The 57,671-nt window shown below is 72.7% G+C and carries 48 protein-coding genes (1 of these 48 only partly in view); 27 read left to right on the plus strand and 21 right to left on the minus strand.

Features of this window, described 5'->3' with window-relative positions; genetic code table 11:
• Positions 1–154 precede the first annotated feature (154 nt).
• The 4 genes from ACH4E7_RS08210 to ACH4E7_RS08225 form a co-directional block, all read right to left on the minus strand.
• Entirely contained in the window at positions 155–2,602 is a 2,448-nt protein-coding gene (locus ACH4E7_RS08210; RefSeq protein WP_396248175.1) for a transglutaminaseTgpA domain-containing protein, read from the minus strand.
• Complete coding sequence (locus tag ACH4E7_RS08215; protein ID WP_396248176.1) at positions 2,599–3,921, minus strand: DUF58 domain-containing protein; 1,323 nt, start codon at positions 3,919–3,921, stop codon at positions 2,599–2,601. Before ACH4E7_RS08215 ends, ACH4E7_RS08210 begins: the two co-directional genes overlap by 4 nt.
• Before the next feature lies 1 nt (position 3,922).
• Positions 3,923–4,969 carry an AAA family ATPase gene (locus ACH4E7_RS08220; protein ID WP_396248177.1) on the minus strand — a complete coding sequence of 349 codons (1,047 nt, stop codon included), beginning with the start codon at positions 4,967–4,969 and terminating at the stop codon, positions 3,923–3,925.
• 307 nt (positions 4,970–5,276) lie between these two features.
• Positions 5,277–5,819, minus strand: a complete 543-nt coding sequence (locus ACH4E7_RS08225) for a beta-class carbonic anhydrase (protein ID WP_396248178.1) — start codon at positions 5,817–5,819, stop codon at positions 5,277–5,279.
• Positions 5,820–6,357: 538 nt separating this feature from the next.
• Here ACH4E7_RS08225 and rsmH point away from each other — a divergent pair.
• The 16 genes from rsmH (at position 6,358) to ACH4E7_RS08305 (ending at position 25,054) form a co-directional block, all read left to right on the plus strand.
• Positions 6,358–7,332 carry a 16S rRNA (cytosine(1402)-N(4))-methyltransferase RsmH gene (rsmH, locus tag ACH4E7_RS08230; RefSeq protein WP_396248179.1) on the plus strand — a complete coding sequence of 325 codons (975 nt, stop codon included), beginning with the start codon at positions 6,358–6,360 and terminating at the stop codon, positions 7,330–7,332.
• Positions 7,333–7,482: 150 nt separating this feature from the next.
• Positions 7,483–8,016 carry a cell division protein FtsL gene (locus tag ACH4E7_RS08235; RefSeq protein WP_396248180.1) on the plus strand — a complete coding sequence of 178 codons (534 nt, stop codon included), beginning with the start codon at positions 7,483–7,485 and terminating at the stop codon, positions 8,014–8,016.
• A 98-nt stretch (positions 8,017–8,114) separates the two neighbouring features.
• Positions 8,115–10,277: a penicillin-binding transpeptidase domain-containing protein gene (locus tag ACH4E7_RS08240; protein WP_396248181.1), complete on the plus strand. Its 2,163-nt coding sequence runs from the start codon at positions 8,115–8,117 to the stop codon at positions 10,275–10,277.
• Between the two features lie 6 nt (positions 10,278–10,283).
• Entirely contained in the window at positions 10,284–11,936 is a 1,653-nt protein-coding gene (locus ACH4E7_RS08245) for a UDP-N-acetylmuramoyl-L-alanyl-D-glutamate--2,6-diaminopimelate ligase (protein ID WP_396248182.1), read from the plus strand.
• Positions 11,933–13,336, plus strand: a complete 1,404-nt coding sequence (gene murF, locus ACH4E7_RS08250) for a UDP-N-acetylmuramoyl-tripeptide--D-alanyl-D-alanine ligase (protein ID WP_396248183.1) — start codon at positions 11,933–11,935, stop codon at positions 13,334–13,336. Before ACH4E7_RS08245 ends, murF begins: the two co-directional genes overlap by 4 nt.
• Positions 13,336–14,397 (plus strand): phospho-N-acetylmuramoyl-pentapeptide-transferase, encoded by a 1,062-nt coding sequence (gene mraY, locus ACH4E7_RS08255; protein WP_380609401.1) that lies wholly within the window; start codon positions 13,336–13,338, stop codon positions 14,395–14,397. Before murF ends, mraY begins: the two co-directional genes overlap by 1 nt.
• The gene (murD, locus tag ACH4E7_RS08260; protein ID WP_396248184.1) at positions 14,394–15,833 is read left to right on the plus strand and encodes a UDP-N-acetylmuramoyl-L-alanine--D-glutamate ligase; all 1,440 of its coding nucleotides are present in this window, start codon (positions 14,394–14,396) and stop codon (positions 15,831–15,833) included. Before mraY ends, murD begins: the two co-directional genes overlap by 4 nt.
• Positions 15,834–15,955: 122 nt before the next feature.
• Positions 15,956–17,296 carry a putative lipid II flippase FtsW gene (gene ftsW, locus ACH4E7_RS08265; protein ID WP_396248185.1) on the plus strand — a complete coding sequence of 447 codons (1,341 nt, stop codon included), beginning with the start codon at positions 15,956–15,958 and terminating at the stop codon, positions 17,294–17,296.
• Between the two features lie 6 nt (positions 17,297–17,302).
• On the plus strand, positions 17,303–18,409 hold the full coding sequence (gene murG / locus ACH4E7_RS08270) for an undecaprenyldiphospho-muramoylpentapeptide beta-N-acetylglucosaminyltransferase (RefSeq protein WP_355673388.1): 1,107 nt from the start codon (positions 17,303–17,305) through the stop codon (positions 18,407–18,409).
• Positions 18,402–19,205, plus strand: coding sequence for a cell division protein FtsQ/DivIB (locus ACH4E7_RS08275; protein ID WP_396248186.1), 804 nt, complete (start codon positions 18,402–18,404; stop codon positions 19,203–19,205). Before murG ends, ACH4E7_RS08275 begins: the two co-directional genes overlap by 8 nt.
• Positions 19,206–19,569: 364 nt before the next feature.
• On the plus strand, positions 19,570–20,802 hold the full coding sequence (gene ftsZ, locus ACH4E7_RS08280; protein ID WP_396248187.1) for a cell division protein FtsZ: 1,233 nt from the start codon (positions 19,570–19,572) through the stop codon (positions 20,800–20,802).
• Positions 20,799–21,530: a peptidoglycan editing factor PgeF gene (gene pgeF, locus ACH4E7_RS08285; RefSeq protein ID WP_396248188.1), complete on the plus strand. Its 732-nt coding sequence runs from the start codon at positions 20,799–20,801 to the stop codon at positions 21,528–21,530. The genes ftsZ and pgeF overlap by 4 nt, the downstream gene beginning before the upstream one ends.
• Entirely contained in the window at positions 21,530–22,339 is an 810-nt protein-coding gene (locus ACH4E7_RS08290) for a YggS family pyridoxal phosphate-dependent enzyme (protein WP_396248189.1), read from the plus strand. The genes pgeF and ACH4E7_RS08290 overlap by 1 nt, the downstream gene beginning before the upstream one ends.
• Before the next feature lie 302 nt (positions 22,340–22,641).
• Positions 22,642–23,250: a cell division protein SepF gene (locus ACH4E7_RS08295; RefSeq protein WP_396248190.1), complete on the plus strand. Its 609-nt coding sequence runs from the start codon at positions 22,642–22,644 to the stop codon at positions 23,248–23,250.
• A 98-nt stretch (positions 23,251–23,348) separates the two neighbouring features.
• The gene (locus ACH4E7_RS08300; protein WP_396248191.1) at positions 23,349–23,630 is read left to right on the plus strand and encodes a YggT family protein; all 282 of its coding nucleotides are present in this window, start codon (positions 23,349–23,351) and stop codon (positions 23,628–23,630) included.
• A gap of 59 nt (positions 23,631–23,689) precedes the next feature.
• A complete protein-coding gene (locus ACH4E7_RS08305) occupies positions 23,690–25,054 on the plus strand; it encodes a DivIVA domain-containing protein (protein ID WP_396248192.1) in 1,365 nt (454 codons plus the stop codon).
• A 311-nt stretch (positions 25,055–25,365) separates the two neighbouring features.
• On the opposite strand, the gene ileS is transcribed toward ACH4E7_RS08305, so the two are convergent.
• Positions 25,366–28,515 (minus strand): isoleucine--tRNA ligase, encoded by a 3,150-nt coding sequence (gene ileS / locus ACH4E7_RS08310; RefSeq protein WP_396248193.1) that lies wholly within the window; start codon positions 28,513–28,515, stop codon positions 25,366–25,368.
• A 639-nt stretch (positions 28,516–29,154) separates the two neighbouring features.
• Here ileS and ACH4E7_RS08315 point away from each other — a divergent pair.
• From ACH4E7_RS08315 to ACH4E7_RS08340, 6 genes are all read left to right on the plus strand, one after another.
• Positions 29,155–29,619, plus strand: a complete 465-nt coding sequence (locus ACH4E7_RS08315) for a TraR/DksA family transcriptional regulator (RefSeq protein ID WP_396248194.1) — start codon at positions 29,155–29,157, stop codon at positions 29,617–29,619.
• A gap of 163 nt (positions 29,620–29,782) precedes the next feature.
• A complete protein-coding gene (gene lspA / locus ACH4E7_RS08320; RefSeq protein WP_396248234.1) occupies positions 29,783–30,451 on the plus strand; it encodes a signal peptidase II in 669 nt (222 codons plus the stop codon).
• Between the two features lie 68 nt (positions 30,452–30,519).
• Positions 30,520–31,458 (plus strand): RluA family pseudouridine synthase, encoded by a 939-nt coding sequence (locus ACH4E7_RS08325; protein WP_396248195.1) that lies wholly within the window; start codon positions 30,520–30,522, stop codon positions 31,456–31,458.
• 1 nt (position 31,459) lies between these two features.
• Positions 31,460–31,921, plus strand: a complete 462-nt coding sequence (locus tag ACH4E7_RS08330) for a GNAT family N-acetyltransferase (RefSeq protein WP_396248196.1) — start codon at positions 31,460–31,462, stop codon at positions 31,919–31,921.
• A 240-nt stretch (positions 31,922–32,161) separates the two neighbouring features.
• Positions 32,162–34,939, plus strand: coding sequence for an alpha/beta fold hydrolase (locus ACH4E7_RS08335; RefSeq protein ID WP_396248197.1), 2,778 nt, complete (start codon positions 32,162–32,164; stop codon positions 34,937–34,939).
• Positions 34,936–35,790, plus strand: coding sequence for an ABC transporter permease (locus ACH4E7_RS08340; RefSeq protein ID WP_396248198.1), 855 nt, complete (start codon positions 34,936–34,938; stop codon positions 35,788–35,790). The genes ACH4E7_RS08335 and ACH4E7_RS08340 overlap by 4 nt, the downstream gene beginning before the upstream one ends.
• A 29-nt stretch (positions 35,791–35,819) precedes the next feature.
• On the opposite strand, the gene ACH4E7_RS08345 is transcribed toward ACH4E7_RS08340, so the two are convergent.
• From ACH4E7_RS08345 to ACH4E7_RS08410, 14 genes are all read right to left on the minus strand, one after another.
• Positions 35,820–36,875: an MBL fold metallo-hydrolase gene (locus ACH4E7_RS08345; protein WP_396248199.1), complete on the minus strand. Its 1,056-nt coding sequence runs from the start codon at positions 36,873–36,875 to the stop codon at positions 35,820–35,822.
• A gap of 80 nt (positions 36,876–36,955) precedes the next feature.
• Positions 36,956–39,667 (minus strand): phosphoenolpyruvate carboxylase, encoded by a 2,712-nt coding sequence (gene ppc, locus ACH4E7_RS08350; protein ID WP_396248200.1) that lies wholly within the window; start codon positions 39,665–39,667, stop codon positions 36,956–36,958.
• A gap of 34 nt (positions 39,668–39,701) precedes the next feature.
• A complete protein-coding gene (locus ACH4E7_RS08355) occupies positions 39,702–40,562 on the minus strand; it encodes a DUF6282 family protein (protein ID WP_396248201.1) in 861 nt (286 codons plus the stop codon).
• Positions 40,555–42,327, minus strand: coding sequence for an isocitrate/isopropylmalate family dehydrogenase (locus tag ACH4E7_RS08360; protein WP_396248202.1), 1,773 nt, complete (start codon positions 42,325–42,327; stop codon positions 40,555–40,557). Before ACH4E7_RS08360 ends, ACH4E7_RS08355 begins: the two co-directional genes overlap by 8 nt.
• Positions 42,324–43,100: an alpha/beta fold hydrolase gene (locus ACH4E7_RS08365; protein WP_396248203.1), complete on the minus strand. Its 777-nt coding sequence runs from the start codon at positions 43,098–43,100 to the stop codon at positions 42,324–42,326. The genes ACH4E7_RS08360 and ACH4E7_RS08365 overlap by 4 nt, the downstream gene beginning before the upstream one ends.
• Positions 43,097–44,032, minus strand: coding sequence for a hypothetical protein (locus ACH4E7_RS08370; protein WP_396248204.1), 936 nt, complete (start codon positions 44,030–44,032; stop codon positions 43,097–43,099). Before ACH4E7_RS08370 ends, ACH4E7_RS08365 begins: the two co-directional genes overlap by 4 nt.
• 32 nt (positions 44,033–44,064) lie before the next feature.
• Positions 44,065–45,495 carry an FAD-binding protein gene (locus tag ACH4E7_RS08375; protein ID WP_396248205.1) on the minus strand — a complete coding sequence of 477 codons (1,431 nt, stop codon included), beginning with the start codon at positions 45,493–45,495 and terminating at the stop codon, positions 44,065–44,067.
• Between the two features lie 90 nt (positions 45,496–45,585).
• The gene (locus ACH4E7_RS08380) at positions 45,586–46,176 is read right to left on the minus strand and encodes a YciI family protein (protein ID WP_396248206.1); all 591 of its coding nucleotides are present in this window, start codon (positions 46,174–46,176) and stop codon (positions 45,586–45,588) included.
• 118 nt (positions 46,177–46,294) lie between these two features.
• The gene (locus ACH4E7_RS08385; RefSeq protein WP_396248207.1) at positions 46,295–47,284 is read right to left on the minus strand and encodes an NAD(P)H-dependent flavin oxidoreductase; all 990 of its coding nucleotides are present in this window, start codon (positions 47,282–47,284) and stop codon (positions 46,295–46,297) included.
• 413 nt (positions 47,285–47,697) lie between these two features.
• A complete protein-coding gene (locus ACH4E7_RS08390) occupies positions 47,698–48,738 on the minus strand; it encodes a LysR family transcriptional regulator (protein ID WP_396248208.1) in 1,041 nt (346 codons plus the stop codon).
• A gap of 129 nt (positions 48,739–48,867) precedes the next feature.
• Positions 48,868–49,521 carry a TetR family transcriptional regulator gene (locus ACH4E7_RS08395; RefSeq protein ID WP_396248209.1) on the minus strand — a complete coding sequence of 218 codons (654 nt, stop codon included), beginning with the start codon at positions 49,519–49,521 and terminating at the stop codon, positions 48,868–48,870.
• An 83-nt stretch (positions 49,522–49,604) separates the two neighbouring features.
• A complete protein-coding gene (locus ACH4E7_RS08400) occupies positions 49,605–50,303 on the minus strand; it encodes an HAD family hydrolase (protein WP_396248210.1) in 699 nt (232 codons plus the stop codon).
• A complete protein-coding gene (locus ACH4E7_RS08405) occupies positions 50,300–51,535 on the minus strand; it encodes an acyl-CoA dehydrogenase family protein (protein ID WP_396248211.1) in 1,236 nt (411 codons plus the stop codon). The genes ACH4E7_RS08400 and ACH4E7_RS08405 overlap by 4 nt, the downstream gene beginning before the upstream one ends.
• Complete coding sequence (locus ACH4E7_RS08410) at positions 51,529–52,488, minus strand: ScbA/BarX family gamma-butyrolactone biosynthesis protein (RefSeq protein WP_396248212.1); 960 nt, start codon at positions 52,486–52,488, stop codon at positions 51,529–51,531. The genes ACH4E7_RS08405 and ACH4E7_RS08410 overlap by 7 nt, the downstream gene beginning before the upstream one ends.
• Positions 52,489–52,722: 234 nt before the next feature.
• Between ACH4E7_RS08410 and ACH4E7_RS08415 the strand changes: the two genes are divergently transcribed.
• Complete coding sequence (locus ACH4E7_RS08415) at positions 52,723–53,370, plus strand: ScbR family autoregulator-binding transcription factor (RefSeq protein WP_396248213.1); 648 nt, start codon at positions 52,723–52,725, stop codon at positions 53,368–53,370.
• A gap of 164 nt (positions 53,371–53,534) precedes the next feature.
• On the opposite strand, the gene ACH4E7_RS08420 is transcribed toward ACH4E7_RS08415, so the two are convergent.
• Positions 53,535–54,815 (minus strand): MFS transporter, encoded by a 1,281-nt coding sequence (locus tag ACH4E7_RS08420; RefSeq protein ID WP_396248214.1) that lies wholly within the window; start codon positions 54,813–54,815, stop codon positions 53,535–53,537.
• Between the two features lie 122 nt (positions 54,816–54,937).
• Here ACH4E7_RS08420 and ACH4E7_RS08425 point away from each other — a divergent pair, with 122 nt between their 5' ends.
• Both ACH4E7_RS08425 and ACH4E7_RS08430 read left to right on the plus strand, forming a co-directional pair.
• Positions 54,938–55,315, plus strand: a complete 378-nt coding sequence (locus ACH4E7_RS08425) for a helix-turn-helix domain-containing protein (protein ID WP_355673141.1) — start codon at positions 54,938–54,940, stop codon at positions 55,313–55,315.
• A gap of 194 nt (positions 55,316–55,509) precedes the next feature.
• Entirely contained in the window at positions 55,510–56,088 is a 579-nt protein-coding gene (locus ACH4E7_RS08430; protein ID WP_396248215.1) for a dienelactone hydrolase family protein, read from the plus strand.
• Positions 56,089–56,175: 87 nt separating this feature from the next.
• Here ACH4E7_RS08430 and ACH4E7_RS08435 read toward each other — a convergent pair whose 3' ends face one another.
• Complete coding sequence (locus ACH4E7_RS08435) at positions 56,176–56,622, minus strand: Lrp/AsnC family transcriptional regulator (protein ID WP_396248216.1); 447 nt, start codon at positions 56,620–56,622, stop codon at positions 56,176–56,178.
• Positions 56,623–56,715: 93 nt separating this feature from the next.
• On the opposite strand from ACH4E7_RS08435, the gene ACH4E7_RS08440 reads away from it, so the two are divergent.
• Together ACH4E7_RS08440 and ACH4E7_RS08445 are read left to right on the plus strand one after the other, a co-directional pair.
• Positions 56,716–57,528 carry an LLM class flavin-dependent oxidoreductase gene (locus ACH4E7_RS08440; RefSeq protein ID WP_396248217.1) on the plus strand — a complete coding sequence of 271 codons (813 nt, stop codon included), beginning with the start codon at positions 56,716–56,718 and terminating at the stop codon, positions 57,526–57,528.
• A protein-coding gene (locus tag ACH4E7_RS08445; protein WP_396248218.1) for a nucleoside deaminase crosses the window boundary here: on the plus strand, positions 57,525–57,671 show its 5' end (the start). Its footprint extends 291 nt past the window's final position; only the first 147 of its 438 coding nucleotides appear in the window; the start codon lies at positions 57,525–57,527; its stop codon lies off the right edge, out of view. Before ACH4E7_RS08440 ends, ACH4E7_RS08445 begins: the two co-directional genes overlap by 4 nt.

Raw genomic sequence — 57,671 nt, forward strand, 5'->3', positions numbered from 1 at the left:
ACGGGGCTGCTCTCGTGTTACCCCGGAGGTTGTGCAATGTTCGCGCAGCGCCCCCCCACCCCCCACCCCCCCCCCCCCCCCCCCGCCCCCGGGGGGGGGGGGTGTGGGCCCCCCCCCCCCCCCCCGGCTGTTCGCCTGCCCTGGCCAGGACGGCTCAGGACTCCGGGGACTCCGGTGTGGACCGCTTGCGCCGGGTGAACACCCGCCGCACCGGGCCGGCGACCGCCTCGACGGCCAGGCCGACCCGCAGGCCGACGGCCGTACGGCCCGCCCGCACCGCGTCCGAGATCCGCCACCACAACTGCGCCGCGGACGGCGGCAGCAGCAGCGCCCTGGCCCGGCCCATCCGGCCGGCGCCGGCCTGCAGACCGCGCCGGGCGGTACGGACGTCGGCGGCCAGCGGCGCCGTGGTGAACTGCCCGGCCGGGGCGTAGAGCACCCGTTCGGTGGCCAGTGCCAGTCGTCCGGCGGCCGCCGCCGCGTCCGCGTCCAGTTCCGCCTTCTCGGTGATCCGCCGGGCGGCCGAGCGCGGGGTGCGTGACTCGTCCGGGGGAATTCCGAGGTCCCAGGCGGAGTCGATCAGCTCGTCCCAGGCGGCCAGCACCTGGGCGTCGGTCAGCTCGACCGTGCCGTCCCCGCCGGGTCGGCGCCGTCCGGCGCCGCCGAGCCGGCGACGGCGCAGGGCCGCGCGCCAGAACATCGGGGCGAGCAGCAGGGCGATCACCACCAGTACCGCGGCCAGCGAGCCGAGCACCTGCGGGGAGAGCAGCCAGGACTGCTCGTCCGCCTTCGCGTCGGCCTTGTTCTTGGAACCGCAGTCGCCGAGCTGGCGCTGCTTGGCGGTGCAGTCCGAGCTGTTGGTCGGCGCCGGGACGGCGGCCGCGCTTGACGCGGCTGCGGTCGCCTGCTGGGTGGGCGCGCCGGTCGGGGCGCTGGACGACTCCTGGTAGTGGGTCGGGACACCACGGCTCGGGGTCGGTTCGAAGCGCATCCAGCCGTAGCCGGAGAAGTACAGCTCGGGCCAGGCGTGGTACATCCGGCCGGTGACCGAGTAGACGTCGCCGCCCTTGCTGTCGCCGGGGGTGAAGCCGACCGCGACCCGGGACGGGATCTTCAGCACCCGGGCCATCGCCGCCATGGTGGAGGCGAAGTGCACGCAGAAGCCCCGGCGGTCGCGCAGGAAGACCGCGATGGCGTTGCTGCCGGTGCCGCCCGCGACGTCGGTGTCGTACGTGAACTGCGGGCCGGTGAACCAGTTCACCAGCGCCGTCGCCCGGTCGTAGTCGTTCCGGGCGTTGGCGGTGACGGCCCTGGCCTGCTCGGCCACCACCGGCGGCAGGTCGGTGGGCAGAGCGGTGTAGTGGTCCCGGATGTCCTGCGGGGCGAGCGGCGCGGTGCGCAACTCGCCGGCGGTGGGCCGCAGGTCCAGCGAGGTGACGTGGTAGCGCAGGCCGCGGATCGCCTTGTCGTTGGTCGGCAGCACGGTGCGGGTCAGCGGGTCGAGCTTCCAGTCGCCGCGGTTGGGGACCTGGACGGAGGCGGCCGGGTACGGCATCGGCAGCCAGCTCTTCTCCAGCCGGTCGCTGACCTGGAAGTCGCCCTCGATCCGTGGGACGTTGGTGGTGCGCAGGCCCTCGGGGGAGGGCAGGGTGGCCGGGAGGTCGCTGACGACGGGGCTGCTGAGCTTCCAGTTGGCGCCGTCGAACTGGTCGAGCGAGCCGGTGCGCAGGTAGATCTGGTCGGCCAGGTCGCTGTCCAGGGTGTAGGTGAGCAGCTCGGAGTCGGTCGGCTTGGTGATCGCGGCCTCCAGGCTGACCAGCGGGTCGAGGCTGGTCGACACGCTGCCCGCGGTGCCCTTGCCGGAGGAGCCGCCGGAGTCGGAGTCCAGCAGCCCCAAGTCCCAGCGGGGCAGGAAGACCGGCAGCAGCAGTGCCAGCGCCAGCGCCAGGACGCCGACCTGCTGGCCGCCCGGGCTGACCCGGCTGGAGTCGACCGTGCCGCGCGCGCCGCCGCGGAAGACCCGGCCCCAGCGGGAGACCCGGTCCTGGCCCTCGGCGAACAGCAGCACCAGGTAGCCGGCCGCGGCCAGGCCGAACCAGACCCAGCTGCCGTGGTCCCCGGCCACTCTGTTGCCGATCGAGTACAGCGCCAGCAGCGGCAGCCCGGCCAGCGCCGAGCGCCGGTAGGTCACCGCGGCGGTGTCCACCAGAACGGAGATCAGGCCGACGGAGGAGACCAGGATCAGCCGCAGCCCGGCGGTGGGCGGCGCCGGGATGGCGTACTGCTTGATGTCGTCGATGCCGGAGGAGAAGACCTGGCTGAGCACCCGCATCGCGTTCGGGCCGGGCAGTACGCCGCCGGTCAGCCCGGAGCCGGCGAAGCCGATCAGCATCAGCAGGAGCAGCACCAGCAGCTGCGCGACCGGCACCGTCCAGCGGTACAGCGGGGAGCGGCGCAGGCCCGCGCCGACCGCCGCGATCACGGCGATCACCAGGAAGGCGTGGGTGAGCCAGCTCCGGGTGGTGAGCAGCGGGAGCATGCACAGCGAGGCGAGGGCGGTGGCCAGCGCCGAGTAAACGGTCAGTTTGGCCCGGGTGGTCACGCGCCGGCCTCTTCTCGGTAGGGGGCGGTGGTCTTCGCGCCGTCGGCGGCCCGCCACAGGTCCGGTACGGAGTCCCCGGCGCGTACCGGCAGGACCGTCCAGCCGGCCTCGCGCAGCTGCCGGACCCGGTTGCGGAACTCGTCGCCGCCGGTGTTCGGGGCGAGCATCCGCAGGCCGGTCCAGGTGCCGGTGTCGAGCAGGAAGGCGATCGCCCCGCCGGTACGGCTGCGCAGCCGGGCCAGCCGGGCGGTCTGCGTCTCGTCCAGCTCACCGAGGACGGCGACCAGCAGGCCCTCGCCGCCGGCCCGCAGCGGCTCCTCGGCGCGGGAGAGCCCGCCGCCGTCGGAGAGGTCGGCGATCGCGAGGGCGTCCAGGATCAGCCCGGAGGTGTCGGCGGCGATGGTGCTGCCGCCGGTGCCGGGGCCGGGCACCCACTGGCCGGTGTCGGTCAGCAGCTGGGTCTGGTAGCCGCGCTCCAGCAGGTGCACGGCGACCGAGGCGGCGCAGCTGACCGCCCACTCGAAGGAGGAGGCCGGGCCGCTGCCGCGGTGGCCGACCTCGCGGGTGTCCAGCAGGACGGTGGCCCGGGCCTTCTGCGGCTGCTCCTCGCGGCGCACCATCAGCTCGCCGTACCGGGCGGTGGAGCGCCAGTGCACCCGGCGCAGGTCGTCGCCCGGCCGGTACTCGCGCAGGATCACGTCGTCGTCGCCGGCCAGCGCCAGGGTTCGGGTGTGGCTCTCGCCCTGGCCGTTCCACTCACCGCTGAGCCGGACGTGCGGCAGCGCCTGGACCTGCGGGACGACGGTGAGCACGTCGGAGGCGGTGAAGGCGCGGTCGACCTCGCACATCCCGAACGGGTCGGACAGCCGCAGGTGCAGCGGCCCGAGCGGGTAGCGGCCGCGCAGGTCGGAGCGGACCCGGTAGGAGACCTCGCGGAAGTCGCGCGGGTCGATCCTGTCCAGCACGAAGCGCGGGCGCGGCCCGAGCACGTACGGGACCTTGTCCTCCAGGAGGAGCAGCCCGGTGGGCACCCGGGAGACGTTGTCGACCCGCAGGTGGACCCGGGCCTCCTGGCCGGCGATCGCCCGGTGCGGGCTGAGCCGGCGGCCGCTGGCCACCCGGTAGCGGGTGTTGGCGACCACCAGGGCGGCGGCCAGCGGCAGCGCGGCGAGCAGCACGCCGACCCGCAGCAGGGCGTCCTGGTTGAGCAGGTAGGCGCAGACCACCGCGGTCAGTCCGGCCGCGAGGAAGGAGCGGCCCCGGGTGGTGAGGCCGCGCAGTCCGGCCCGCAGTCCGTCCGTCGGATCCGATGAGGCCACCTCAGCCCCTCCGGACGGCCGGGCCGCCCTGCGGACGCGGCAGCGGCAGCCGGGCGACCAGGTCGGCCACGATCTGCTCGGAGGTACGGCGGCTGAGCTGGGTCTCGGCGGTCGGCATCAGGCGGTGCGCGAGGACCGGGACGGCCAGACGCTGGATGTCGTCCGGGGTGACGTAGTCGCGCCCGTCCAGCGCGGCGGCGGCGCGGGCGGCCCGGACCAGGTGCAGGGTGGCGCGCGGCGAGGCGCCCAGGCGCAGCTCCGGGCTGGTGCGGGTGGCGGCGACGAGGTCGACGGCGTAGCGGCGGACCGGGTCGGCGATGTGCACGGTGCGGACCAGGTCGACCAGCTTGAGGATGTCGGCGGCGTGCGCGACCGGCTGGAGGTCGGCCAGCGGGTTGGCGCCGGCGTGCACGTCGAGCATCGCGAACTCGGCCTCGGGGCTGGGGTAGCCGATCGAGATCCGGGCCATGAAGCGGTCCCGCTGGGCCTCCGGGAGGGGATAGGTGCCCTCCATCTCGACCGGGTTCTGGGTGGCGACGACCATGAACGGCGAGGGCAGCTCGTAGCTGGTGCCGTCGATGGTGACCTGGCGCTCCTCCATGGACTCCAGCAGCGCGGACTGGGTCTTGGGCGAGGCGCGGTTGATCTCGTCGCCGACCACGATCTGGGCGAAGATCGCGCCCGGGCGGAACTCGAAGTCGTGCCGCTGCTGGTCGTAGATGTTGGTGCCGGTGACGTCCGAGGGCAGCAGGTCGGGGGTGAACTGGATGCGGCGCACCGTGCAGTCGACCGAGCGGGCGAGTGCCTTGGCCAGCATGGTCTTGCCGACGCCGGGCACGTCCTCCAGCAGCAGGTGGCCCTCGGCGAGCAGGACGGTCAGGGCGATCCGGACGGCCTCCGGCTTGCCCTCGATCACGCTCTCGATGTTGGCGCGGACGCGGTCCACGACCGCGGCGAGCTCGGGGAGCCCGACCTGGTGGTACCCGTTCGCCCTCTGTTCGCCCCCCGCAGGACTGCCGAGACCGGCCTGATCGTTGTAGCTCGTCACCCGTTTACGCTCCCTGGCACCCTGTGCCCGCCTCACTCGAGGCCGGACCCCACCCCATGCTTGACGCGGCCGTCCCGGAGGCGGTTCCGACGGCGGATCCGGAGCCGGGGTGGCGGCCTGCGGCCCGGCCGCCCCAGGTGGTTCGGGGTCCGACCGGCAGGCGCATTCTCCCCCGCCCGGTGGCCAGAAGTCACCATTCGGCCGTTCCCGAATGCCCGGACGCTGCGACTCGCCCGCTCGCCTCCGGGCGCTCCTGGCGCGACGCTCGGGGTGGGGCCGGGCGGGGCCCCCCGCGAGCGGGCGAGTGTCAGGCGATCTCGCGCAGGAGTCCGGTGTGGACGTCGAAGACGAAGCCGCGGACGTCGTCGGTGTGCAGCAGGAACGGGGAGGTGCGCACCCGCTGCATGGACTGGCGGACGTCGCCGTCCAGGTCGACGAAGGCCTCCACCGCCCACTGCGGGCGCTGGCCGACCTCCAGTTCCAGCTCGCGGCGGAAGTCCTCGGTCAGCCCGAGCAGGCCGCAGCCGGTGTGGTGGATCAGCGCGATCGAGCGGGTGCCGAGGGCACGCTGGCTGATGGTCAGGGAGCGGATGGTGTCGTCGGTGACGACGCCGCCCGCGTTGCGGATGACGTGGGCGTCGCCCAGTTCGAGGCCGAGCGCCGCGAACAGGTCGAGGCGGGCGTCCATGCAGGCCACCACGGCGATCTTCTGCACCGGGCGGGCGTCCATGCCGCCGTCCCGGAAAGTCACCGCGTACTCGCGGTTGGCCGTCACGAAACGGTCGATGATGGTGGGTCGGGCGGTGTCGGCAGCGGCGTTCGGCGTGGGCCGGTCGGGGGTCACTGTCATGGTGGCGACGTTAGTGCGATTCAGGGGTCCGCGGTGGGGTGAGGAGCTACAGAACAGGCCGCTGTGATCGAGCGCATAGCGACAACGGGAGGGTTTGTCCGGGCTGGTCCCGGAGTGGGTTCGTACCCGGTCGCTCGACGGGGCGCGCGGCGCTCGTGGAACCTCCCCACGCGGTGCCTTCACCGGACCGCGTCGACGGCCGCGACCTGCGGTGATCCGTACCGCCGCCCGGGTGGTGCGCCGGAGCGGACCATTGACTGCCGAGGCCCGCGCGATAGAGTTGCGGCGCAGTGGAGCACACCCGCCGGAGCCCGTCAACCGGGCCTCGCCGGCCGGTGTGGCCCGGTCGATGCGGCTCGTGGCCTCCACCCGCTCCGTGCCCACCTGGCGCACCTTCCCCGGCGCCGGGCGGTCACGACCTTCCCCCAGAGCGGGCGGGGACCACGGGCCGCGTCGTCGTGCCGGGAGACGGTGGGCGAGAATGGTCGGAGCTCCCGGACGTCGGGCTGCTCCGCACCGAGGAAGGGCGCCACCGCGCATGACCACCAATGAGCCGGGTCCCAAGCATGTTCCGGTGATGCTTCAGCGGTGCATGGACGCGCTGGCCCCGGCGATCTCGCGGCCCGGTGCCGTGGTGGTGGACGCCACCCTCGGCCTCGGCGGGCACAGCGAGGCGCTGCTCACCCAGTTCCCGGAGGTCCGGCTGGTCGCGGTGGACCGTGACCCGCAGGCGCTGAAGCTGTCCGGGGAGCGGCTGGCCCGGTTCGGCGAGCGGGCCACCCTGGTGCACGCGGTGTACGACGAGATCCCCGAGGTGCTGGAGCGCCTGGGCATCGACCGGGTGGACGGGATCCTGTTCGACCTCGGCGTCTCCTCGATGCAGCTGGACGAGGCCGACCGCGGCTTCGCGTACGCGCAGGACGCGCCGCTGGACATGCGGATGGACCAGACCCGGGGGATCAGCGCGGCGGAGGTGCTGAACACCTACAGCCACGGCGACCTGGCCCGGATCCTCAAGGTCTACGGCGAGGAGCGGTTCGCCGGGAAGATCGCCTCGGTCATCGTGCGCGAGCGGGCCAAGGAACCGTTCAGCAACAGCGCGCGTCTGGTCGAGTTGGTGCGCAACGCCATTCCGGCGGCGACCCGCCGGACCGGCGGGAACCCGGCCAAGCGGACGTTCCAGGCGCTGCGGATCGAGGTCAACGGCGAGCTGGAGGTCCTGGACCGGGCGATCCCGGGGGCGCTGGACGCCCTGGCGCTGGGCGGCCGGATCGTCGTGATGTCGTACCAGTCGCTGGAGGACCGGCTGGTGAAGCAGTACTTCGCCGCCGGGGCGACCAGCACCGCCCCGCCGGGGCTCCCGTTCATCCCGGAGGAGCACCAGCCCTGGCTCAAATTGATCACCCGCGGTGCCGAGCTGGCCACCGAGGAGGAGATCGAGGAGAACCGGCGCGCCGCGCCCGTACGGCTGCGGGTGGCGGAGAGGATCAGGGACCGAAGCAGGCGGGGCTGAGTCCCGGCGGGGTCCGAAGGGCGGAGGAGAGCGGTGGGGCCGGTGGCCGGTGAGGTCCGGGCGGGGCGGGGAGGACTCCCCGGGCAGGGCAGGGCGCGCATCACGGTCCGACCGGGGCGGCGCCCCGTGCGGGGGCGCACACCGTTCGCGGTGCTCGTGGTGATGCTGCTGGCCGGCGGCTTGTTCGGGCTGCTCGCGCTGAACACCGCGCTCAACGAGGGTTCCTTCGAACTGTCCCGGCTGCAGAAGCAGACCACCAAGGCGACCGACGAGCAGCAGAGCCTCCAGCACGAGATCGACCAGAGCTCGGCCCCGGACGCGCTGGCCAAGCGGGCCGCCGAGCTGGGCATGGTCCCGGCCGGGGGGATGGCCTTCCTGGACGTGCCGAACGGCGGCAAGGTGGTCGGCACGCCCGGACCGGCGCAGGACAGCCCACCGGTGAAGCGGTCGACGGTCGCGCCGTGGCCGATGAAGGCCTCACCGGGCGCGCAGGGCGCCCCGGCGCCTTCGGCGCAGCCCACCGCGCAGCCTTCGGCCCAGCCGTCGGCGCAGCCGAGCGTCCAGCCGACCACCCCGGCGGCCGCCACGCCGGTGCCGACTCCGGCGGCTTCGGCCGGTGACTCGGTGATCCAGCTCAATCCGGTCTCGCCCGCGCCCGGGCAGCGTGGGGGTGGCAACCGGTGACGACTCCACGTCAGCCGTCGGGTTCGGGCTCCGGTTCGGGCCGCCGTCAGCCGCCGCGCAGCGGTGCCCCGCGCCCCGCCGCGGGCCGGAGCCAGCCCGTGAAGGGGCAGAGCGCCCGCAGCCAGCCCGCCAAGGCTCAGCCGTCCAAGGCCCAGCCCGCGCGCAACCAGTCGGCGAAGGCTCAGCCCGCCAAGGCTCAGCCGTCCAAGGCCCAGCCCGCGCGCAACCAGTCGGCCAAGGCCCAGCCCGCCAAGCCCGCCGCCGCCCGTACCCCGCGCGCGCCGCAGCAGCGGCGCCCCGAGGGCCGTCCGCCGGCCCGCAGCCAGGCGGCGGTGCGGCCGCGCCCGAAGACCCGCCCGCCGCAGCGCCCCAAGGCGCTGAAGCTGGCCGAGCCGAAGCGCCGGCTGCGGGTGATCACCGTGGTGTTGTCCCTGGTGTTCTCGGTCTTCGCCGGGCGCCTGGTGCAGCTCCAGCTGGTGGACGCCGACGCGCTGGCCGCCGACGCCAACACCAACCGCTACCTGAACATCCCGATCACCGCCGAGCGCGGCTCGATAATGTCCTCCGACGGGGTCGCGCTGGCGGCGACCGTGGACGCGTACGACATCACCGCCGACCCGGCGATGTTCACCCCGGACGCGACCGGCATCCCGGACGCGCCGGAACAGGCGGCCGCCCTGCTGTCGCCGGTCCTCGGCGTGTCCAAGGAGAAGCTCGCCGCCGACCTGCACACTCCCAAGACCCGCTACAAGCGGCTCGCCGCCCAGCAGACCCCGGCCGCCAAGAACCAGATCAGCGATCTGAAGTCGACCCTGGAGCGGCAGGCCGGCTCGCGCACCTGCCAGGCCCAGAAGAAGCTGCTCGGCAAGCCCGCCGACCAGGGCGGGCGCACCCGGGTGGACAACGAGTGCGCCAACCCGCTGGCCGGGGTCTTCAACCGGGAGACCCAGAAGCGGATCTACCCGGCGGACGGGCTGGCCGCCAACCTGGTCGGCTTCGTCAACGGCGAGGGCGAGGGCGCCGGCGGACTGGAGCTGCAGTACCAGAAGATGCTGGCCGGCAAGGACGGCCGCAGCAGCTACGCCCAGGCGGGCGGCCGGCTGGTGCCCACTGCCGGGGGCTCGATGGACGCGGCCGTGCCCGGCAGCGACGTCAAGCTGACCATCAACCGGGACATCCAGTGGGCCGCCCAGAAGGCGATCACCGACCAGGTGGCCAACTCCGGCGCGGAGAAGGGCTACGTGGTGGTCCAGGACGTGAAGACCGGCCAGGTCCTCGCGATGGCCACCGCGCCCGGCTTCAACCCCAACGACCTCAGCCTCTCCAAGCAGTCCCAGCTCGGCAACGCCGCGCTCCAGGACGCGTACGAGCCGGGCAGCACCGCCAAGCTGATGAGCCTGGCCGCCGTCCTGGACTCCGGCAAGGCCAACTGGGACACCAAGGTCACCGTGCCGAACCGGCTGGTCCGGGCCGGCCAGCAGTTCAAGGACGACGTCGAGCACGGCGACTGGTACCTGACCCTGGCCGGGGTGCTGGCGAAGTCCTCCAACATCGGCACCATCGAGGCGATCGAGACCCTGGGCGACGGCGACCAGCTGAAGGCCAACCAGGTGCTGGATGGCTACATGCGCAAGTTCGGCGTAGCCCAGCCGACCGGCCTGAACTTCCCCGGGGAGACCCCCGGGATGCTCAAGAAGCCGGAGGACCTGGTCGCCTCGGAGAAGTACAACATCTCCTTCGGCCAGGGCCCGCTGCAGATGAACGCGCTGCAGGCCACCTCGGTGTACTCGACCATCGCCAACGGCGGGGTCCGGGTCGCGCCCAGCATCGTCCAGGGCACCACCGGGCCGGACGGCAAGTTCACCCCGACCCCGCCGGGCGAGCAGACCCGGGTGGTCAGCGAGCAGACCGCCAAGACCCTCACCTCCATGCTGGAGTCGGTCGTCGACGACGAGCAGGGCACCGGCGGCAAGGCCGCCATCCCCGGCTACCGGATCGCCGGCAAGACCGGTACCGCCAACCGGGGAGCCGCCAACGGGGTCGGCTACGACGGCTACACCGCCTCCTTCATCGGCTTCGCCCCCGCCGACGCCCCCCGGTACACCGTCTCCTGTACCCTCCAGGGCCCGGTCAACGGCCACTTCGGCGGCCAGCTGTGCGGACCGGTGTTCAAGCAGGTGATGGAGTTCACCCTGAAGACCATGCAGGTCCCGCCGAGCGGCAGCCAGGCGCCCAACCTGCCCGTCGAGTGGAAGCCGTGAGCGCACATGAGCAACCAGCGGGCCGGTGTGCCCGGCGACGCCGACAAGGCCCGGTTTGGCCCTGGGCACCCTTCGGCGGATAGCCTTCCCGCCGTGCCGAAACCCGATCAAACCACCGTGAGTCCGCCCCGCCCGACCGGGACCGCCGCCCTGCCGCTCGCCGAGCTGGCCGCTCAGCTGGGCCTGCCGCCCATCGAGGGCGGTGCCGTCACCGGCGTCACCCACGACTCCCGCGCGGTGCGCCCGGGCGACGTGTACGTGGCCTTCCCGGGCGCCAACCACCACGGCGCGGCCTTCGCGGCCAAGGCCGCGGACGCCGGCGCGGTGGCCGTGCTCACCGACCCCGCGGGCGCCGAGCTGGCCGCCCCCACCGGTCTGCCGCTGCTGGTCGTCGACCGGCCGCGGGCCCGGATGGGCGAGCTGGCCGCGATCGTCTACGGTCGCCCGTCCGAGCGGCTGCTGATGATCGGGCTGACCGGCACGAACGGCAAGACCACCACCTCGTACCTGGTCGAGGGCGGTCTGCGCGGCGCCGGACGCAGCCCCGGCGTGATCGGCACCGTGGAGATGCGGGTCGGCGAGGAGCGGATCAAGAGCGAGCGCACCACCCCCGAGGCCACCGACCTGCACGCGATCCTCGGCGTGATGGCCGAGCGCGGCGCGGACGCGGTGACCATGGAGGTCTCCAGCCACGCCCTGGTCTTCGGCCGCACCGACGGGGTGGCGTACGACGTCGCGCTGTTCAACAACCTCACCCCCGAGCACCTCGACTTCCACCCGGACATGGAGGACTACTTCCAGGCGAAGGCCCGGCTCTTCCAGCCCGGCAAGTCCCGCCGCGGCGTGGTCAACCTGGACGACGAGTACGGCCGCCGGCTGGTCGCCGAGGCGAAGATCCCGGTGACCACCTTCTCCGCCACCGGCGCCGCCGAGGCCGACTGGCGGGCCGTGGACGTGCAGCTCGGCCCGGTCGGCTCCACCTTCCGGGTGCTCGGTCCGGACGGCGCCGAGGCCGACGCCTCCGTCCCGCTGCCCGGCCCGTTCAACGTCGCCAACGCGATGGCCGCGATCACCGTGCTGGTCGCCGCCGGGCTGCCGCTGGAGCGGGCCGTGGCCGGCGTCGCCGCCGTCCCCGGGGTGCCGGGCCGACTGGAGCGGGTGGACGCCGGACAGCCCTTCGTCGCGGTCGTGGACTACGCCCACAAGTCGGACGCCCTGCAGGCCGTCCTCGCCTCGCTGCGCGAGGTCACCAAGGGCCGGCTGCACGTGGTCGTCGGCTGCGGCGGCGACCGCGACCCGCACAAGCGCGGCCCGATGGGCGCCATCGCCGCCCGCCTCGCCGACACCGCCCTGCTGACCAGCGACAACCCGCGCAGCGAGGACCCGCTGGCGATCCTCGCCAGCATGCTGACCGGCGCCGCCGCGGTGCCCGAGGCCGAGCGCGGGGCCGTCCTGGTCGTCCCCGACCGGGCCGAGGCGATCCAGCTCGCGGTCGCCCGCGCCCAGGCGGGGGATACGGTGCTGGTGGCCGGCAAGGGCCACGAGCTCGGCCAGTACGTACGAGACGAGATCCGCCCCTTCGACGACCGGGAGGTGCTGCGCGAATCCATCACGCAGACCACGGCCGCCCGGGGCGACCGAGGAGTAGAGCAGCAGTGATCGCACTGACCCTCGCCGAGGTGGCCGCCGCAGTCGGCGGCACCCTGGACGGCGCGGACCCGGACGTCCTGGTCACCGGCCCGGTCGAGGTCGACTCGCGGAAGGTCTGCCCCGGCGGCCTGTTCGCGGCCTTCGTCGGCGAGCACGTGGACGGCCACGACTACGCCGCCACGGCGGTCGAGGCCGGCGCCGTCGCGGTGCTGGCCTCCCGCCCGGTCGGCGTGCCCGCCGTCATGGTCGACAGTGTGGTGGAGGCGCTCGGCAAGCTGGCCCGTACCGTGGTCGCCCGCGCAGAGGGCACCGCCGTGGTCGCGCTGACCGGCTCGGCCGGCAAGACCAGCACCAAGGACCTGATCGCCCAGCTGCTCCAGCGCCACGGCGAGACCGTCTTCCCGCCCGGCTCGCTCAACAACGAGATCGGCCACCCGATGACCGCGCTGCGGGTCGAGGCCGGCACCCGGCACCTGGTCATGGAGATGGGCGCCCGGCACAAGGGTGACATCGAGTACCTCACCTCGATCACCCCGCCCCGGATCGGCCTGGTGCTCAACGTCGGCACCGCCCACGTCGGCGAGTTCGGCTCCCAGGAGGCGATCGCCGAGGCCAAGGGCGAGCTGGTCGAGGCGCTGCCCGCCGAGGGCGCCGCGATCCTCAACGCGGACGACCGGCTGGTGCGCGCGATGGCCTCCCGGACCAGGGCGAAGGTGGTCTTCTTCGGGGAGTCCCCGGAGGCCCACGTCCGGGCGACGGACGTTCGCCTGGACGCCACCGGACGGCCATCGTTCACGCTCACCACCCCGGCCGGTTCCGCTCCCGTGCAGCTGCGCCTGTACGGTGAGCACCACGTCTCGAACGCCCTCGCCGCCGCCGCGGTGGCGATGGAGCTCGGGATGACCGTCGACGACACCGCGGCAGCCCTGGGCGAGGCGGGTGCGCTGTCCCGCTGGCGCATGGAGGTCGTCGACCGGGCCGATGGTGTCACCGTCGTCAACGACGCCTACAACGCGAACCCCGACTCGATGCGGGCCGCGCTGCGGGCGCTGGTCTCGATGGGCGGCCGCGGTCCGGAGCGCCGCCGTACCTGGGCGGTGCTCGGCGAGATGCGGGAGCTCGGCGAGGACAGCCTGGCCGAGCACGATGCCATCGGGCGGCTCGCCGTCCGGCTGGACGTCACCAAGCTGGTGGCGGTCGGCGGACGCGAGGCGGCCTGCATGGAACTCGGCGCGAGGAACGAAGGTTCGTGGGGTGAGGAGTCGGTGCTGGTGTCCGACGCGGACGCGGCGGTCGAGCTGCTGCGCAGTCAGCTGCGGCCGGGGGATGTGGTCCTGGTGAAGGCGTCCCGTTCGGTGGGGTTGGAGAAGGTGGCCGAGGCCCTCCTGGCGGACGGTGCTGCCCGATGATGAAGCAGATCCTCTTCTCCGGGATGATCGGCCTGATCCTCTCGCTGGTCGGCACGCCCGCGCTGATCAAGCTGCTCGCCCGGCAGGGCTACGGCCAGTACATCCGTGACGACGGCCCCAAGGCGCACCACAGCAAGAAGGGCACGCCCACCATGGGCGGCATCGCCTTCATCCTGGCGACCCTGATCGCGTACTTCGGGACGAAGGCGATAACGGGCGACACCCCGACCGCCTCCGGGCTGCTGGTGCTCTTCCTGACCACGGGCCTCGGCCTGGTCGGCTTCCTGGACGACTACATCAAGGTGGTCAAGCGCCGCTCGCTGGGCCTGCGGGCCAAGGCGAAGCTGGCCGGCCAGTCCATCGTCGGCCTGGTGTTCGCCGTCCTGGCGCTGCAGTTCCACGACGACCGCGGGCTCAGCCCGGCCTCTCAGTCGCTGTCCTTCGTGCGCGACTTCAAGTGGGCGATCGGCCCGGTCCTGTTCGTCATCTTCGCCTACTTCATGATCGCCGCGACCTCCAACGGCGTGAACCTGACGGACGGCCTGGACGGTCTCGCCACCGGCGCCTCGGTGATGGCCTTCGGTGCCTACACCTTCATCGGCGTCTGGGAGTACACCCAGAGCTGCGCCTACTTCATCTCGGCCACCGGCGCCTGCTACGACGTCCGCGACCCACTGGACCTCGCGGTGGTGGCCGCCGCCCTGATGGGCTCCTGCTTCGGCTTCCTGTGGTGGAACACCTCGCCCGCCAAGATCTTCATGGGTGACACCGGCTCGCTGGCCCTCGGCGGCGCCCTGGCCGGTCTGGCGATCTGCTCCCGCACCGAGCTGCTGCTGATCCTGCTCGGCGGCCTCTTCATGATCATCACCCTCTCGGTGATCATCCAGGTCGGCTCCTTCCGGATGACCGGCAAGCGCGTCTTCAAGATGGCACCACTGCAGCACCACTTCGAACTCAAGGGCTGGAGCGAGGTCCTGGTGGTGGTCCGCTTCTGGATCATCCAGGGTCTGTGCGTGGCCGTCGGCCTCGGCCTCTTCTACGCGGGATACCGGACCGGATGACGAACCCCGACTTCATGAACCTGCCCGTGGTGGTCGCCGGCCTCGGCGTCTCGGGCATCAGCGCCGCGCGCGTCCTGAACGGGCTGGGCGCGAGCGTCACCGTGGTCGACGGCGGCAGCGGCGAGGGACTCAAGGCCCGCGCCGCCGAGCTGGAGGCGCTGGGCGTCGCGGTGCGCCTGGGCGACGGCGCGAGCCTGCCCGAGGGCACCCGGCTGATCGTCACCTCGCCCGGCTGGGCCCCCGACAGCCCGCTGTTCGCCGCCGCCGAGGCGGCCGGCGTCCCGGTCTGGGGTGACGTCGAGCTGGCCTGGCGGCTGCGCAAGCCGCTGCCGGGCACCGGCGAGCCCGCCCCCTGGCTGGCGGTCACCGGCACCAACGGCAAGACCACCACCGTCCAGATGCTCGCCTCGATCCTCACCGCGGCCGGCAAGCGCACCGCCGCCGTCGGCAACGTCGGGGTCTCGGTGCTGGACGCGGTGCTCGCCGAGGAGCCGTACGACGTGCTCGCCGTCGAGCTCTCCAGCTACCAGCTGCACTGGGCGCCCTCGCTGCGCCCGTACTCGGCCGCGGTCCTCAACCTGGCACCCGACCACCTCGACTGGCACGGCTCGATGGAGGCGTACGCGGCCGACAAGGGACGGATCTACGAGGGCAACGTCGTCGCCTGCGTGTACAACCTGGCCGACCCGGCCACCGAGGCGCTGGTCCGCGAGGCCGACGTCGAGGAGGGCTGCCGGGCGATCGGCTTCGGCCTCGGCGCGCCGGGCCCGTCGAACTTCGGCGTGGTGGACGGCCTGCTGGTGGACCGCGCCTTCGTCGAGGACCGGACCAAGAACGCGGCCGAGCTGGGCGCCGTCGAGGACGTCAACCCGCCGGCCCCGCACAACATCGCCAACGCGCTCGCCGCGGCGGCGCTGGCACGGGCCTACGGGGTCGAGCCGAAGGCCGTCCGGGAGGGCCTGCGGGCCTTCCGCCCGGACGCCCACCGGATCGCCGAGGTCGGCGTGGTCCGCGAGGTCACGTACATCGACGACTCCAAGGCCACCAACACCCACGCCGCGGCCGCCTCGCTGGCCGCCTACCGGCCGATCGTCTGGATCGCCGGCGGCCTGGCCAAGGGCGCGACCTTCGACGACCTGGTCCAGGGCGCGGCCGAGCGGCTGCGCGCGGTCGTGCTGATCGGCCAGGACCGCGCGCTGATCCGCGAGGCACTGGAGCGACACGCTCCGGATGTGCCGGTGATCGAGGCGGCCGAGGGCCAGACTGGCGCGATGGCGATGACCGAGGTGGTTCGCACGGCCGCGTCGCTCGCCCGATCGGGTGACACCGTGCTGCTGGCCCCGGCCTGCGCCTCGATGGACATGTTCACCAACTACGGCGAGCGCGGCGACCTGTTCGCGGCGGCCGTCCGGGAGCTGGCGAACCCCGGGGAGTGAGCCGAAGGGCCGCGCCGACGCCGACGACCGTCGGCGTCGGGTCCGAGCAGCCCGGAGGCGAACGAGCCGCAGTCGAAGGAGAGCGGGGAGCGGTGGCGGGGCAGGGCAGGGCGGATTCCGGCGTGGGGAAGCAGGACGCCGCCGAGCCGTGGCGAGTGATCTCCGCCACCACGACCAAGTACAAGTCGGCCGGTCCGCTGGGCCGTCTGCAGGCCTTCCGGGCCCGCGTACGGTACTGGCTGGACCGGCCGCTCACGCCGTACCTGCTGGTCATCGGCACCACGCTGCTGCTGGTGGTGCTGGGCCTGATGATGGTCTTCTCGGCCTCGCAGATCCTGGCCCTGAACCAGCACCACACGGCGCAGTACTACTTCCTCAAGCAGCTGATCGCGGCCATCCTCGGCCTGGTCCTGCTGGTCGGCTTCGCCTCCGTTCCGGTGGCGGTGCTGCGGGTGATCGTCTACCCGGTGATGTTCGGGGTGATCGGCGCGCTCGCGCTGGTCGCCGTCCCCGGCGTCGGGGTGCGGATCAACGGCAACCAGAACTGGCTGGACTTCGGGTTCTTCCAGTTCCAGCCCTCCGAGTTCGCCAAGCTCGCGCTGGTGCTCTGGGGTGCCGACCTGCTCGCCCGCAAGCAGAAGGCCGGCACCCTCACCTCGTGGAAGCACCTGCTGGTGCCGCTGGTGCCGGGTGCCCTGCTGCTGCTCGCGCTGATCATGATCGGCGGCGACATGGGCACCTCGATGATCCTGGTGGCCATGGTGTTCGCGCTGCTCTGGATGGTCGGCGCGCCGCTGCGGCTGTTCGTGGCCACCCTCGGGGTGGCCGTCGTGGTCTGTACCGCCCTGGTGATCACTGTCCCGCACCGGGCCGAGCGCCTGGGCTGCATCGGCGTCACCAAGCTCGACCCGGAAGGCGCCTGCTTCCAAGCCCTGCACGGCGTGTACTCGTTCGCGCTCGGCGGCGGCTTCGGCACCGGCCTCGGCGCGGGCGTGGAGAAGTGGGGCCAGCTGCCCGAGGCGCACACCGACTTCATCTTCGCCGCGACCGGTGAGGAACTGGGCCTGGTGGGGACGCTGTCGGTGATCGGTCTCTTCGCGGCACTAGGCTACGCGGGTATCCGTGTGGCCATCGGTACGAAGGACCCCTTCGTCAGGTACGCCGCGGGAGCCGCCACCACCTGGATCATGGCGCAGGCCATGATCAACCTGGGGTCGGCGCTGGGACTGCTGCCCATCGCGGGCGTCCCGCTCCCGCTGTTCTCCTACGGCGGTTCCGCCATGCTGTCGGCCATGTCCGCGATCGGAGTGCTGCTGTGCCTGGCGCGCAGCTCCTCCGGCGCGAAGGCGGCCCTGGCCGCCCGGAGCAAGAACTCCCGGATCAGGAAGCGACTGGCCCGGGTGCTGCCACGACGACGAACCACAGCGCGCCCGGCCCCCGGGCCGGCACGCAGGGAGCGGTGAATTTCGGTGCATGTCGTACTCGCCGGCGGGGGGACCGCCGGTCACATCGAGCCGGCCATGGCCCTCGCGGACGCCCTCCGCAGGCACGACCCGTCCATCGGGATCACCGCCCTGGGCACCGAGCGCGGTCTGGAGACGCGGCTGGTGCCGGAGCGCGGCTACCAGCTGGAGCTCATCCCAGCCGTCCCGTTGCCCCGCAAGCCCACCCCCGAGCTGATCACCGTCCCCGGCCGGCTGCGCGGTACCGTCCGGGCCGCCCAGGAGATCATCGAGCGGGTCAACGCCGATGCCGTGGTCGGCTTCGGCGGCTACGTCTCGATGCCCGCCTACCTGGCCGCCAAGCGGGCCGGGGTGCCGATCGTGGTGCACGAGGCCAACGCCCGCCCGGGCCTGGCGAACAAGATCGGTGCCCGCTACACGGACTTCGTCGCCGTCTCCACCCCGGACAGCAAGCTGCGCGACTCCCGGTACATCGGCATCCCGCTGCGCCGGACCATCGCCACCCTGGACCGCAACGCCACCCGGCCGGAGGCCCGCCAGTACTTCGGCCTCGACCAACGGCTGCCCACCCTGCTGGTCTCCGGCGGCTCCCAGGGCGCGCGCCGGCTGAATGAGACCGTCACCGCGATCGCCCCGCGGCTGCAGCAGTACGGCGTGCAGATCCTGCACGCGGTCGGCCCGAAGAACGAGCTGCCGCAGGTCGCGGACGTCCCCGGCATGCCGCCGTACCGCCCGGTGCCGTACATCGACCGGATGGACCTCGCCTACGCCGCCGCCGACCTGATGCTCTGCCGGGCCGGCGCCATGACGGTGGCCGAGCTGGCCGCGGTCGGCCTGCCCGCCGCCTTCGTGCCGCTGCCGATCGGCAACGGCGAGCAGCGGCTGAACGCCCAGCCGATGGTCAAGGCCGGCGGCGGTCTGCTGGTGGACGACGCCGAGCTGACCCCGGACTGGGTGCTGCAGAACGTGCTGCCGGTGCTCACCGACCCGCAGCGGCTCTGGGACATGAGCCGGGCCGCGGCCGAGTTCGGCCGCCGGGACGCCGACGACCTGCTGGTCGGCATGGTGTACGAGGCGATCCAGGCCCACCGGGGCGGTCGCCGTCGTGGCTGACGGTCGGCTCGCCGACCCTTCCCCGGCCTCCCGCCGGGGGTACCCCCAGGAGGATGAGTTCGGAGACGAGGAGTCCGCTCCCCGCCTCCGGCTCTCCCGGCGGGGCATCCTGGTGCTGAGCGTGCTCGTCGCCGCGGTGCTGGGCGGGCTGGCCTGGCTGGTGTTCTACTCCTCGGTGCTGGACGTGCGCGATGTCGCCGTCCAGGGCACCACCGACGAGAAGCTGACGTCGGACCAGGTCCGCGAGGCGGTCGGCGGGCTGGCCGGCGGCCCGCTGGCCCGGGTGGACCTGGCCGAGGTCGAGCACCGGGTGGAGGCGATCCCCCGGGTGGCCAAGGTCGAGGTGTGGCGGGGCTGGCCGCACACCCTGCAGGTCAAGGTGGTGCAGCGGACGGCCGTGGCCGCCGTCAAGGGGGACGACGGCCAGTTCACCCAGGTGGATGCCGACGGAGTGAGCTTCGCCACCGAGGCGGCCCCGCCGGCGGGCGTGCCGGTGGTGGAGCTGCGGCTGAGTCAGCAGGCCAAGGACGTGGACGGGGTGATCTCCCGGGCGCAGCTGGTGCAGGGCGCGGTGGCGGTGGCCGCCGGGCTTCCGCCGGAGATCGCCAAGCGGGCCGGATCGGTCCTCGTGCACTCGTACGATGACATCGAACTGCAGCTCAGCGGGGGTGCGACGGTGCGCTGGGGCAGCCCGGAGAAGAACGACCGCAAGGCCCGGGTGCTGCAGGCGCTGATGGCCCAGAAAGGCACCAACTTCGACGTGACTGCGCCGGAGGCTCCGGCGGTGTCCGGGTGATCCGCTAGATTCTGTGCCCGAGGGAGGGGTTGACGCCTCGAAGTGTCGGCCCGACCCTTGGTGGTCACCCCGGTTTCCATTGCCGGCCGATGATCACATAGGCTCAAAAGAAAAAGGGAAGCTCGGCGTGTTCGTTGAAACACGTGCCCGGAGCCACCTAGTGTCCTGTGTCACCAGACTGTGCCCCCTGGTGATGTGACGGAGGCGCAGGATTAACCCTAAAGGTCAAGTTTAGGGTTGGGGTCGGCGGTCGGCATTTCGGACATTAAGTCAGAAACCAGGCTCCCTACCCATCGACATCCGTCGGCACGACCCCTCGCCCGGGTCGGGCCGACCCGGAAATTCGAGGCGAGAGGCCTTCGACGTGGCAGCACCGCAGAACTACCTCGCAGTCATCAAGGTCGTCGGTATCGGCGGCGGTGGTGTCAACGCCATCAACCGGATGATCGAGGTCGGTCTCAAGGGCGTCGAGTTCATCGCGATCAACACCGATGCGCAGGCCCTCCTCATGAGCGACGCCGACGTCAAGCTCGATGTGGGCCGTGAACTCACCCGGGGCCTCGGCGCCGGCGCCAACCCCGAGGTCGGCCGCAAGGCCGCCGAGGACCACCGTGAGGAGATCGAGGAGGTCCTCAAGGGGGCCGACATGGTCTTCGTGACCGCCGGTGAGGGCGGTGGCACGGGCACGGGCGGCGCGCCCGTCGTCGCCAACATCGCCCGGTCGCTGGGCGCCCTGACCATCGGCGTGGTCACCCGCCCCTTCACCTTCGAGGGCCGTCGCCGGGCCAACCAGGCCGAGGACGGCATCGCCGCCCTGCGCGAAGAGGTCGACACCCTCATCGTGATCCCGAACGACCGGCTGCTGTCCATCTCGGACCGCCAGGTCAGCGTGCTCGACGCGTTCCGCTCGGCGGACCAGGTCCTGCTCTCCGGTGTTCAGGGCATCACCGATCTGATCACCACCCCGGGTCTGATCAACCTCGACTTCGCCGACGTCAAGTCCGTCATGTCGGACGCCGGCTCGGCGCTCATGGGCATCGGCTCGGCCCGCGGCGAGGACCGCGCCAAGGCGGCCGCCGTGATGGCGATCTCCTCGCCGCTGCTGGAGGCCTCGATCGACGGCGCCCGCGGCGTGCTGCTGTCCATCTCGGGCGGCTCCGACCTCGGTCTGTTCGAGATCAACGAGTCGGCCCAGCTGGTCAGCGAGGCCGCCCACCCCGAGGCCAACATCATCTTCGGTGCGGTCATCGACGACGCGCTCGGCGATGAGGTGCGGGTCACCGTCATCGCGGCCGGCTTCGACGGCGGTCAGCCGCCGGCGATCGTCCGCGACCCGGTGGTGAAGTCCACCGCCCCCGCCGCCCCGGCGACCCCGCCGGCCGCCCCGGAGCGCCCGGCCGGTCGGCCGTCGTACGGGAGCATCGGTTCGGTGACGTCCCGTTCGGAGGGGGAGACCCCGGCCGCCCCGGTCCGTTCGGCCGAGACCCCGGCCGCCACGAGCGCCGCCGCCCCGGTGCCGCCGCAGGTGCAGCCGGCCCGGCAGCCGTTCGTGGAGAGCCCGGCCGAGGAGCTCGACGTCCCGGACTTCCTTAAGTGATCGATCACGCGGTACGCGCGGGTGCTCACTTCGCCTTCACCGACCGGTGGGGCGGGGTGAGCACTTCGCCGTACGGGGAGCTCAACCTCGGCGGCGCGGTGGGGGACGACCCGGAGGCCGTCCGTGAGAACCGGGCGATCGCCGCCCGGGAGCTGGGGCTGGACCCGGCCGACGTGGTCTGGATGAACCAGGTGCACGGCGCCGAGGTCGCCGTCGTGACGGAGCGCCAGCCGCCGGGGGAGGCCCCCGCGGTGGACGCGGTGGTCACCGACCGGCCGCTCGCGCTCGCGGTGCTGACCGCGGACTGCACCCCGGTGCTGCTGGCGGATCCGGTGGCGGGCGTGGTGGGCGCGGCCCACGCGGGCCGGCCCGGGCTGGCGGCCGGGGTGGTGCCCGCGGTCGTCAAGGCGATGGTCGAACTGGGGGCCGAGCCGGCGCGGATCACCGCCGCCACCGGCCCCGCGGTCTGCGGCCGCTGCTACGAGGTGCCGGCCGGACTGCGCGCCGAGGTCGCCGAGGCGGTTCCGGCGGCCTTCGCCGAGACCTCGTGGGGGACCCCGGCGCTGGACGTGCCGGAGGGAGTCGCGGCACAACTGGCCGCGGTGGGGGTCACCCGGCTGGTGCGATCACCGGTCTGCACCCTCGAATCCGTCGATCACTTCTCCTATCGCCGCGAGCAGCGTACGGGTCGGCTCGCGAGCTACGTCTGGTTGGGCTCTGATCACTGATGACGAACGACATCTTCGGACCGTTCCCGGGCGGTCCCGGCCCTTTCTTCCCTGATGAGAGCTGGCTGAAGGCTCTGACGGAGGGCCAGCGGGCCCGGTACGAGGAGCTGGGCACCAACCTCGACGTGGTCGAGCGCCGGATCGCGGACGCCTGTGCGGCCGCCGGGCGTCCGCGCGAGGACGTCACCCTGATCGTCGTCACCAAGACCTACCCGGCCGAGGACACCGCGCTGCTGGCCGGGCTGGGTGTGACGGATGTCGCGGAGAACCGCGACCAGGACGCCGGGCCCAAGGCGGAGCAGTGCAGAAACCTTCCTCTCGCCTGGCACTTCGTCGGACAGCTGCAGACCAACAAGGTCCGCTCGGTCGTCCGGTACGCGAACCACGTGCACTCGGTGGACCGGCTGCGGCTGGTCGGGTCGCTCTCGGCGGCGGTGCTCAGGTCCGAGCGGCCTGAGCTGGGCTGCCTGGTGCAGGTGGCACTGGACAAGGAGCACGGCGAGGGTGGGCACCGGGCCGGGGTCGCCCCCGAGGACGTCGCGGAACTCACCGACGCGATCGCCGACACGCCCGGACTGCGGCTGGACGGTGTGATGACCGTCGCCCCGCTGGCCGGCCCGCTGGCCGGCGACCCGGCCCGCGCCTTCGACCGGCTGGCGGAAATCGCAACCGCCGTACGGGCGGCCCATCCTGCTGCCACCATGGTCTCCGCAGGGATGAGCGGTGACCTTGAGCAGGCGATTGCCGCCGGGGCGACACATGTACGCGTCGGAACGGCGGTACTCGGAGTGAGGTCACCCCTCGGGTAACGTCACCAGGTAAGTAGATCAGACTGCAGGACAAAATAGGACAGAAACTAGCAGCTTTCCGAAGCGCTAGCCAACCGTGGATCGCAGCTCCGCGGCCCCACCCACGAACTCTGACGGCGCGTCGCCTTGACGGGCCGTCGTGGGCGGAACCGCGGAATCCGCAGGCAGGGCCGCCCGGCCTGGCCGCCGGGGCGTGGCAGGTCCCACGGAGCGAGCGGAGCGAGCGACCATCAGAAGGTGCGCGTTTCGCGAATCAGCCACCGAGCGCCAGTGAGGTGGCCATGAGCGGAGGAGACAGGAGCATGGCCGGCGCAATGCGCAAGATGGCGGTCTACCTCGGCCTCGTGGAGGACGAGACGTACGACGGCCAGGGGTACGACCCCGACGACGACTACGACGCGGACCCCGAGCCGATCCGTACCGGGCAGCGGACCGAGGACATTCCCCGGCCGGCCGCCGCCGCAGCACCTGCTCCGGTCCCCTCGATCGCCCCGCAGCCGGTCCCGGCGGCGGTGCCGATCCGGCAGGAGACCCCGAGGATGGCCCCCGTGTCGTCCATCACACCCGAACGCCGCCACAACCTGGAGAAGAGCGCCCCGGTGATCATGCCCAAGGTAGTGAACGAACGAGAGCCCTACCGCATCACCACGCTGCACCCGCGGACCTACAACGAGGCCCGTACCATCGGGGAACAGTTCCGCGGCGGCACCCCTGTGATCATGAATCTGACCGAGATGGACGACACGGACGCGAAGCGGCTCGTAGACTTCGCCGCTGGACTCGTCTTCGGTCTGCACGGCAGTATCGAGCGCGTGACACAGAAGGTGTTCCTGCTGTCGCCTGCTAACGTCGATGTCACGGCGGAGGACAAGGCTCGGATCGCCGAGGGTGGGTTCTTCAACCAGAGCTGACCCGGCCACGACTTTACGTGTGGATCTGATCAACAGTGGTTGGCGACAGGTGACGAGCGGCAGGCCCTAGGGCCCGGGATCGGGGAGAGGGAAACGCGATGGACATCGTGTGGGCGGTGTTTTACTACGCCCTGACCGTCTTCCTGGTGTTCCTGCTCGTGCGACTGGTCATGGACTGGGTCTTCCAGTTCGCGCGTTCGTGGCGGCCCGGCAAGGCCATGGTCCTGGTCCTGGAGGCCACGTACACTGTCACGGATCCGCCGCTCAAGCTTCTTCGGCGGTTCATTCCGCCGTTGCGTTTCGGGGGCGTGGCGCTCGACCTGTCTTTCTTCGTACTGATGATCATTGTGTATGTCCTGATCTCGCTTGTGCACCCCTAGTCGTAGGTGAGCGATGCGACAGGATGCCGGTGTGCCGACGATCACGTTGAGGTGAAGAGATGCCATTGACCCCCGAGGACGTTCGGAACAAGCAGTTCACGACCGTCCGCCTGCGTGAAGGCTATGACGAGGACGAGGTCGATGCCTTCCTCGACGAGGTCGAGGCGGAGCTGACCCGCCTCCTCCGGGAGAACGAGGACCTGCGGGCCAAGCTGGCCGCCGCGACTCGCGCTGCCGCGCAGAACCAGGCCAACATGCGGAAGGAGCCGCCGCAGGACGCCCCGCGTGCGGCTGCACCCGTCCCGGCCGCCATATCCGGCCCGCCGGTCCCCGGCCAGCAGGGTCCGGGTGGTCCGCAGCAGATGGGCCCCGGTGGTCCGCAGCAGATGGGCCCGGGTGGTCCCCAGCAGCAGATGGGCCCCGGCGGCCCGCAGCAGCAGATGGGCAACCAGCCGCTCGGCCTGCCCTCCGGCGCTCCGCAGCTCCCGGCCGGTCCGGGTGTTCCCCAGCAGATGGGCGGCCCGCAGCAGCAGATGAACCAGACCATGGGCGGCCAGCAGCAGCTGGTCCAGCCGATGGGTGGTCAGATGCTCCAGCCCATGGGCGGTCCCGGTGGCCCGCAGCAGATGGGCAACCCGATGGGCCAGGGCATGGGCCAGCAGCAGATGCAGCCGATGGGTGGCCCCATGGGCGGCCCGCAGCCGATGGGTGGCCCCATGGGCGGCCCGATGCAGCAGCAGGGCCCCGGAGGCGACAGCGCCGCGCGTGTGCTGGCGCTCGCCCAGCAGACCGCTGACCAGGCGATCTCCGAGGCCCGTTCCGAGGCCAACAAGATCGTCGGCGAGGCGCGCAGCCGGGCCGAGGGCCTGGAGCGCGACGCGCGTGCCAAGGCCGATGCCCTGGAGCGGGACGCGCAGGAGAAGCACCGCGTCGCGATGGGGTCGCTGGAGTCCGCGCGGGCCACGCTGGAGCGCAAGGTCGAGGACCTGCGGGCGTTCGAGCGTGAGTACCGGACGCGCCTGAAGTCGTACCTGGAGACCCAGCTGCGTCAGCTGGAGTCGCAGGCCGACGACTCGCTCGCCCCGCCGCGGATCCCCGCCACCGCGTCGCTGCCGCCGGCGGCCTCGTCGATGGCTCCGACCGGTGCCGGTGCGATGACCTCCGGTGCGCCGTCCTTCGGTGGGAACCAGCCGTCGTTCGGTGGCAGCTCGCCGTCGTTCGGTGGGCAGAGCTCCTTCGGCGGGAACGTTCCGGCGCCGAGCTTCGGTGGGCAGGCTGCCGGTGGCAACAGCGGTGCTCCGCAGATGCAGCCGGCCGGGATGACCCAGCCGATGGCGGCCGTCCGGCCGCAGCCGCCGCAGCCGATGCAGCAGGCTCCGGCGCCGATGCGGGGCTTCCTGATCGACGAGGACGGCGACAACTGAGGTTGTAGCCCGGCTCTTGAGGGCGTCCCCTTTCCGACCTTCGGGTCGGGGAGGGGACGCTCTTTTTTGTGTCGGGAGCGCGGGAGGGGGAACGGGGGAGGGCTTGCGGGTGCGGGAGGGGGGCTTCCGCCGTGCGCAGTTCCCCCTGCCAAGGGGGAGGAGAGAAGGGGGAGGAGAAGAGAGGGAGCGCGCGGGGACGGGGAGGGGCGCGAGAAGAGGGGGCGCGCGGGGGAAGGCTACCGGGGGTGGGGGCGGAAAACGCGGAACCGCCGCCCGGCTCGGGAGCCGGGCGGCGGTTCCGGTGGGGTCGGTCAGGCCTTGCGGAGCTGGAAGGCCAGGCCGAGGGATTCGTCGGTGAAGGTCTCGGAGTCCCAGTCGGCTGCGCCGGCGGCGAAGTCGGTGGCGAGGACCTCTTCGGCGACGAGGGGGCCGTGTTCGGCGATGGCCTCGGCGGTCTCCTCGGCGGTGGCGCGCCAGCGCAGGACGATGCGGTCGGCGACGTCCAGGCCGGAGTTCTTGCGGGCCTCCTGGATCTGGCGGATGGCGTCGCGGGCGATGCCGAGGCGCTTGAGCTCCGGGGTGATGGCCAGGTCGAGGGCGACGGTGGCGCCGGACTCGTTGGCGACGGCCCAGCCCTCGCGCGGGGTCTCGGTGATGATGACCTCGTCGGGGGACAGGGTGATCGTCTCGCCGTTGAGCTCGACGCCGGTCTCGCCGTTGGCGCGCAGTTCGGCGGCCAGGCGGGCGGCGTCGGTGGCGGCGACGGCCTTGGCGACGTCCTGCACGCCCTTGCCGAAGCGCTTGCCCAGCGCGCGGAAGTTGGCCTTGGCGCTGGTGTCGACCAGTGAGCCGCCGCCCGCCCCGGACGGGGACGACGCGGAGAGGGACTCCAGGGTGGAGACGTTGAGCTCCTCGGCGATCTGCGCGCGCAGGTCGGCGGGCAGCTCCTCCCAGCCCTGGGCGGCGACCAGCGCGCGGGAGAGCGGCTGGCGGGTCTTCACGCCGGACTCGGCGCGGGTGGCCCGGCCGAGCTCGACCAGGCGGCGGACCAGCGCCATGTGCCGGGAGAGCTCGGTGTCGATCAGGGACTCGTCGGCCTCCGGCCAGGTGGCCAGGTGGACCGAGGCCGGGGCGTCCGGGGCGACCGCGACGACCAGGTCCTGCCAGACCCGCTCGGTGATGAACGGGGTCATCGGGGCCATCAGGCGGGTGACCGTCTCCAGCGCCTCGTGCAGGGTGGCGAGCGCGGCGGCGTCGCCCTGCCAGAAGCGGCGGCGGCCGCGGCGGACGTACCAGTTGGACAGGTCGTCGACGAAGCCGGAGAGCAGCTTGCCGGCGCGCTGGGTGTCGTACGCCTCGAAGGCCGCGTCGACCTCGCGGACCAGGGTGTTCAGCTCGGAGAGCACCCAGCGGTCCAGCTGCGGGCGCTCGGCCGGGGCCGGGTCGCTCGCGGAGGGCGCCCAGTCGGAGGTGCGGGCGTACAGGGCCTGGAAGGCGACGGTGTTCCAGTAGGTGAGGAGGGTCTTGCGGACCACCTCCTGGATGGTGCCGTGGCCGACCCGGCGGGCCGACCAGGGCGAACCGCCGGCCGCCATGAACCAGCGGACGGCGTCGGCGCCGTGCTGGTCCATCAGCGGGATCGGCTGCAGGATGTTGCCCAGGTGCTTGGACATCTTGCGGCCGTCCTCGGCCAGGATGTGGCCCAGGCAGACGACGTTCTCGTAGCTGTTCTTGTCGAACACCAGGGTGCCGACCGCCATCAGCGTGTAGAACCAGCCGCGGGTCTGGTCGATCGCCTCGGAGATGAACTGCGCCGGGTAGCGCTTCTCGAACAGCTCCTTGTTCCGGTACGGGTAGCCGTACTGGGCGAAGGGCATCGAGCCCGAGTCGTACCAGGCGTCGATGACCTCGGGCACGCGGGTGGCGGTGCCGCCGCAGTCGCGGCAGCCGAAGGTCACCTCGTCGATGAACGGGCGGTGCGGGTCGAGGCCGCTCTGGTCGATGCCGGTCAGCTCGGTCAGCTCGGCCAGCGAGCCGACGCAGGTGAGGTGGCCCTCCTCGCAGCGCCAGATCGGCAGCGGGGTGCCCCAGTAGCGGTTGCGGCTGAGCGCCCAGTCGATGTTGTTGTTCAGCCAGTCGCCGAAGCGGCCGTGCTTGACCGTCTCCGGGAACCAGTTGGTGGCCTCGTTCTCGCGGATCAGCGCGTCCTTGACGGCGGTGGTCCGGATGTACCAGGACGGCTGCGCGTAGTAGAGCAGCGCGGTGTGGCAGCGCCAGCAGTGCGGGTAGCTGTGCTCGTACGGCACGTGACGGAAGAGCAGGCCGCGCTCCTTGAGGTCCGCGACCAGGGCCTCGTCGGCCTTCTTGAAGAACTGGCCGCCGACCAGCGGGACCTCGGGGGCGAAGGTGCCGTCGGCGAGCACCGGGTTGACCACCGGCAGGCCGTACTTGCGGCAGGTCGCGAGGTCGTCCGCACCGAAGGCGGGGGACTGGTGGACGATGCCGGTGCCGTCCTCGGTGGTGACGTAGTCGGCGTTGAGGACGTAGTGCGCGTTCTCGATCTCGACCAGGTCGAAGGGGCGGCGGTACGCCCAGCGCTCCATCTCGGCACCGGTGAAGGACTCGCCGGTGGCCTCCCAGCCCTCGCCGAGGGCCTTGGCGAGCAGCGGCTCGGCCACGACCAGCTTCTCGTTGCCGTCGGTGGCCACCACGTAGGTGACCTCGGGGTGGACGGCGGCGGCGGTGTTGGAGACCAGGGTCCACGGGGTCGTCGTCCAGACCAGCAGGGCGGCCTGGCCGGCCAGCGGGCCGCCGGTGAGCGGGAAGCGGACGAAGACCGAGGGGTCGACCACGGTCTCGTAGCCCTGGGCCAGCTCGTGGTCGGACAGGCCGGTGCCGCAGCGCGGGCACCAGGGGGCGACCCGGTGGTCCTGGACCAGCAGGCCCTTGTCGAAGATCTGCTTGAGCGACCACCAGACGGACTGGACGTACGACGGGTCCATCGTCCGGTAGGCCTGGTCGAGGTCGACCCAGTACCCCATGCGGGTGGTCAGCTCGGCGAAGGCGTCGGTGTGGCGGGTCACCGAGTCGCGGCACTTGGCGTTGAACTCGGCGATGCCGTACGCCTCGATGTCCTGCTTGCCGGAGAAGCCCAGCTCCTTCTCGACGGCCAGCTCGACCGGCAGACCGTGGCAGTCCCAGCCGGCCTTGCGGGCGACGTGGTAGCCCTTCATCGTCCGGTAACGCGGGAAGACGTCCTTGAAGACGCGGGCCTCGATGTGGTGGGCGCCGGGCATGCCGTTGGCGGTCGGCGGGCCCTCGTAGAAGACCCACTCGGGGCGGCCCTCGGACTGCTCCAGGCTGCGCTGGAAGATCTTGTTGTCCTGCCAGAAGGACAGGATCTGGTGCTCCAGGGCAGGCAGGTCCACCTGCGCGGGGACGGGGTTGTAGGTGCTGCTCATCGCGGGCGTCTACCTCCGGCGGATGCTGGGACTGAATCCTCCGGAGGGACGAGACGGCCTGGCCGCCCCGCGGTACCACCCTCCTTGGCCGCGGTGCTGCGTTGCGGCCCTCTTGTTTGGGCTTGCTGCCGGGTCTAGTGGGCCGCCGCGGGTCGCGCGGTGGCCGTTCTTCCGGCGGCTCCGGGGTGATCTTCCCGTCGTGCACACCCCCGGGCTCACACCGTCCCCGGGTCGCTGGTGGCTGCGTACGTCGGTACTCGTCCCATCTGCGCCTTGCAGGGCCAGTGTATCGGCCGGGCAAGTCGGTTTGTCCAAACCGTTTCCGCGGGGGTGGTCGCGGGGCATGGAAGGGCTGGTCGGCGGGGTGGTTAGGCGGGGGTGAGGTGGGCACAAGTCTGTCAGCGCGCGGGGCGTGGCGGCTGGGGCGGCTGCCTGGGTGGGATCAGCGCGAGGCGCCGGTATGTCATGTTGTGACCGGTTTTGATCGGGATTATCGTTCCGGCACTGGAAGCCGCCGGGAACCGGCGGCTCGATTCGTTCGTAGATGGGGTCGAAGCCATGGCTGATAAGGCAACCGGCGTGGGCACCGCCACCAAGCGGGCACGCAAGGCCGTGGCGGCCGATCCAGGGGAGGGGACCGTGACCACTACCGCACCTCAGAGCAGCACCGACACCGTCACCGCACCGCGCGGGGCCGAGTCCGTCGATCCGGCCACGCTGCCGGTCCGGCCCGGCGAGGACCCGTGGACCTCGGAGGAGGTCCACGAGCTGCACGACGAGCTGATCAGCGACCTGGAGCGGCTGCGCGGCGAGATCGACGCCGCCGACGCCGCCATCGCCGGCCTGATGCGCGACTCCAACGACGGGGCCGGCGACGACCAGGTGGATGCCGGTACGAAGAACATCTCGCGGGAGAGCGAGCTGGCACTCGCCAACAACGCGCGGGACAGCCTCGCCCAGACGGAGCGCGCCCTGGAGCGGCTGGAGGGCGTCGGCTTCGGCATCTGCGAGTCCTGCGGACAGGCCATCGGCAAGGCCCGGATGCAGGCCTTCCCCCGGGCCACGCTCTGCGTCCAGTGCAAGGCCAAGCAGGAACGCCGCTGAACCGGGCCACCGGAGCGACGTCGGGGGTCGGGCTTGCCGTACGCTCGACCCCGTAACGTCGCCTGACACGTCCGTAGCGGTTCCTCGACGGATTCCAGGGCGGCATCGGCCCACCACCCTCCCCCACCTCCTGCCCGGGGGAGCTCCATCGGCAGCGGAGCGGATCATCAGTACGCAAGGTTCCCCCCAGACCCGGGACGACGCCGTCCCGAACCCCGCCGATGCCGTGGAGGTGGCCGTGGTCGATCCCACCGAGCCCGCGGAGGCGGCTTCGGCCGACGGCGACGCGACGTCCGGGGGCGGGGCCACGGTGGTGGAGAAGCCCAAGGGGCCGCGGCGGGTCGGCGTGCTGCTGGTCGTCGCGGTGCTCGCCTTCCTGATCGACCTGGGCAGCAAGCTGCTGGTCGTCGCCAAGCTGGAGAACCACGCGGCGATCAAGGTGATCGGCGACGTCGTCACCCTCCAGGTGATCCGCAACTCCGGAGCCGCCTTCGGCATGGGGCAGGCGCTGACCGTCGTCTTCACGATGATCGCCTCGGCCGTCATCGTGGTGATCTGGCGGATCGCCCGCAGGCTGTACAGCCTGCCGTGGGCGATCGCGCTCGGACTCCTGCTCGGCGGGGCGCTCGGCAACCTCACCGACCGGCTGTTCCGCGCGCCGGGCGTCTTCCGCGGGCACGTCGTGGACTTCGTCTCGGTCCAGCACTTCGCGGTGTTCAACCTCGCCGACTCGGCGATCGTCTGCGGCGGGATCCTGGTGGTGCTCCTCTCCTTCCGGGGCAGCAACCCGGACGGGACCGTGCACCAGCAGGCGGAGAAGGGCGACAAGTAGGGCGCTGCGCCACCGGGCGGGACCGCCGGCGGGAGGGGCGGTGCCGCCTTTCCGGCATACTCGTACGGGTGAGTACCGCAGCGCAGATCCGCAGCCTCCCCGTACCCGACGGCCTGGAGGGCGAGCGCCTCGACGCCGCCCTCGCCCGGATGTTCGGTTTCTCCCGGACCAAGGCCGCCGAGTTGGCCGCCGAGGGCAAGGTGACGCTCGACGGCGCCGTGGCCGGCAAGTCGGACCGGGTGACCGCCGGTTCCTGGCTGGAGGTCGAGATTCCCGCCCCCGCCGCCCCGGTGCAGATCGTCGCCGAGCCGGTCGACGGCATGCGGATCGTCCACGACGACGAGGACATCGTGCTGGTCGACAAGCCGGTCGGCGTCGCCGCGCACCCGAGCCCCGGCTGGACCGGCCCCACCGTGATCGGCGGGCTCGCCGCCGCCGGTTACCGGATCTCGACGTCCGGTGCCGCCGAGCGGCAGGGCATCGTGCACCGGCTGGACGTCGGCACCTCGGGGCTGATGGTCGTCGCCAAGTCCGAGCGGGCCTACACCGACCTCAAGCGGCAGTTCCACGACCGGATCACCGAGAAGCGGTACCACACGCTGGTCCAGGGACACCCGGACCCGATGAGCGGCACGGTGGACGCGCCGATCGGGCGGCACCCCAGCTCGGACTGGAAGTGGGCGGTCACCCGTGACGGCAAGGCGTCCATCACCCACTACGACCTGATCGAGGCGTACCGGGCGGCCTCGCTGCTGGCCATCAAGCTGGAGACCGGCCGCACCCACCAGATCCGCGTCCACATGTCCGCGCTGCGCCACCCCTGCGTCGGCGACCTGACGTACGGCGCCGACCCGACGCTGGCCAAGCGGCTCGGGCTGACCCGGCAGTGGCTGCACGCGGTCTCGCTCGGCTTCGAGCACCCGGCGGACGGGCAGTGGGTCGAGTTCAGCAGCGAGTACCCGGCGGACCTGCAGAAGGCCCTGGACATCATCGCGGCGGAGAGCTGACGTGCCGGTCTCGATCCGGGTCGCCGAGGGTGAGGCGGACCTCACGCTGGTCCGGGACGTCCGGCGTGAGGTGTTCATCGTCGAGCAGAACGTGCCGGAGGAACTGGAGTACGACGAGTACGACCGGACCTCGGTGCACCTGCTGGCCGTCGCTGCCGACGGGGCCGCGCTCGGGACCGGGCGGCTGATCTTCGGGGAGCAGGCGCTGAAGCTGACCGGGGGTGTTGAGGGGCGGGTGCTGCTCGGGCGGCTCGCGGTCGTCGCCGCCGCCCGGGGGACCGGACTCGGGGCTGAGCTGGTCCGGGCGATCGAGGCGGCGGGGCTTGAACGCGGAGCCGTCGAGGTCGAGCTGCACGCGCAGGTGCAGGCGCTCGGGTTCTACGAGCGGCTGGGGTACGTGGCGGAGGGGCCGGTGTACGACGATGCCGGGATTCCGCACCGGACGATGACCCGGGCCCTGTAGCGGCCGGGAGGCATCCGAAGGCCGTGGCCTTCCGCTTCGCGCGGTTCCCCGCGCCCCTTCCCGGGGCGCGGGGAACCGCTGTTTCGGGGAGAGCCGGGAGGCGGAAGGGGCGAGGGGGGCTTCGGTCCCGGGGGTGAGCCGGGTGAGCCGTGCGGTACCGGTGCTTAGCGGGGTGAACCGGGCGAAAGGGGCGGTGGCTTTATCGGGCGCCTACCCGGGCGGCGGATACGATCAGCCCCCATGGAGTTCGGTGGGACATGGCGTCGCTGGCGCGGCCGCGGCATGTCGGTGCGGCGCAAGGTGCTGGCCGGGGCGGTGGCCCTGGTCGCGGTCGCCGGAGTCGGTACGGCGGCGGTGGCGTCCGGCGGAGAGCAGGCGGTCCATCAGGAGGATCGTTTCCTCAGCATGCCGGAGACGCCCGGCAGCGCCCAGCAGGTCCAACTGGACACCTCGTTCTTCACCACCGGCACCACCCCGCGACCGGCGGTCCTGCTCGCGCACGGCTTCGGCGGCTCCAAGGACGGCGAGCGGGAGCGCGCCCAGCAGCTGGCCCGGCAGGGCTACGCGGTGCTGACCTGGTCGGCGCGCGGCTTCGGGCACTCGGGCGGGAAGATCGGCCTGAACGCGCCGGACCGCGAGGTCGAGGACGTCAAGCACCTGGTGGACTGGCTGGCCCAGCGGCCCGAGGTACGGCTCGACGCGCCCGGCGACCCCCGGGTGGGCATCACCGGCGCCTCGTACGGCGGGGCGATCTCGCTGCTGGCCTCCGCGTACGACCACCGGATCGACGCGGTGGCCACCCAGATCACCTGGTGGAACCTGGCCGACGCGCTGTTCCCGCAGGGCGTGCAGGGCTCGGACGCGGCGGACGGCGTGTTCAAGAAGCTGTGGGCCGGGATCTTCTTCACCACCGGCGCGGCTGGGGACCTCGGGCCCTCGGGCGGGGCGCCGCGCGGCGGGGCCGGGCCCAAGCCGACGACCGACGGGCAGGTGGGCTGCGGGCGGTTCCTGGACTCGCTCTGCCAGATGTACGACCGGGTCGCCACCGCCGGGCACGCCGATCCGGAGGCCGTCGCGCTGCTGGAGAAGTCCAGTCCGTCCTCGGTGGCGGCGCAGCTCAAGGCGCCCACCCTGGTGGTGCAGGGGCAGCAGGACTCGCTGTTCCCGCTGGACCAGGGCGACCGGATCGCCCGGGCGGTGGCGGCCAACGGCGCGCCGGTCGCGGTGGACTGGTTCGCGGGCGGGCACGACGGCGGGACGGACACCAGCGCGCGGGTGGACGACCGGGTGACCGCCTGGTTCGACCACTACCTGTGGGGGCACGGCAACGACACCGGGCCGGCCTTCCGGGTGACCCGGACCGGGGGCGTGGACTCCACCGGCTTCCAGGCCGTGCTGCGCGGCGCCTCCGCGGACCGCTACCCGGGGCTGGCCGGGACGGGCACCCGCTCGATCGAGCTGGCGGGCGGGGAGAAGCCGGTCGCCAACCCGCCCGGCGGGGCACCGCCGGGGATCTCGACGCTGCCGGGGATCGGCGCGCTGAGCCAGGCGGCCTCGCTCGGGGCCGGGCTGTCGCTGGACTTCCCGGGGCAGAACGCCGCCTTCGACTCGGCGCCGCTGGACACGCCGCTGCACCTGACCGGGCAGCCGACCGTGCCGGTGAAGGTGACGGCGGACCGGCCGGACGCGGTGCTGTTCGCGAAGCTGTACGACGTCGGGCCGGACGGCAAGTCGGTGCTGCCGCAGCAGCTCGCAGCCCCGCTGCGGGTGACCGGCGCCGACGCGGGCCGGACCGTGACCGTCCAGCTGCCGACCGTGGACCACACCTTCCCGACCGGGCACCGGGTGCGGCTGGTGCTGGCGTCCACCGACCTGGCGTACGCCTCTCCGGCCGAGCCGGCCACCTACCGGGTCGCGCCGGCCGGGGCGCTCACCGTGCCGACCGACGAGGAGCTGGTCACCGAGGCGGCGCCGCTGCCCGCGCGGACCTGGCTGCTGCCGCTGGCGGCCGTGCTGGTGGCCGCCGCCCTGGTGCTGGTGCCGGTGGTGCGGCGGCGGCGCTCGGCGGCCGCCGGACCGGGCTTCGACCCGGAGCTGGCCGGGGTGCCGCTGCAGATCAGCGGACTGAGCAAGCGCTACAAGGGCGCGCAGGACCGGTACGCCGTACGGGACCTGGGCTTCCGGGTGGAGCAGGGCCAGGTGCTCGGCCTGCTCGGGCCGAACGGCGCGGGCAAGACCACCACGCTGCGGATGCTGATGGGCCTGATCCGGCCGGACGCCGGGGAGATCCGGATCTTCGGACACCTGGTGCGGCCGGGGGCACCGGTGCTCTCGCGGGTCGGGGCCTTCGTCGAGGGCGCGGGCTTCCTGCCGCACCTGACCGGACGGGCCAACCTGCGGCTGTACTGGCAGGCCACCGGGCGGCCGGAGGAGGACGCGCGCTTCGACGAGGCGCTGGCGATCGCCGGGCTCGGCGAGGCGCTGGACCGGGCGGTGCGCACCTACTCGCAGGGCATGCGGCAGCGCCTGGCCATCGCGCAGGCGATGCTCGGGATGCCGGACCTGCTGATCCTGGACGAGCCGACCAACGGGCTGGACCCGCCGCAGATCCGCGAGATGCGCGAGGTGATGATCCGGTACGCGGCCGGCGGGCGGACCGTCATCGTCTCCAGCCACCTGCTGGCCGAGGTCGAGCAGAGCTGTACGGACCTGGTGGTCATGGACCGCGGGCGGCTGGTGACGGCCGGGCCGGTCGGGGAGATCGTCGGCGCCGGCGAGCTGCTGATGATCGGGGTCGCCGACACCTGCGACCCGGAGTCGGTGGTCGCCAAGGTCGGCGCGCTGGCCGGGGTCGGCTCGGCGGAGGCCGTCGAGGACGGGCTGCTCGTCCGGCTGGACGGGCTCGCGCCGAGTGAGCTGCTGGCGGAGCTGGTGCGGCTGGGGGTGCCGGTGGAGAGTGCCGGGCCGCAGCGGCGGTTGGAGGACGCGTTCCTGTCGTTGATCGGAGGTGCGGCGTGAGCGCCGTCTCGACGGACCATGCCGAGGGGTACCGGGCGAGCCGGACCCTGCCGCTGCGGGTGGAGGCGATGCGGCAGCTGCGCCGACGCCGCACGCTGGTGATCGGTGGGGTGCTGGCGGCGATGCCGTTCGTCATCCTGGCCGCGTTCCAGATCGGCGGCACCCCGGGGCGTCCGGACCGGACCACCTTCATCGAGCTGGCCACCGCCTCCGGCGCCAACTTCGCCGTCACCATGCTGTTCGTGGGCACCGGCTTCATGCTGGTGATCCCGGTCGCGCTGTTCTGCGGGGACACGGTCGCCTCGGAGGCCAGCTGGTCCTCGCTGCGCTACCTGCTGGCCGCGCCGGTGCCGAGGGCCCGGCTGCTGGCCCGCAAGTTCGCGGTCGGGCTGGCGTTCTCGGCGGTGGCGGTGGTGATGCTGCCCGCGATCGGGCTGGTGGTCGGCACCGCCGCGTACGGCTGGGGGGACCTGAAGCTGCCCGCCGGGGCCAGCCTGCCGGCCGGGCAGGCGCTGCCCCGGATCGCGCTCGCGGTGGCCTTCGTGTTCCTGAGCGAGCTGGTGATCGCCGCGCTGGCCTTCTGGCTGTCGACGGCGACGGACGCGCCGCTGGGGGCGGTCGGCGGGGCGGTGTTCGTCTCGATCATCACCGGGGTGCTGGACGCGGTCACCGCGCTGGGCGATCTGCGGGAGTGGCTGCCGGCGCACTGGCAGTACGCGTGGGCGGACGCCCTGCAGCCGCAGCTGGAGTGGGGCGGCATGCTGCAGGGCGTCTCGCTGTCGCTCTCGTACGCGGTGGTGCTGTTGGCGCTGGCCTTCCGGGGGTTCGCGCGCAAGGACGTGGTGTCGTAACCCCTTCTTGTGAATCAGGGCAGTGTGGATCAGGGCAGCTGGACCGGGGTGGGCAGCAGGGCGCGGGCGGGCACCGGGTGCCAGCGGCCGTCCTCGCCGACCCGGCCGAAGGCCTGGTCGCCGAAGTGGAACGCGAAGCCGTAGGTGCGCGGCTTGCGCAGCTCGGCCAGCAGGGTTCGGCGGGCCTTGAGCACCTTGTCGACGTCGGTGTCCGGTCCGGACGGCCACTCGGGGTGGGCCACCTGGGCCGGGGTGTGGAAGGCGTCGCCGAACACCAGGATCCGCCGCCCGTCGCCGGCCGAGATGACGAAGGTGGTGTGGCCCGGGCTGTGGCCGGGGGTGATCAGCGCTCTGACGCCGGGCCACACCTGCGCGCCGTCGTCGAAGCGGCGCAGCACCTTCGACATCGGGAGCATGAAGCTGTCCCAGGACGGCGCCCCGACCTTGACCCGGTGCTCCCAGAACGGCTCCCACTCGGCCCCGGCCACCAGGTAGCCGGCGCGCGGGAACGCCTTGCGCGGCGCCCGGCCCGGTGCGGTGAGGAAGCCCATGCCGGTGTGGTCGGTGTGCAGGTGGGTGAAGGCCACGGTGTCGATGGACTCCGGCGCCACCCGCAGCCCCCGGAGGGTGCGCAGCAGCGCTCCGCCGCGGGAGACGCCGAGCGAGGGCGGGAGCACATTGGCACCGAGGCCCACGTCGATCAGCAGCCGGCGGTGGCCCCGTTCGACCAGGACGCCGCCGGCCGAGGCGGCGATCCGGCCGGAGGGCGCGACCTCCTCGGGGTGCTCCGCCCAGTAGGAGGAGGGGACGGCGGGCAGGAAGCCGGTGCGGTCCAACTCCATGGCGGCGTCGACGACATAGGTGAGCCGGACGTCGCCCAGGGTGAAGGTGCGGACGGCGGACTGGTCGCCGAGCGAGCCGATCCGGGGGCGTGCGGGCCGGTGTGCGGGCCGGCTCTCCTCCCGGGCCTCGGCCTGGGGGAGTCCGCCCGCGAGCGGGACGGCCAGGGCGGCGCCGGCGACGACGGCGGTGCGCAGCACGCGGCGCCGGGAGGGGGCGACCTGGTGTTCGGGTGGCTCTGTCATGGCTGGGCCTTCTTGTGTGGGAGGGGCCTTCGTGGGGTGGCTTCGCGGGGCTTCGCGGGGTGGCTTCGTGGGGGGGGGCGTCAGCCGGTGTTGCGCAGGCCGGCGGCGACGCCGTTGACGGTCAGCAGCAGGGCCCGGCAGAGCGTGCGGTCGGGCTCCTCGCCCGCGGCGGCCGCGTCCCGCTGGCGCTTGAGCAGGGCGACCTGGAGGTAGGAGATCGGGTCCAGGTAGGCGTCGCGGACGGTGAAGGTCTGCTTCAACACCGGCTGGGATTCCAGGAGTTTGCTCTCGCCGGTGATTCGCAGCAGCTCGCTGACGGTCAGGTCGTGCTCGGCCTCGATCGCCGCGAAGACGTGCTGGAGCGGCTCGGGCACCAGCGTCTCCACGTAGTGCCGGGCGATCCCCAGGTCGGTCTTGGCCAGCGTCATCTCCACGTTGGAGACGAAGTTGCGGAAGAAGTGCCACTGCTCGTGCATCTCGTCCAGGACGGTGCCGAGGCCCGCCTCGCGCAGCGCCTTCAGCCCGGAGCCGACGCCGTACCAGCCCGGCACGATCTGCCGGGACTGGGTCCAGCCGAACACCCAGGGGATCGCCCGCAGGCCGTCCAGCCCGCCACCGGAGTCCGGGCGGCGCGAGGGCCGTGAACCCAGGTGCAGGTCGGCGAGTTGGTCGACGGGGGTGGAGGCCAGGAAGTAGGCGGGCAGGTCCGGGTCCTCCACCAGTGCGCGGTAGGCGGCGTGCGCGGCGTCGGAGACCACGTCCATCGCGGCGTCCCAGCGGGCCAGGGCCTCGCCCGACTGGCGCGGGGCGGTGTGCAGCGCGGAGGCCTGCAGCGTGGCGGCGACCGTCAGTTCCAGGTTCTCCCGGGCCAGCGACGGGACCAGGTACTTGTCGCTGATCACCTCGCCCTGCTCGGTGACCTTGATCTCGCCCTCCAGGGTGCCCCAGGGCTGGGCGAGGATCGCGTCGTGCGAGGGGCCGCCGCCGCGGCCGACGGTGCCGCCGCGGCCGTGGAAGAGGCGCAGCCGCACCCCGTAGCGGTGGGCGACGTCGCGCAGCCGGCGCTGGGCGCGGTGGATCTCCCACTGGGAGGTGGTGATGCCGCCGAACTTGGAGGAGTCCGAGTAGCCGAGCATGACCTCCTGGACGTCCCCGCGCAGGGCGACCAGGGCCCGGTACGACGGGTCGGAGAGCATGTCCTCCAGGATCGTGTCGGCGGCCCTCAGCTCGTCGGTGGTCTCCAGCAGCGGCACGATGCCGATCTCGGCGATCCCGGCGTGCAGATCGACCAGGCCGGCCTCGCGGGCCAGCACGGTGGCGGCGAAGACGTCGTCCGCGCCCTGGCACATCGAGATGATGTACGACTCGATGACCTCGGGCCCGAAGGAGTCCAGCGCCCGGCGGACGGTGTGGAAGACCCCCAGGGTCCGCTCCCCGGCCCGGTCCAGCCGCGCCGGGCCGAGCAGCCGGCGGGAGGTGAGCTCCTTGGCCAGCAGCCGCTGCCGGTAGTCGCGGGGCATCTCGGCGTAGCGCCAGGACTCCTCGTCCAGTCGGTCGAAGAGCTGGCCGAGGGCGTGGTGGTGGGCGTCGGCGTGCTCGCGCACGTCCATGGTGGCCAGTTGCAGGCCGAAGGCGGCGAGGGTGCGGATCGTCCGGCCCAGCCGGCCCTCGGCGAACAGGCCGCCGCGGTGCTCGCGCAGCGAGGTCTGCACCAGAGTGAGGTCGCGCAGCAGTTCGGCGGTGCCGAGGTAGTCGCGGCCCTCCTCGTGCGGGCCGCCCTCGGCGAGCCGGCGCTTGGTGTTCACCAGCTTCTGGCGGATCGCGGTGACCTTGAGGCGGTACGGCTCCTCGGAGTTGAGCCGCTTGTAGCGGGGGCTGATCTCGGGCAGGCGGGCCAGGTCGTGCTCCAGCGAGCCGAGCAGCTCGTCGGTGGCGCCGGTGTAGCGGATGGAGTTGGAGAGCAGTCCGCGCAGCTCGTCGACCATCGCCAGGGCGTCGTTGATGCCGTGCTCGTGCTGGAGGATCAGGACGTCCCAGGTGACCTCCGGGGTGACGTTGGGGTTGCCGTCGCGGTCGCCGCCGATCCAGGTGCCGAAGGTCAACGGGCGGGTGTCGTCGGGCAGTCGGACGCCGACCCGCTCCAGCTCGGCGGTGAGGTCCTCCAGGACGTCACCGACCGCGTTGGCGTGCAGCTCGTCCAGGTAGTAGATGGCGTTGCGGGCCTCGTCGGCGGGTTCGGGGCGGACCACCCGCAGCTCGTCGGTCTGCCACATCAGGTCGATGGTCTCGGCGAGCCGCGCGTCGTGGCGGCGGCGGTCCGCCTCGGGGACCGGGGTCTCCAGCAGTTCGGCGATCCGGCGCAGCTTGGTGAGGACCGAGCGGCGGGCGGCCTCGGTGGGGTGGGCGGTGAAGACCGGGCGGACGTTGAGGTGTTCGACCGCCCGGGCCAGGGCGTCCGGCGCCTCCCTCGCCGCCCGCTGGACGACGCGGGCGAGGGCGGCGCCGGCCCGTTCCCTGACGGCGCGCAGTTCGCGGCCGCGGTGCACCTGTTCGGTGACGTTGGCCAGGTGGAAGTAGGTGGCGAGGGCGCGGACCAGTTTGGCCGCGGTCGCCGGCCCGATGCCGCGCAGCAGTTCGGCGGTGGCCTCACCGTCGGTGCGGCTGAGCAGGCGGACCTGCTCGACCAGGCCGAGCAGCTCGGGGCCCTCCTGGCGGACCAGCGTCTCGTCGAGCAGGTCCGCGAGGTGCCGGAGGTCCGCGTGCAGGGCGGCGTGGTCGGTACGGGCGTTCATGACTGCTCCTGATCGGGGAGTGGTGAAGGTCCGTTCACGGCGTCAGCAGGTTCACCGGGTTGGCCCAGGTGATGGCCCTGATCTCCCGGTTCGTCAGGCCGGCGGCCCGGAACCACTGCGCGCTCAGGTCCAGCCATTCCTTCACGTCCGGCTGGTCGGGCTGTCCGAGGTCGGAGCTGAACAGCACCCGGGGGTGGGCGTGCACCAGCTCGCTCAGGTGTCCGGCGTCGCGGTGGCCCAACAGCAGGGTCAGCGCGGTGATCTCGACGTACAGGCCGGGCACTTGGGACAGGTCGGTCAGGTTGTCGGGGGTGAAGCCCGACATGGGGTGGGTGGCGTGGGTGAGGAGCAGGCGCGGCAGGTCGAGCCGGACCGCCTCGTCCACGATGCGCAGCGCCGCCTCCCGGTCGCTGTGCCCGGTGGCCACCGCGACCGGGAGGTCGCGGGCCGCCCGGAGCACCTCGCGTACGTCCCGGCGCAGCCGGCCGTCGTCGTCGAGGACCGGGCGGGTCCGCCACCGTTCGGGGTCGAGCAGGGGGTGGAACGGGGTACGGCGCAGCGGCGAGCAGTGGGTGTGGCCGACCAGGGTGGGCAGGTGGACGACCAGGCGGGCCGGGCTGTCCGGGCCGTGGGCGTAGACCGCCTGCTCCACGGCCCGGGGCCGGACGCCGCCGGCCAGCTCGTTGAGGACGAGGGTGCCGGAGACCGGCAGCCCCTCCTGGCGGGCCTCCCAGGCGCGGGCGGCGGTGGAGCTGAGGTGGCTCTTGAGCACCACCCAGCCGCCGACGTCCTGGTAGGCCCGGCCCGCGCCGAGGGAGGTGAGGCGGCGGCGGTAGAGGTCGGGGCCGGCGTGGTAGTGGAGGTCCACCACCACGCTCCCCGCCGGGTCACGCATGGGACTGCTGGGCGCCGCCGTCGTCCCAGGGCTTGGCGTAGCCGTACCGGCGGCGGGCCTCGTCGAGCCGCAGGCCGGCGTCGACGGCCTCGGCGATGGCGTTCTCGGTCCGCTCCACCCGCTCGGCCCGGTCGGCGACCTCGGCGGCGTGCTCGGCGGGGACCACCAGGGCTCCGTTGTCGTCGGCGACCACGATGTCGCCGGGTCGTACGGTGACCTCGCCGATGACGACGTCCCGGCCGGTGGCGGCGAGCTCCACCCGGTTCTTGCCGCTGACCATGGTGGCGCCGGTGCTGAACAGCGGGTAGCCGGCGGCGCGGATCTCGGCGATGTCGCGGGCGGAGCCGTGCAGGGCGGTGCCGCGCACGCCGCGGCGCTGGGCGAGCCTGGTCAGCAGCGAGCCCCAGTTGGTGCAGCTGGTGCTGCCGGCGTTGTCGACCACCACGAAGGAGCCCTCGGGCACGTCGTCCAGGTAGTTGGCGGCGTTGCGGAAGCCCTCGGCGGCGCTGTCGACGGGCTGGTAGCTGACGGTGAAGGCGCGGCCGGCGGCGCGGGCACCGGGCACCCGGGGGGCGATGCCGGCCAGTACGCCGCCGACGCCGAGGCTGTCGAGGGCGTCGGAGACGGAGGCGGTGTCCAGGCGGGAGAGCCGGTCCACCACGTCCTCGGGGCCGTGGTCGGCGGTGAGCTCCTCGGCCACCGCCAGGGCGACCTCGCGGGTGCCGCTGGTGCCGCCCATGTCGTATGTGACGGTGGTGCGCTGCTTGGCGACCGCCCGGACCGCAGCCCGGAGTTCGCCGCCGGGGACGGGCAGGCCCAGGTGGTCGAGCATCTGGGCGACGGTGAGCACCATCGCCATCGGGTTGGCGCGGTTCTGCCCGGCCATGCCGGGGGCGCTGCCGTGCACCGGCTCGAAGTAGCTGCCGTGGTCGCCGATGTTGCCGCTGGGGGCGAGGCCGAGGCCGCCCATGACGCCCGCGCCGAGGTCGGAGAGGATGTCGCCGAACATGTTCTCGGCGACCAGCACGCCGAACCGCTCCGGCCGGCGCACCAGCCACAGGGCGATCGCGTCGACGTTGAGGATCTCGGTCTCGATCTCGGGGTACTCGCCGGCGATCAGTTCCAGGCGCTCGCGCAGGTGGTTGCTGCTGTGGCGCAGCACGTTGGGCTTGTCGACCAGGGTGAGCCGGTCGTAGCCGTGCGAGCGGGCGTACTCGAAGCCGTAGCGCAGCAGCCGGTCCATGCCGAACCGGGTCTGCAGGCGCAGCGTGACGCTGCTCGAATCCGGGCCGGAGGCCTGGGCGTTGGGGTGGTCGCGGACCACGTTCCAGAGTGCGTCGTCCAGGCCGTGGAAGTCGTAACCGGCGTACAGGCCCTCGGTGTTCTCGCGGATCACCGTGAAGTCGAAGCGGCCGTCGACCAGGTCGATGACCGGGCGGATGTTGGCGTACAGGCTCAGCCGCTGGCGCAGCTGGATGACCGGGGAGACGAAGGTGCGCCCGGTGCCGCGCAGTTCGGCGGGCAGCTCGGCCTCGGCCTCGCGCAGCGGCTTGCTGGTGATGGCGCCGAGCAGGCAGGTGTCGGTCTCCTCCAGGAGCTTCCAGGTCCGCTGGGGGACCGGGTCGCCCTCCTGGCGCCAGCACTCCCAGCCGATCTCGCCGAAGCGCAGGTCGAGCGGGAGGCCGAGCTTGTCCACGACGTCGAGGGCCGCGGAGGTGACTTCCGGTCCGATGCCGTCGCCGGGGAGTACCGCGACGCTCTTCATGTGCTGAGTCCCTTCTCCCGCAGGAAGGTGCCGACCAGGGCGGACACCTCTGCGGTGCGTTCGAAGTGGGGGCGCATGCCGGCCCCCGGGATGACGTGCACCCGGTGGTGCGGGGCCGCCGCGGTGTGGCGGTGGCCGACCAACTGGGAGTGACCGCCGACGATCTGCAGCAGCGGGCCGGGGTGGGCCCGCACCGCGTCGGTCAGGTCGATGCCGCACAGCATCCGCATCCCGGCGGCGAGGCGGCGCCCGGCCTCCGGGTCGTGCGGTTCGGGGGTGTCGCCCCCCGGTTCGAAGCGGCGGTCGTGCGGCTGGACGCGCCGGTTGAGCAGGGCCAGGGCCTCGCCGGAGCGGCCGGCGGCGGCCAGTTCGGCGATCTCGGTGAGCCTGGCCTCGAGGACGGCGTCGCTGCGGGCGGGGCCCGAGACGAGCAGCGCCGCGGTGTGCGGGGCGAGGTCGGGGAGCAGGGCCTGGGCCACCGCCCCGCCCAGGGCGTTCCCGCAGAGTAGGTCCACCGGGCCGTACTGGGTGAGGAGTCGACGCCAGCGGGCGGCGAGGGCGGCCAGCGAGTCGATCTGCTCGTCTCGGGCGGAGAGGGTGTCCACCACGGTCACCCGCAGGCCGGCCTCGACCAGGGCCCGGGTGACGGGGGTGAAGAAGGCTCCGCCGTCCCAGCGGGGGGTGACCGGGGCGAGGACGAGGGCGTGTGCCGCGCCGGCGGCGGTCGCCGGTCCGAAGACCGCCGCCGGCACAGTCCGTCCGGTGGTCGTCACCGGACGGTGGCGAGGGTGCGCGCGGTGGCGATGCCCTCGTGGTGGCTGCCGCCCACCAGGTCCTTGCGGTGCTCGACCGGCAGGTCGTAGCGGCCCAGGACCAGGTCCGGCAGCGGGAGGGAGGGGGTGCCCTCCGGGACGGTGGCGAGCAGCAGTTCGGCCAACTCCAGGGCGTGGCCCAGGTGGAGGCGGGCCGAGGCCGCGGGGTCGGTGCGGTCGAGGTGCGCCAGCCACTGCTCGGCGATCAGGTTGCCCGGGCCCTTGCCCATGCCCTGGATCGAGGAGTCCATCCAGGTCGCACCGGCGGCGACCGCGCTGATCGCGTTGGACAGGGCGAGGCCCAGGTTGTTGTGGGCGTGCAGGCCGACCGGGCCGCCGGTGACCGACTTGGTCAGGGTGGTGAGGTCGGTGGTGTCCACCGGGGAGAGGCTGCCGTTGGAGTCGGCCAGGTAGACGAACTCCGCACCGGCGTCGGTGGCGGCGGTGGACACCTCGACGATGCCGCGCCCCGACCACTGGCTTATTCGGGCGAAGTTGACGCCGACGGTGTACCCGATCTCCTTGGCCTGGCGGATGTACTCCAGGCCGCGCTGGTAGCCCTTGGACGGCAGGATGATGCGGACCAGGCGGGCGCCGGCGGCGTACATCGCGGGCAGGTCCTGCTCGGTGATGTTCTTCGGGTGCAGGATCATCGCGACCCGGTCCGGGCCGATCTCCTGGGCGACGGCGGCGATGAACTCGTCGTCGCCGCGGCCGGTGAGCCCGAGGTTCGGGATCGGCACCAGCGAGCCCTTGCGGTAGGCGATCTCGACCCAGTCGAAGCCCGCCTCGACGCTGAGCTTGGCGTGCTTCAGCGCGTAGTCCAGGGGGAAGTTGAAGCTGTTGCGGTAGCCGCCGTCACGGAGGGTGACGTCGATGTTGACGATGCTCACGGTTCCTCCAGGTGCAGTGGATTGGGGGTGGATCAGGCCTGCTGGGCGGCGGCGTGGTGCGCGGCGAGCCGGCCGAAGATCAGCGAGCGCAGGACCGAGGTCGCCGGCGGGTAGGCGTGGTAGAAGAGGCCGGTGGCCTCGCCCGCCGCGTACAGGCCGGGGATGGCGGTGCCGGAGGGGGTGACGACCCGGCCGTCGAGGTCGGTGCGGACGCCGCCGTAGGTGAAGCAGATCGCGGAGGTCACCGGGACGCCGATGAACGGCGCGGTGTCCAGCGGGGTGGCCCAGTTGGACTTCTTCGGCTCGATGCCGACGGTGGCCTTGCCGTCCAGCCGGGTCGGGTCGAACTCGCCGGGGCCGACGGCCGCGTTGAACTCGGCGACGGTCTTCTCCAGCGCCTCGGCGTCGATGCCGAGCTTGCCGGCCAGCTCCTCCAGGCTGTCGGCCTGCTCCGGCGGCACGTCGCTGAGCAGCGAGGTCATGATGCCGGGGATGGCCAGCGTCTTGGCGTCGGCGATCCAGTACGCCTCCTGGTCCTGGTTCTTCCAGATCTCGTAGCCGACGTGCTCGAAGGTGTTGTCCCAGGTGTCGCGGCCCTCGTCGAAGAAGCGCTCCATCCTGCGGTTGACGAAGATGCCGGTGGCGAAGCCGTACAGGACCGAGTCGGCCTTGTCGGTGCGGGTGTCGACGGGCTCGGCGTGGATGCCGTCGAACTGGCCGGCGGTGTCGGCGCCCAGCTCCAGGGCCATCCGCAGCGCGTCGCCGCGGTTGTTGGTGATGCCGGGGGCGATCAGCGGGAGGTCGCAGGCCTTCTCGCCGACGTAGCGGGTGAGCATCTCCGGGTTGCCCTGGAAGCCGCCGCAGGCCAGCACGACGGCACGGCCGGTGAGCCGCTGGGTGCGGCCGTCGGCGCCGCGGACCAGGACGCCGTCGACGGTGCCGTCCTCGGTGGTGGTCAGGCGCAGCGCCTCGGTCCGGTAGCGGATGTCGACGCGCGGGTCGTTCTCCAGGGCGGCGCCCAGGTGTTCGACGATCGAGGCGCCGCCGCCGCGGGGGCTGGCCGGCTTGGCCATGGACGGCCGGCCGGCGGCGAAGGTGTGCGGCAGCGGGAAGTGCTCGAAGGCGATCTCGACGCCGTGCTTCTCGACGAACTCCAGGGTCTGCTTGGTCTCGCGCTCGACGGTGCGGCAGTACTCGATGTCGGCGAGGCCGCCGGAGACCCGGCTGACGTGCTCGGCCCAGTCGGTGTCCAGCTGCTTGTCCTCGTTGATCCGCAGGAACGCGCCGGTCCAGCGGGTGGCGCCGCCGCGCTCCTCCTCGCTGGAGCGCTCCAGGATCGCGATCTTCGCCGGGGTCTCACGGCCCTCGGTGGCCTCGGCGTAGGACAGCGCGGCGGACAGGCCGGCGGCGCCGAAGCCGATGACGATGAGGTCGTACTGGGTCTGGGTGTTCGCGTCGGACATGTGCTTCTCCTCCGAGTGGGGTGGAAGGTTCGGGGTTTCCTGAGGGGTGCTCACGGGGTCTCGCGAGGTGCTCGCGGGGCGGTGCGGGGCTCAGCGGTTGGGCGTGATGACCCGGCTGGTGCGGTAGAGCCGGAACTTGGCGCCGGTGGTGGTCTCGGCGAAGGCCTGGTAGTGGCGCATGAACTCCGGGTCCTGGAAGATCGCGTCGAACTCCGCCTGGCTCGACCAGGCCGCGAAGTTGACCATGGCGTCGCCGTCGACGCTGGTCAGCAGGCGGGAGCCGCGGAAGCCGTCGGCGGTGGCGGCGACGTGGTCGACGGCCAGGGCGAGCGCGTCCACGCTGGCGGCCGCGTCGTCGGTGGTGGCCACGTTGATCAGCAGGACGCCGTCGTCCTGGACCGGGGAGGTGATCACGCCGGGGCTCGCGTTGCGGCCCTCGAAGGAGAGCTGGGCGTAGGAGGCGATGCCCAGCTTGTGCCAGGGGTCGCTCTCGATGAGCTCGCGCACCTGGATGTCGTCGAGGTCGGCGGTGATGATGACCGCGCCGCCGTCCGGCCGGGGACCGCTGAGCAGGATGCGGCCCTGGTCGCCGTGCTCGCGCAGCCAGGCCTTGTGCTCGGCCATGTGGGCGAGGACGGTCTCACGCGGGGTCAGGTACGTGAGGGTCAGTACGTGGATCAACGGGTCCTCCGGGTCGTGTGGATGGATCAGGTGGTCGGGCGTGTGGGGGTGTGGGGAGGTGCCGGGTGCGGGCCCGGCGGGGTACGGGGGGAGGGGGAGGGGGGAGCGGGCGGAAGGCTCAGGCGGTGGGGACGCCGAGGTGCCGGGAGAGCCCGGAGAGGATCCGCTCCGCGTCGGCCACGACGTTGTGGACGACCTGGGCGGCGGGCCGGATGTCCTGGATCTGGTCGAGGTTCTCGCCGACGAGCATGGCGCGCTGGGTGGTGTCGTCGCGGGCGACGGCGGCGTTCCACGCGGGCTCGATCTCGCCCCGGCGGGCGGCCAGTTCGGCGTCCCGGTCGGTCCAGGTGCGGGTGAAGTCGTTGACGACGGCGCGGGCGGTGTAGACCTGGTCCCACGGGATGCCGCGCACGACGTCGAAGGAACGGGTGTTGACGGTGTCGGCGGTGCCGGCGGAGACCAGGTGGGACCTGAAACCGGGGGAGGCCATCGACTCCTCGGTCGCGGCGAAGCGGGTGCCCATCATCACGCCGTCGGCGCCGAGCGCGAGGGCCGCCGCGAGGCCGCGGCCGTCCGCGAAGCCGCCGGCCGCGACCACCGGCACCAGACCCTGGGTGACGTCCAGGACGGCCGGGATCAGGGGCAGGGTGGCGCGGGAGGCGTGGTGGCCGCCGGCCTCGGCGCCCTGGGCGACGATCACGTGGGCGCCGGCCCGCAGGGCGATGGCGGCCTGGGCGGGGTCGTGCACCTGGACGACGACCTTGGAGCCGGCCTCGGTCGCGGAGGCCACGTACTTCTGCACCTGGGTGGCGCTGCCGAAGGAGAGCCCCACGACCGGCGGGGCGTAGCCGAGCACCTTCTCCCACAGACCGGGCCGCTCGTCGAAGGTGAACATGACGCACCCGACGCCCCAGACGCCGCCGGTCTCGGCGGCCTGCGGCAGGTGTTCGTCGATGAACGCCGCGTCGCCGTAGCTGACGCCGACGAGGCCGAGACCGCCCGCCGCCGTCACGGCGCCGGCGAGTCGTCCGCCGGTCACGCCGCCCATCGGGGCGCAGACGACCGGGTGGTCGATGCCGAGCAGTTCCGTCAGCTTGGTCGAGATCACGATGCTCCCTTGGTCCGGTTCGATGGCATGGCATGGCACGGCCCGGCGGGCCGAGGAGGACGGATGGCGCGGCGAATTCGACGTTGAATTCCGCGCGGTGGGGGCGGGGTATTCCACGGATCAGAACCGTTTCGGAAGGGGGCCCGCGTTGTGCTGAGCTGATTTGTGCCGAGCTGGGCTGGTCGAGCCGTGCTGCCCGGTGCTGCGCTCTGGTGAAGACATTAGCCGTGGGATTCGAACGGCGTCCAAGACGCAAACCGTGTGACCGCCATAAGCCGGTGCTATACCGGCTGGATAGCGGGGGCTCGGGAAACGCGAAAAGGCGTGTGATCCGGGCGGGGGAGACCCGGATCACACGCCGGCCAGGGGCGGGTTCGAACACGGTGTGCGCGTCCGAACCTGCGGGGGGGTGATTACTCGGCGAGGAACAGCCAGCCGCGCTCGGCGGCCACCTCCTGCAGGACGCGGGCGGTGTGGCTGTTGCGTACCGCGGTGACGGCGAGGCGCTCGCGCGGCGGTCTGGGGGTCGGTAGTGGCCGCCACACCAGGTGCGGCTCCCGCTCCACGGCGCGCCGCGGGCGCAGGGCCACCAGGTCCGGGGTGGTCCGCAGCGCGTGCAGGAACAGGGCCGGCTGGTCCTGGTCGGCCGGGTGCAGCACGGTGTTCCAGCCGAGTCGGGCCAGGTGCGCGGGTACGGACTCGGCGAACCCGGGCGCGCAGCCCTCCTCGTACCAGAGCAGGCGCTGCCGGTTGAGGTCCCGCAGGGTCAGTTCGGGCCGGGCGGCGAGCGGGTGCTCGCGCGCCATCACGACGCCGAGCGGCTCGTCCCGGATCACGGCGCAGACCACGTGCGGCACCGGGATCGGCAGCCGCACGATGCCGAAGGCGATCTCGCCGTGCCGCAGCAGCTCGCCCTGGTCGGCCGCGTCCACCGAGCGCATCCGCAGCTTCGCGCCGGGCTGGTGGGCGGCCTGCTGGCCGTTGTGGGTGCGGCGTCCGGACAGGCCGTTCTGCACCTCGATCAGGACCTCGGCCGGCACCCCGCCGCACACCCCGACGGGCCATACCTGTGGCGCGGGGGCGACCGCGGCGATGGCCGAGCGGAGCTGGCCGGGAATTCCCTGGATTTCCCGGAGGAATGCCCGGCCGCCGACCGTCAGTTCAACGCCGCGGGAACTCCGGATGAACAGTGCGGCGCCGATTCTCTGTTCCAGCCGTCGAATTTGCTGGCTGAGGCTCGGCTGGGAAATCCGGAGTTCCTGGGCGGCGGCCGAGACGGTTCCGGCACGGACCACGGTCAGGAAATACCGGAGGTGTCGCATGTCGAAATCGTCGACTTCCCTTGCGTCGGTCATCGCGCGGAGCAGGACGTCATCGGCCGGATCCGGTCCGGGTGCGTCGAGGTCCGCGCGTGTCGAGGTGCGTTGGCCCGTCCACTCGTCCAGCACACTCATCCGCTCCTCCAAAGCGTCGTCCCAAGCGCTATCGACCCTGCCCCGCACAGGGGTTGTGCGCCCAGCGGGCCCTCCGCGTCGGGGCCCCTGGTGCAGCATGACATAAGAATTCGTTCCAGAAGGTATTTTTTACGGGCCTGAAACGGGGCCCGAGGCGGGGCCCGCGGCGGAACCGCCCTCCGGGCGTGCGGAGTCCGGCCCCCCGTTCCCCGTCAGTGCCGTGAACAACAGCCGCCACAACGGCTCCCCGCCGGGTGCGCCCACGATCTCGGCGCACCCGGCGGGAGCGTTCAGTAGTCCGTACATCATGATCATCAGCAAGGCGGCGACCAGCTGCGGCGAGTATCCGGGGAAGCCGCTGCCTCGCTGGGCCCGGCGGACCAGTTCGGTCAGGGCGTGGTGCATCTCGACGAGCACGCCGGAGAGCGATTGCGCCAGGGTCGGGCAGTCGGCTGCGAGCCGGAGCGCGGCCCGCAGCCGCACGTCCGACTGCAGCCGGCCGGCGAAACCCACCACGACGCGTTCGAGGACGCCCCCCGGGTCGGCGCCCGGGGCGTCGTACTCGGCCCGCAGGCTCGTCCAGGTGTGCCGGGACTCGTTGATCAGAGCCCCGGCCAACGACCTCTTCGAGGGGAAGTGCCCGTACAGCGCGCCCTTGGTCATGCCGATGCGCTCGGCCACCGCGTTGAGCGTGGTGCTGCTGTAGCCCTGCGAGGCGAACACCTCCGCCGCGGCCGTCAGGACCTTCTCCCGTGTGCGTCGTGCCCGTTCCTGTTTGGCCATGTGTGTGCCCTCCATAGTTAGCGAGAGCACATACATACCATCGGGACGGAATGTTGCTGCAGTCTTCCGGTCCGCCGAGCTGATCATGCGTGTCCCGCCTCCAACGGCCCCCGGCGGGCCGGGGTCACCGGCCAGCCGAAGCGTCCCGCCTCTTCGTTCAGCAGTGGGGAGTCCCCCACCACCACCGGCCGCCCCACCGCGCGCAGCAGGGCGAGGTCGCTCTCGTGGTCCCCGTACGCGAAGCAGTCGGCCGGGTCCGCGCCGTGTTCGCGCATCAGCCGGTCCGCGGCCTCGGCCTTGGCCTGCCCGATCATCGGACGCCGCACCTCGCCGGTCAACACCCCGTCGACGTCCACCAGCAGCTCGGTGCAGACCAGGGCCGCGCCCAACTCCTCGGCCAGCGCGGCCAGGAGTGGGCGCATCGAGCCCGAGACCAGCACGACCCGGCGGCCCGCCGCCCGGTGTTCGGCGACGGCGGCGAGCATCGGCAGCACGAAGGCCGTACCGCCGCGGCGGTACTCCCCGTACCAGCGCCGGCCGGCCGCCTCCAGCTCGGCCAGCGGCACGCCGGCGTAGCGCCGGTAGTAGCGGCGGTTCAGCGCCTCGCGGTCGGGGGTCGCCGCGGCCTCGGACGACAGGTCCGGGAGGTCGGCGGCGACCCGGCCGGGGTGCCGGTCCTGCCAGTACCGCCAGAACGCGACCGGGCTCTTCTCGGCGATCACGGTCTCGTCGACGTCGAAGAAGGCGAGGGCCGGGCGCACCCGAAGGGCCGCTCCGGTCATCGGGCACCCCGGTTCGCCGGGGCCGCGTCCGCGTACGCCCCGGCCGCCGTTTCGAGGTCCAGGGCGCCGTGCCCGGCGGCGGTCGTGACGTCCCGCCAGGCGCGCTGCACCCGGCTGTCCGAGGACTGGCCGCGCATGCCGGAGGCGTGGAAGAGCTCGTCCACCGCCTCCCGGCACATGGCGGCCGCGGTGGCCGCGTCCCGGCGGTTCTCGGCCACCGAGAGCGGCGTGACCGTGCCCCGGTCCGCGCGGTCGGCGGCGTGCTCCAGCAGCAGGCCCGCCGCGTGGATCCGCGCGGAGGTGCGGGCGAGCAGCAGGCTCCGGCCGGGCTTGCCCGGCGCGGTCGGCCCGCACTCGTCCGTCCAGGCCTGCAGCGCCGCCCTGGCCGCACCCAGCACCGGCGCCGCGAAGATCAGGCCGGCGACCATCGGGTACGGGACGCGGTGGCAGCGGGCCGCGTCGGGCAGCGGGCTCAGTAACGCGCTCAGCGTGAACGAGCGGCGCGCCGGGACGACCACCCCGTCGCCGACCACGCTGTTGCTGCCGGTGCCCCGCAGACCGACCGGGTCCCAGGTGTCCCGGACGGTCAGCTCGGTGCGCGGCACGGCGAAGATCCGGTGCTCCCGGATGCCGTCCGGCCCCAGGGTCCAGGAGGCCAGCAGCACCCACTCGGCGTGGTCGACCCCGCTGGCGGTGCGCCACTCGCCGTCCAGCCGCCAGCCGTCGGCCACCTCGGTGGCGCGGCCCTGCGGCGGGATGATCGATGCGGCGATCCGGACGTCCGGGCCGTCCGCCCAGAGGTCCCGCTGCCCCTGTTCGGGCAGGTAGGCGGCCAGTCGGCCGTGCGCCGCGAACAGGGCGGCGCACCAGCCGGTGGCGGCGCAGGCCTCGGCGGCGGCCGAGGCGTCGGCGAGCAGGCCGGCGAAGCTCCCGGCCGCACCGCCCCACCGGGCCGGGACGAAGTGGCGCGGGAAGCCCGCGTCGACCAGGGCGTCGGCGACCTGCGGGGTGAGCCTGCGCTGCTCCTCGGCGGTGTGGGCGTCATGACGTGCGAGCTTGGCGAGCAGGTTCAACGCCTCCTGGGGACCGGCTGTGTTCCGGCCATCCTGCGGCCGGTCGGCGGCCGTCGGGTCGGTGGTCAGCGGGTCGGTGGTCAGCGGGGTGGTCGGGTCGGTGGTCCCGGCGGTGGTGCGGGCGGTGGCCCGGTGGGGGGCCTCGGGGGCGTTCAGCACGCCGCCCCCAGCAGGGTCCGGACCGGCTCGGCCGCGCCGCAGCGGACCGTGGCGTGGGCGAGTTCCCGCTCGCCCTGGTGGGCGCGCAGGGTGAAGACGCCGAGGCCGGCGGGCTCGGCGGTGATCGCCACCGGCGCGTCCAGTTCGCCGAAGGCGGTGAACTCCACCGTGAGCAGCGTGACGCCGCCGGCGCCCGGCCGGTGGTCCGCGGCGGCGACCCGGCCGGCCTGTCGGAACGCCTCGACCAGCGCCATGCCCGGCACGTGGTCGGACTCGTGGTCGAACAGCACCGGGTGGTCCAGGTCGAGCCGCAGCCACCAGGCGTTCGCCCGCATCGGGTCGGCGGCGATCAGGACGTCCCGCTCGGTGCGCTGGCCGACGGTGGCCGGCGACAGCGGGATCCGGGGCGGCTCGGGCAGCGGCGAGGTCCGGGGCTCGCGGCCGCGGTGGCGCAGCATGGTGTAGCGGCTGGGTTCCATCGGCTGCCAGCGCAGCCGGGTTCTACCGATCACCCGGTGCCGGAGCAGGACGTCGGCCTCCAGCTCCAGGCGCAGGCGCCGGGCGCCCTCGGCGGGGGGGTGGCAGACGACGTCGAGCCCGACGGTGAGGTGCTCCGGGCCCACCGGGGGGAGCGCCTCGGTGAGGTCGACGGAGGCCTCGCTCAGCACGAACGGCATGCCGTACGGGATGTCGAGGAAGCGGTGGGACAGGTGGATGGCGGTCTGGCGGGTGGTCTCCACCAGCATCACGGGGTCGGCTGCGGGGCCGCCGTGGTGGGCCAGGTAGTGGTCCCGGTCCCAGCGGGCCGCGACCGCGAACCGGCCGGTGCCGAGCCGCTGCGCGTCCGTGAGCAGGACCTCCGCGTCGGCCGCCTTGTGGACGGACGCCCGCGGGACGCGGCGCTCGAACTCCATGGTCTTCCAGTGGTGCTCCGGCCCCGGACGGCCGGTCATCAGTTCAAGTCCAGGTACGACATGCATGAGCAGGACCCCCTCCTGGCTCGCCGTGCCAGCCCATGCGCCGGTATCGTCCCGACGCGGCACGTGGCGACGCCGAGAAATATACCTTCAGGAAGGAATCTTGAGGGGTAAGTTTTTTGTCATCGAACACGACCGAACACGATCCACCCGCGACACCCTGCCCACCCACCACGGCGCCATGCCGACCGACGACGGAGAGTTCCCCGCATGCCGGAGCCGCAAGCCATTGTCTTCGCCCCACCCAAAACCCCAGTTCGGCGGGGTTCCGACCCCAAGCAGGAGCGCTCCGCCAGGACCCGGCAGCGGGTCCTGATCGGGGCCGCCGAGCTCTTCACCGAGCGGGGTTTCCGCCAGACGTCGGTCAAGGACGTCGCCGACCGGGTCGAGATGACCAAGGGCGCCGTGTACTTCCACTACCCGACCAAGGAAGCACTGGCCGTGGCGATCGTGGAGGAGCACTACGCACGTTGGCCGAAACTGCTCGATGAGGTCGCCCGGGAGGAACTCGGCCCCCTGGAGACCGCCGCCCGGATGCTGGACCGGGCGGCCGTCGCGTTCCAGGACGACGTGATCGTGCAGGCCGGCGCCCGGCTGCAGATCGAACGGCCGCAGATCGACGTCGAGTTGCCCACCCCGTACGTCGACTGGGTCTCCCTGCTGGAGTCCCTGCTGACCTCCGCGCAGGAGGCGGGCGAAGTGCGCGCCGACGTGGTGCCGGGGCGCGCGGCGCGCTCCCTGGTGTCGGCGTTCTTCGGTTCGCAGCATGTCTCCGACGTTCTCGGTGGGCGGGCCGACGTGGTGGCCCGTTGGCGGGATCTGAGCGATCTGCTGTTCCGGGCGATGCGGACGGAGTGAGCCGCTCCGTCCGCATCGCGCCCGCCGTCGTGAGCGGCGGCCGTTCGTAGGCCGGTGAACGGGGGACGTTCACCGGCCGTGAACGGCAGACGCCCGGGGGACGGAGCACCGCTGGGCAGCCGGTGCACCGTCCTCCGGGAGGGCGTGCTGTCTCGTACGGCCGGTCAGGCCGGGTCCGTCACCTGGCGCTTGGTGGACAGGACCACCAGGCCGCCGATCACCGCGAGGGCGGTCAGGACGGCGCCGAAGATCGTGGCGCCGTTGGTCAGGCCCACCGCGTCGCTGAGGTAGCCGGCCGAGACCGGCAGGATGCCGGCCGGGATGTAACCGCCCACGTTGAGGGCGGCGTTGGCCTCGGCGAGCCGCTGCGGCGCGATGGTGGAGTTGAGCAGCGACAGGCCGCCGAGCTGGCCCATGCCCTGGCCGGCGCCGGCCAGCAGCGCGGCGATGATCAGGACCGCGACCGCCTCGGAGTGCACCGCGATGATCAGCGCGACCATGCTCAGCATGGTGCTCACCGCGCCGGCCGTCAGGATGGTGCGGCGGCGCAGCTTCTGGACGGCGAACTGCACGCCGGTGGCGGCCAGGAACATCACGAAGGCCATGGCGCCGGCGACGATCCGGTTGGTGGTGCCGAGCAGACCGGACAGCAGCGAGGGGCCGAGCGAGAGCACGAACGAGGTGGCGGTGATGCCGGGGGCGAAGACCGCGATGCCGAGGGCGAGCTGGCGGCCGTTGCCGCTCGGGACGCCGGGCACCCGGATCCAGGCGCCCTTGCCGCGGTTCTCGGGGCGGCGCACCGGCATCCGCAGCACGACCAGCACGGCGCTGGCCAGGACCACGGCCTCGACGATGAACACGGTGACCGTCGGCCCGGGGGCCAGCTCGGAGAGCACACCGGCGAGCAGCGGGCCGAGGCCGGCGCCGAAGACCATCGCGCAGGAGGCGAGCAGGGCGGCGATCCGCTTGCGCTCGGGGCCGGCCACGTCGGTGACCGCGGCCATGCCGGCCGAGACGACCGCGCCGACCGCGATGCCGGTGAACAGCCGCGCCACGATCAGCGCGGCCACGCTGGTGGCCGTTCCGAAGATCAGGCAGGCGGCGAGGCCGAGTGCCAGTGCCGGGAGCAGGACGGGCTTGCGGCCGACCCGGTCGGAGACCACGCCGGAGACCAGCAGCGAGCCGATCAGGCCGACGATGTAGAACGCGAACACCACGGTCAGGGTGCCCTTGGAGAAACCGATGTCGTGCTGCCACAGCACGTACAGCGGCGTGGCCGCGTTCGACAGCACGAAGACGGCGGTGACCGGCCAGGCGGCCAGCCACACCCACCACAGCGGGGCGGCGGGCTTGGCGGCGGCGGGGGCGGTGGTGGTGGCCTTGGCGGTCGCGGTGCGCTGCACCTCCTCGACGGCCTGGACGGGTGCGGTCCTGGTCTCGGACATGACGGTTCCTCCCGATCTGACTGTTGGCTCTCCAGCAGTACGAGTCGAGTCGAACTTAGCATGCAGTACGATTCGAGTCGTACTACATAGGAACCGAGTTATGAGGAGTCGAGGAGTTGCCTATGCCTACGACCACGGCCCACGCACCCGCGTTCAAAGTGCTCCCGGAGCCGTCCGACCTGCCCGAACCGCTGGCCGAGCCGGCCGTGGAGGAGCTGCGCCTGGAGCACGTCATGGGCGCGCTCAGCGACCCGCTGCGGCTGACCATCGTCCGCAAACTCCTGCTGGAGTCCGAGGACTTCGACCACTCCTGCGGCTGGTTCGGTCTCGACCGGCCCAAGTCCTCGCTCACGCACCACTTCAAGGCGCTGCGCGAGGCGGGGGTGACGCGCCAGCGCCAGTACGGGCTGGAGCGCCGCAGCCACGTCCGGGTGGACGACCTCAACGCCCGCTTCCCCGGGCTGCTCGACCTGGTCGCGGCCTGGACCCCGCAGGCCTGACCAGGGCCTCGGCCCCCGGCGGGTAGAACCGCCGGGGGCCTCCCCGCGGTGGTCGCCTTGTGGCGGCCAGGCGGCCAGGCGGCCAGGCGGCCAGGCGGCCGGGCGGCCGGGCGGTCGGGCGGTCGGGCGGTCGGGCGGGGATGCGGGATCATGGGTGGGTACCCCTGATCTCATTCGCCGAAGGACCCCGAACCGTGGCCCAGATCGTCCTCTTCCACTCCGCCCACGGGCTGCGCCCGGCCGTGCGCGCCGCCGCGGACCGGCTGCGCGCCGCCGGGCACACCGTGCACACCCCGGACCTGTTCGAGGGGCGGACCTTCGACGACTCCGAGGCCGCGCAGGCCTACCAGGAGGAGATCGGCGGCAGCGACGAACTGCTGAAGCGGGCGGTGGGCGCGGTCGCCCCGTTCTCCGAGGGCGGGCTGGTGTACGCCGGCTTCTCGCTCGGCGGCGCGGTCGCGCAGAACCTGGCGCTCGCGGACGAGAAGGCGCGCGGACTGCTGCTCCTGCACGGCACCTCGGACCTGCGGGAGGACGCGGCGACCTCGATCCCGGTCCAGCTGCACATGGCCGACCCGGACCCGTACGAGCCGGAGGACTGGCTGAACGCCTGGTACCTGCGGATGCGGCGGGCCGGCGCCGAGGTCGAGGTGCACCGCTACCAGGGCGCCGGGCACCTGTTCACCGACGCGGACCTGCCCGACTACGACGAGGAGGCCGCGGAGCGCGCCTGGGCGGCGGCGCTGGACTTCCTCGCCGACCTGGAGGACTGACCCGCCGTCGTGACGGCTGGCGCGGGAAGTCGGACCGGCCGACTTCCCGCGTTGCGGGAGCGGTTCGCCGTCGCGGCCGTACGGGCCTCAGGGCCGCGCCGGACCTCGGCGCGGGAGGGTCTGGCTGTAGACGACGCTGGTGGTGGTGCTGCCGAAGCCGGCGAGTTCGTCGACGAGGGTCTCCAGGTGCTCCATGGACGTCGCGGCCACCTTGAGGGTGTAACAGTCGTCGCCGGTGGTGCGCAGGCACTCCAGTATCTCGCGGCGGTCGGCGAGGACGCGGTGCAGGGGCTGGTGACGGTTACCCGGGTACTTCAGGCGGACCACGGCGAGTACCGGGTAACCGACCTTGGCCAGGTCGACGGTGGCGTGGTAGCCGGAGATGACGCCCAGCGACTCCAGGTTCCGCACCCGTTCGGTGGTGGCGGAGGGGCTCAGGTTGACCCGGCGGCCCAGCTCGCTGAGGGAGATCCGGGCCTCCTGCTGGAGCTGGTCGATGATCGCCCAGTCGGTGTCGTCGAGGTTCGCGGTCATCGGGCGATATTACCGGGAGATTCGCGGCGGACAGGAGTGATCACCGGGAGGATCCGGTTCCGGACGGGATGCGCCCGGGAATAGCCTCGGGGCATGCAACTTGGCGTCAACGTACCGAACTTCGGACCGGGCACCGACCCCGGCGTGCTGCGCGCATGGGCGATGGTGGTGGAGGGCCTCGGGTTCGACCTGCTGATGGTGTCGGACCACGTGGCCGTGACCGCGGATGTGGCCCAGCGCTACCCGGAGCCGTTCTACGACCCGTTCACGACGCTCTCGTGGCTGGCGGGGCACACCGACGGCCTGCGGCTGGGGACGACGGTGCTGGTGCTGCCGTACCGGAACCCGCTGCTGGTGGCCCGGATGGCGAGCAGCCTGCACCGGCTCAGCGGTGGGCGGTTCGTGCTGGGGGTCGGGGTCGGCTGGGCGCGGCAGGAGTTCGACGCGCTCGGGGTGCCGTTCGGGACGCGGGGGCGGCTGACGGACGAGTACCTGGGCACGGTGCGGGAGGCCTGGCAGGAGCAGGGGGACGGCGCCGCCGCTCCGGTCTGGGTCGGCGGGCACAGCGATGCGGCGATCCGGCGGGCGGTCGAGTTCGGTGACGCCTGGCACCCGTTGCGGCTGCCCGTGGAGCGGATGCGGTCGGTGCTCGCGAGCCACACGCTGCCGGGGTTCGCGCCGCGGACCGCGCTGCGGCTGACGGACCACCCGGTGGACGACCCGGAACGGCCCGCCGGGGTCGGTGACCTGGAGCAGGTGGTGGGGGACCTGCGCGAGCTGCGCGAGCTCGGCGCGGAGGCGGTGGTGTTGGATCCCTACCACGGGGACCCGGAGGAGACCCGCCGGCCCGAGGCCGCATGGCGGGCGCTCGGGGCGGTGGTTGAGGAATGGAGGAAGGCGGCGTGATCACGACTGCCGACGAGGCGCTGCTGCGGCGCGCGATCGGGATCGCGGCCCGGGCGGTCGAGCTGGGCGACGCGCCCTACGGCTCGCTGCTGGCCGGACCGGACGGGACGGTCCTGGCCGAGGCCCACAACACGGTGCGGCGG

Source organism: Kitasatospora sp. NPDC018058 (genome assembly GCF_044327205.1).
GTDB lineage: Bacteria > Actinomycetota > Actinomycetes > Streptomycetales > Streptomycetaceae > Kitasatospora.

Excerpts from the sequence above, each read along its gene's own strand:
- ACH4E7_RS08415 (WP_396248213.1), top strand. The coding sequence starts at position 52,723 with ATGCCGGAGCCGCAAGCCATTGTCTTCGCCCCACCCAAAACCCCAGTT.
- ACH4E7_RS08395 (WP_396248209.1), bottom strand. The coding sequence starts at position 49,521 with ATGGCCAAACAGGAACGGGCACGACGCACACGGGAGAAGGTCCTGACG.
- murD (WP_396248184.1), top strand. The coding sequence starts at position 14,394 with ATGACGAACCCCGACTTCATGAACCTGCCCGTGGTGGTCGCCGGCCTC.
- ACH4E7_RS08440 (WP_396248217.1), top strand. The coding sequence starts at position 56,716 with ATGCAACTTGGCGTCAACGTACCGAACTTCGGACCGGGCACCGACCCC.
- ACH4E7_RS08345 (WP_396248199.1), bottom strand. The coding sequence starts at position 36,875 with ATGACAGAGCCACCCGAACACCAGGTCGCCCCCTCCCGGCGCCGCGTG.
- ACH4E7_RS08420 (WP_396248214.1), bottom strand. The coding sequence starts at position 54,815 with ATGTCCGAGACCAGGACCGCACCCGTCCAGGCCGTCGAGGAGGTGCAG.
- ACH4E7_RS08360 (WP_396248202.1), bottom strand. The coding sequence starts at position 42,327 with ATGAAGAGCGTCGCGGTACTCCCCGGCGACGGCATCGGACCGGAAGTC.
- mraY (WP_380609401.1), top strand. The coding sequence starts at position 13,336 with ATGAAGCAGATCCTCTTCTCCGGGATGATCGGCCTGATCCTCTCGCTG.
- ACH4E7_RS08245 (WP_396248182.1), top strand. The coding sequence starts at position 10,284 with ATGAGCAACCAGCGGGCCGGTGTGCCCGGCGACGCCGACAAGGCCCGG.
- ACH4E7_RS08375 (WP_396248205.1), bottom strand. The coding sequence starts at position 45,495 with ATGTCCGACGCGAACACCCAGACCCAGTACGACCTCATCGTCATCGGC.
- ileS (WP_396248193.1), bottom strand. The coding sequence starts at position 28,515 with ATGAGCAGCACCTACAACCCCGTCCCCGCGCAGGTGGACCTGCCTGCC.
- ACH4E7_RS08295 (WP_396248190.1), top strand. The coding sequence starts at position 22,642 with ATGGCCGGCGCAATGCGCAAGATGGCGGTCTACCTCGGCCTCGTGGAG.
- ACH4E7_RS08290 (WP_396248189.1), top strand. The coding sequence starts at position 21,530 with ATGACGAACGACATCTTCGGACCGTTCCCGGGCGGTCCCGGCCCTTTC.
- ACH4E7_RS08410 (WP_396248212.1), bottom strand. The coding sequence starts at position 52,488 with ATGACCGGCCGTCCGGGGCCGGAGCACCACTGGAAGACCATGGAGTTC.
- ACH4E7_RS08335 (WP_396248197.1), top strand. The coding sequence starts at position 32,162 with ATGGAGTTCGGTGGGACATGGCGTCGCTGGCGCGGCCGCGGCATGTCG.
- ACH4E7_RS08305 (WP_396248192.1), top strand. The coding sequence starts at position 23,690 with ATGCCATTGACCCCCGAGGACGTTCGGAACAAGCAGTTCACGACCGTC.
- ppc (WP_396248200.1), bottom strand. The coding sequence starts at position 39,667 with ATGAACGCCCGTACCGACCACGCCGCCCTGCACGCGGACCTCCGGCAC.
- ACH4E7_RS08225 (WP_396248178.1), bottom strand. The coding sequence starts at position 5,819 with ATGACAGTGACCCCCGACCGGCCCACGCCGAACGCCGCTGCCGACACC.
- ACH4E7_RS08400 (WP_396248210.1), bottom strand. The coding sequence starts at position 50,303 with ATGACCGGAGCGGCCCTTCGGGTGCGCCCGGCCCTCGCCTTCTTCGAC.
- ACH4E7_RS08355 (WP_396248201.1), bottom strand. The coding sequence starts at position 40,562 with ATGCGTGACCCGGCGGGGAGCGTGGTGGTGGACCTCCACTACCACGCC.
- ACH4E7_RS08390 (WP_396248208.1), bottom strand. The coding sequence starts at position 48,738 with ATGAGTGTGCTGGACGAGTGGACGGGCCAACGCACCTCGACACGCGCG.
- ACH4E7_RS08425 (WP_355673141.1), top strand. The coding sequence starts at position 54,938 with ATGCCTACGACCACGGCCCACGCACCCGCGTTCAAAGTGCTCCCGGAG.
- ACH4E7_RS08435 (WP_396248216.1), bottom strand. The coding sequence starts at position 56,622 with ATGACCGCGAACCTCGACGACACCGACTGGGCGATCATCGACCAGCTC.
- ACH4E7_RS08300 (WP_396248191.1), top strand. The coding sequence starts at position 23,349 with ATGGACATCGTGTGGGCGGTGTTTTACTACGCCCTGACCGTCTTCCTG.
- rsmH (WP_396248179.1), top strand. The coding sequence starts at position 6,358 with ATGACCACCAATGAGCCGGGTCCCAAGCATGTTCCGGTGATGCTTCAG.